Annotated in this window: 53 protein-coding genes, 1 tRNA gene, 1 pseudogene and 1 riboswitch; of the genes and pseudogenes, 32 read left to right on the top strand and 23 right to left on the bottom strand. The window is 72.5% G+C overall.

Features of this window, described 5'->3' with window-relative positions:
- Positions 1-625, top strand: a 625-nt coding sequence (locus GPA04_RS20720; protein WP_156226125.1) for an ATP-binding cassette domain-containing protein, incomplete at its 5' end; no start/stop codon positions are given.
- Positions 626-647: 22 nt separating this feature from the next.
- Complete coding sequence (locus GPA04_RS20715; RefSeq protein WP_156226124.1) at positions 648-1,481, top strand: phosphotransferase; 834 nt, start codon at positions 648-650, stop codon at positions 1,479-1,481.
- A 79-nt stretch (positions 1,482-1,560) separates the two neighbouring features.
- Here GPA04_RS20715 and GPA04_RS20710 read toward each other — a convergent pair whose 3' ends face one another.
- The 3 genes from GPA04_RS20710 to GPA04_RS20700 all read right to left on the bottom strand — a co-directional run bounded on the left by GPA04_RS20710 (position 1,561) and on the right by GPA04_RS20700 (position 4,410).
- A complete protein-coding gene (locus GPA04_RS20710; protein ID WP_156226123.1) occupies positions 1,561-3,024 on the bottom strand; it encodes a sensor histidine kinase in 1,464 nt (487 codons plus the stop codon).
- On the bottom strand, positions 3,021-3,740 hold the full coding sequence (locus GPA04_RS20705) for a response regulator transcription factor (RefSeq protein ID WP_156226122.1): 720 nt from the start codon (positions 3,738-3,740) through the stop codon (positions 3,021-3,023). The genes GPA04_RS20710 and GPA04_RS20705 overlap by 4 nt, the downstream gene beginning before the upstream one ends.
- Positions 3,741-3,816: 76 nt before the next feature.
- Complete coding sequence (locus tag GPA04_RS20700; protein ID WP_241680956.1) at positions 3,817-4,410, bottom strand: NYN domain-containing protein; 594 nt, start codon at positions 4,408-4,410, stop codon at positions 3,817-3,819.
- Between the two features lie 126 nt (positions 4,411-4,536).
- On the opposite strand from GPA04_RS20700, the gene GPA04_RS20695 reads away from it, so the two are divergent.
- Complete coding sequence (locus GPA04_RS20695) at positions 4,537-4,998, top strand: PGPGW domain-containing protein (RefSeq protein ID WP_156226121.1); 462 nt, start codon at positions 4,537-4,539, stop codon at positions 4,996-4,998.
- A gap of 15 nt (positions 4,999-5,013) precedes the next feature.
- On the opposite strand, the gene GPA04_RS20690 is transcribed toward GPA04_RS20695, so the two are convergent.
- Positions 5,014-5,388, bottom strand: a complete 375-nt coding sequence (locus GPA04_RS20690; protein ID WP_241680955.1) for a winged helix-turn-helix transcriptional regulator — start codon at positions 5,386-5,388, stop codon at positions 5,014-5,016.
- A gap of 54 nt (positions 5,389-5,442) precedes the next feature.
- On the opposite strand from GPA04_RS20690, the gene GPA04_RS20685 reads away from it, so the two are divergent.
- Positions 5,443-5,889, top strand: coding sequence for an anthrone oxygenase family protein (locus GPA04_RS20685; RefSeq protein WP_162458688.1), 447 nt, complete (start codon positions 5,443-5,445; stop codon positions 5,887-5,889).
- Between the two features lie 80 nt (positions 5,890-5,969).
- On the opposite strand, the gene GPA04_RS20680 is transcribed toward GPA04_RS20685, so the two are convergent.
- Positions 5,970-6,746 (bottom strand): PspA/IM30 family protein, encoded by a 777-nt coding sequence (locus GPA04_RS20680; protein WP_156226118.1) that lies wholly within the window; start codon positions 6,744-6,746, stop codon positions 5,970-5,972.
- Between the two features lie 73 nt (positions 6,747-6,819).
- The gene (locus GPA04_RS20675; protein ID WP_241680958.1) at positions 6,820-8,919 is read right to left on the bottom strand and encodes a TPM domain-containing protein; all 2,100 of its coding nucleotides are present in this window, start codon (positions 8,917-8,919) and stop codon (positions 6,820-6,822) included.
- A 115-nt stretch (positions 8,920-9,034) separates the two neighbouring features.
- Between GPA04_RS20675 and GPA04_RS20670 the strand changes: the two genes are divergently transcribed.
- Positions 9,035-9,760, top strand: coding sequence for a type 1 glutamine amidotransferase (locus GPA04_RS20670; RefSeq protein WP_162458686.1), 726 nt, complete (start codon positions 9,035-9,037; stop codon positions 9,758-9,760).
- 11 nt (positions 9,761-9,771) lie between these two features.
- Here the strand turns inward: GPA04_RS20670 and GPA04_RS20665 are convergent, their stop codons facing one another.
- Together GPA04_RS20665 and GPA04_RS20660 are read right to left on the bottom strand one after the other, a co-directional pair.
- The gene (locus GPA04_RS20665) at positions 9,772-11,418 is read right to left on the bottom strand and encodes a DNA repair helicase XPB (RefSeq protein WP_156226116.1); all 1,647 of its coding nucleotides are present in this window, start codon (positions 11,416-11,418) and stop codon (positions 9,772-9,774) included.
- A gap of 132 nt (positions 11,419-11,550) precedes the next feature.
- On the bottom strand, positions 11,551-12,198 hold the full coding sequence (locus GPA04_RS20660) for an MBL fold metallo-hydrolase (protein WP_156226115.1): 648 nt from the start codon (positions 12,196-12,198) through the stop codon (positions 11,551-11,553).
- A 96-nt stretch (positions 12,199-12,294) separates the two neighbouring features.
- On the opposite strand from GPA04_RS20660, the gene GPA04_RS20655 reads away from it, so the two are divergent.
- The 4 genes from GPA04_RS20655 (at position 12,295) to GPA04_RS20640 (ending at position 16,324) form a co-directional block, all read left to right on the top strand.
- Positions 12,295-13,566, top strand: a complete 1,272-nt coding sequence (locus GPA04_RS20655; protein WP_156226114.1) for a sensor histidine kinase — start codon at positions 12,295-12,297, stop codon at positions 13,564-13,566.
- A complete protein-coding gene (locus GPA04_RS20650) occupies positions 13,563-14,243 on the top strand; it encodes a response regulator (protein ID WP_156226113.1) in 681 nt (226 codons plus the stop codon). Before GPA04_RS20655 ends, GPA04_RS20650 begins: the two co-directional genes overlap by 4 nt.
- An 84-nt stretch (positions 14,244-14,327) precedes the next feature.
- Positions 14,328-15,212: an ABC transporter ATP-binding protein gene (locus GPA04_RS20645; protein WP_156226112.1), complete on the top strand. Its 885-nt coding sequence runs from the start codon at positions 14,328-14,330 to the stop codon at positions 15,210-15,212.
- On the top strand, positions 15,209-16,324 hold the full coding sequence (locus GPA04_RS20640; RefSeq protein ID WP_156226111.1) for an ABC transporter permease: 1,116 nt from the start codon (positions 15,209-15,211) through the stop codon (positions 16,322-16,324). Before GPA04_RS20645 ends, GPA04_RS20640 begins: the two co-directional genes overlap by 4 nt.
- Positions 16,325-16,330: 6 nt before the next feature.
- On the opposite strand, the gene GPA04_RS20635 is transcribed toward GPA04_RS20640, so the two are convergent.
- Positions 16,331-18,559, bottom strand: coding sequence for a helicase-associated domain-containing protein (locus tag GPA04_RS20635; protein ID WP_156226110.1), 2,229 nt, complete (start codon positions 18,557-18,559; stop codon positions 16,331-16,333).
- 118 nt (positions 18,560-18,677) lie between these two features.
- Between GPA04_RS20635 and GPA04_RS20630 the strand changes: the two genes are divergently transcribed.
- The 5 genes from GPA04_RS20630 to GPA04_RS20610 all read left to right on the top strand — a co-directional run bounded on the left by GPA04_RS20630 (position 18,678) and on the right by GPA04_RS20610 (position 22,570).
- Complete coding sequence (locus tag GPA04_RS20630; protein ID WP_156226109.1) at positions 18,678-19,061, top strand: cold-shock protein; 384 nt, start codon at positions 18,678-18,680, stop codon at positions 19,059-19,061.
- 5 nt (positions 19,062-19,066) lie between these two features.
- Positions 19,067-19,849: a DUF3027 domain-containing protein gene (locus GPA04_RS20625; protein WP_156226108.1), complete on the top strand. Its 783-nt coding sequence runs from the start codon at positions 19,067-19,069 to the stop codon at positions 19,847-19,849.
- Between the two features lie 150 nt (positions 19,850-19,999).
- Positions 20,000-20,752 carry a hypothetical protein gene (locus tag GPA04_RS20620; protein WP_156226107.1) on the top strand — a complete coding sequence of 251 codons (753 nt, stop codon included), beginning with the start codon at positions 20,000-20,002 and terminating at the stop codon, positions 20,750-20,752.
- A gap of 22 nt (positions 20,753-20,774) precedes the next feature.
- Positions 20,775-21,977, top strand: coding sequence for an MFS transporter (locus GPA04_RS20615; RefSeq protein WP_241680954.1), 1,203 nt, complete (start codon positions 20,775-20,777; stop codon positions 21,975-21,977).
- The gene (locus tag GPA04_RS20610) at positions 21,974-22,570 is read left to right on the top strand and encodes an acVLRF1 family peptidyl-tRNA hydrolase (RefSeq protein ID WP_156226106.1); all 597 of its coding nucleotides are present in this window, start codon (positions 21,974-21,976) and stop codon (positions 22,568-22,570) included. The genes GPA04_RS20615 and GPA04_RS20610 overlap by 4 nt, the downstream gene beginning before the upstream one ends.
- Before the next feature lie 22 nt (positions 22,571-22,592).
- Here the strand turns inward: GPA04_RS20610 and GPA04_RS20605 are convergent, their stop codons facing one another.
- Entirely contained in the window at positions 22,593-23,492 is a 900-nt protein-coding gene (locus tag GPA04_RS20605) for an LLM class flavin-dependent oxidoreductase (protein ID WP_156226105.1), read from the bottom strand.
- Positions 23,489-25,342, bottom strand: coding sequence for an FAD-binding oxidoreductase (locus GPA04_RS20600; RefSeq protein ID WP_156226104.1), 1,854 nt, complete (start codon positions 25,340-25,342; stop codon positions 23,489-23,491). Before GPA04_RS20600 ends, GPA04_RS20605 begins: the two co-directional genes overlap by 4 nt.
- Positions 25,343-25,423: 81 nt before the next feature.
- Here GPA04_RS20600 and GPA04_RS20595 point away from each other — a divergent pair, with 81 nt between their 5' ends.
- Positions 25,424-25,936 carry a MarR family winged helix-turn-helix transcriptional regulator gene (locus GPA04_RS20595; RefSeq protein WP_156226103.1) on the top strand — a complete coding sequence of 171 codons (513 nt, stop codon included), beginning with the start codon at positions 25,424-25,426 and terminating at the stop codon, positions 25,934-25,936.
- A gap of 289 nt (positions 25,937-26,225) precedes the next feature.
- Here GPA04_RS20595 and GPA04_RS20590 read toward each other — a convergent pair whose 3' ends face one another.
- The 3 genes from GPA04_RS20590 to GPA04_RS20580 all read right to left on the bottom strand — a co-directional run bounded on the left by GPA04_RS20590 (position 26,226) and on the right by GPA04_RS20580 (position 29,091).
- A complete protein-coding gene (locus GPA04_RS20590) occupies positions 26,226-27,788 on the bottom strand; it encodes an FG-GAP-like repeat-containing protein (protein ID WP_156226102.1) in 1,563 nt (520 codons plus the stop codon).
- A 122-nt stretch (positions 27,789-27,910) separates the two neighbouring features.
- The gene (locus GPA04_RS20585) at positions 27,911-28,846 is read right to left on the bottom strand and encodes an NAD(P)-dependent oxidoreductase (RefSeq protein WP_156226128.1); all 936 of its coding nucleotides are present in this window, start codon (positions 28,844-28,846) and stop codon (positions 27,911-27,913) included.
- A 5-nt stretch (positions 28,847-28,851) separates the two neighbouring features.
- Positions 28,852-29,091 (bottom strand): DUF2530 domain-containing protein, encoded by a 240-nt coding sequence (locus GPA04_RS20580; protein WP_162458685.1) that lies wholly within the window; start codon positions 29,089-29,091, stop codon positions 28,852-28,854.
- Between the two features lie 97 nt (positions 29,092-29,188).
- Here GPA04_RS20580 and GPA04_RS20575 point away from each other — a divergent pair, with 97 nt between their 5' ends.
- Together GPA04_RS20575 and GPA04_RS20570 are read left to right on the top strand one after the other, a co-directional pair.
- Positions 29,189-29,641 (top strand): MarR family winged helix-turn-helix transcriptional regulator, encoded by a 453-nt coding sequence (locus tag GPA04_RS20575; protein ID WP_156226100.1) that lies wholly within the window; start codon positions 29,189-29,191, stop codon positions 29,639-29,641.
- Positions 29,642-29,690: 49 nt separating this feature from the next.
- Positions 29,691-31,019, top strand: coding sequence for an MFS transporter (locus tag GPA04_RS20570; protein WP_156226099.1), 1,329 nt, complete (start codon positions 29,691-29,693; stop codon positions 31,017-31,019).
- A 13-nt stretch (positions 31,020-31,032) separates the two neighbouring features.
- Here the strand turns inward: GPA04_RS20570 and serC are convergent, their stop codons facing one another.
- A complete protein-coding gene (gene serC, locus GPA04_RS20565; protein ID WP_156226098.1) occupies positions 31,033-32,148 on the bottom strand; it encodes a phosphoserine transaminase in 1,116 nt (371 codons plus the stop codon).
- 135 nt (positions 32,149-32,283) lie between these two features.
- On the opposite strand from serC, the gene GPA04_RS20560 reads away from it, so the two are divergent.
- From GPA04_RS20560 to GPA04_RS20535, 6 genes are all read left to right on the top strand, one after another.
- The gene (locus tag GPA04_RS20560; protein ID WP_156226097.1) at positions 32,284-32,967 is read left to right on the top strand and encodes an iron-dependent transcriptional repressor DtxR; all 684 of its coding nucleotides are present in this window, start codon (positions 32,284-32,286) and stop codon (positions 32,965-32,967) included.
- Between the two features lie 153 nt (positions 32,968-33,120).
- Positions 33,121-33,289: riboswitch (cyclic di-AMP (ydaO/yuaA leader) on the top strand.
- 2 nt (positions 33,290-33,291) lie between these two features.
- Positions 33,292-34,068, top strand: a complete 777-nt coding sequence (locus GPA04_RS20555; RefSeq protein WP_241680953.1) for a C40 family peptidase — start codon at positions 33,292-33,294, stop codon at positions 34,066-34,068.
- Positions 34,069-34,209: 141 nt separating this feature from the next.
- On the top strand, positions 34,210-34,941 hold the full coding sequence (locus GPA04_RS20550) for a ThuA domain-containing protein (protein WP_241680952.1): 732 nt from the start codon (positions 34,210-34,212) through the stop codon (positions 34,939-34,941).
- Entirely contained in the window at positions 34,926-36,020 is a 1,095-nt protein-coding gene (locus tag GPA04_RS20545; protein ID WP_156226095.1) for a Gfo/Idh/MocA family protein, read from the top strand. Before GPA04_RS20550 ends, GPA04_RS20545 begins: the two co-directional genes overlap by 16 nt.
- A gap of 29 nt (positions 36,021-36,049) precedes the next feature.
- Complete coding sequence (locus GPA04_RS20540; RefSeq protein ID WP_156226094.1) at positions 36,050-37,228, top strand: Gfo/Idh/MocA family protein; 1,179 nt, start codon at positions 36,050-36,052, stop codon at positions 37,226-37,228.
- A 132-nt stretch (positions 37,229-37,360) separates the two neighbouring features.
- The gene (locus GPA04_RS20535; protein ID WP_156226093.1) at positions 37,361-38,284 is read left to right on the top strand and encodes a universal stress protein; all 924 of its coding nucleotides are present in this window, start codon (positions 37,361-37,363) and stop codon (positions 38,282-38,284) included.
- 23 nt (positions 38,285-38,307) lie between these two features.
- On the opposite strand, the gene ddaH is transcribed toward GPA04_RS20535, so the two are convergent.
- Complete coding sequence (gene ddaH, locus GPA04_RS20530) at positions 38,308-39,138, bottom strand: dimethylargininase (protein WP_156226092.1); 831 nt, start codon at positions 39,136-39,138, stop codon at positions 38,308-38,310.
- A gap of 61 nt (positions 39,139-39,199) precedes the next feature.
- Complete coding sequence (locus tag GPA04_RS20525; RefSeq protein ID WP_156226091.1) at positions 39,200-39,652, bottom strand: hypothetical protein; 453 nt, start codon at positions 39,650-39,652, stop codon at positions 39,200-39,202.
- A gap of 121 nt (positions 39,653-39,773) precedes the next feature.
- Here GPA04_RS20525 and GPA04_RS20520 point away from each other — a divergent pair.
- Positions 39,774-39,846, top strand: a tRNA-Arg gene (locus tag GPA04_RS20520).
- Between the two features lie 386 nt (positions 39,847-40,232).
- Here GPA04_RS20520 and GPA04_RS20515 read toward each other — a convergent pair.
- Positions 40,233-40,778, bottom strand: a complete 546-nt coding sequence (locus GPA04_RS20515) for a hypothetical protein (protein ID WP_206674302.1) — start codon at positions 40,776-40,778, stop codon at positions 40,233-40,235.
- Positions 40,775-40,966, bottom strand: coding sequence for a type II toxin-antitoxin system HicA family toxin (locus GPA04_RS20510; protein WP_156226090.1), 192 nt, complete (start codon positions 40,964-40,966; stop codon positions 40,775-40,777). Before GPA04_RS20510 ends, GPA04_RS20515 begins: the two co-directional genes overlap by 4 nt.
- 221 nt (positions 40,967-41,187) lie before the next feature.
- Here GPA04_RS20510 and GPA04_RS20505 point away from each other — a divergent pair, with 221 nt between their 5' ends.
- The gene (locus GPA04_RS20505; RefSeq protein ID WP_156226089.1) at positions 41,188-41,466 is read left to right on the top strand and encodes a hypothetical protein; all 279 of its coding nucleotides are present in this window, start codon (positions 41,188-41,190) and stop codon (positions 41,464-41,466) included.
- Between the two features lie 35 nt (positions 41,467-41,501).
- On the opposite strand, the gene yczR is transcribed toward GPA04_RS20505, so the two are convergent.
- Positions 41,502-42,932 (bottom strand): MocR-like transcription factor YczR, encoded by a 1,431-nt coding sequence (yczR, locus tag GPA04_RS20500; RefSeq protein WP_156226088.1) that lies wholly within the window; start codon positions 42,930-42,932, stop codon positions 41,502-41,504.
- 117 nt (positions 42,933-43,049) lie between these two features.
- Here yczR and yczE point away from each other — a divergent pair, with 117 nt between their 5' ends.
- From yczE to mscL, 4 genes are all read left to right on the top strand, one after another.
- A complete protein-coding gene (gene yczE, locus GPA04_RS20495; RefSeq protein WP_241680957.1) occupies positions 43,050-43,643 on the top strand; it encodes a membrane protein YczE in 594 nt (197 codons plus the stop codon).
- Positions 43,644-43,814: 171 nt separating this feature from the next.
- The gene (locus GPA04_RS20490; RefSeq protein WP_156226086.1) at positions 43,815-47,936 is read left to right on the top strand and encodes a PDDEXK-like endonuclease domain-containing protein; all 4,122 of its coding nucleotides are present in this window, start codon (positions 43,815-43,817) and stop codon (positions 47,934-47,936) included.
- Entirely contained in the window at positions 47,933-48,145 is a 213-nt protein-coding gene (locus GPA04_RS20485) for a hypothetical protein (protein WP_156226085.1), read from the top strand. Before GPA04_RS20490 ends, GPA04_RS20485 begins: the two co-directional genes overlap by 4 nt.
- 84 nt (positions 48,146-48,229) lie before the next feature.
- Positions 48,230-48,652, top strand: coding sequence for a large conductance mechanosensitive channel protein MscL (gene mscL, locus GPA04_RS20480; RefSeq protein WP_156226084.1), 423 nt, complete (start codon positions 48,230-48,232; stop codon positions 48,650-48,652).
- Positions 48,653-48,708: 56 nt separating this feature from the next.
- On the opposite strand, the gene GPA04_RS20475 is transcribed toward mscL, so the two are convergent.
- A complete protein-coding gene (locus GPA04_RS20475) occupies positions 48,709-49,347 on the bottom strand; it encodes an RcpC/CpaB family pilus assembly protein (protein WP_156226083.1) in 639 nt (212 codons plus the stop codon).
- 96 nt (positions 49,348-49,443) lie between these two features.
- Positions 49,444-49,794, bottom strand: a complete 351-nt coding sequence (locus tag GPA04_RS20470) for an FmdB family zinc ribbon protein (protein ID WP_156226082.1) — start codon at positions 49,792-49,794, stop codon at positions 49,444-49,446.
- Positions 49,795-49,869: 75 nt separating this feature from the next.
- On the opposite strand from GPA04_RS20470, the gene GPA04_RS20465 reads away from it, so the two are divergent.
- The gene (locus GPA04_RS20465) at positions 49,870-52,554 is read left to right on the top strand and encodes a penicillin acylase family protein (protein WP_156226126.1); all 2,685 of its coding nucleotides are present in this window, start codon (positions 49,870-49,872) and stop codon (positions 52,552-52,554) included.
- 6 nt (positions 52,555-52,560) lie between these two features.
- On the opposite strand, the gene GPA04_RS20460 is transcribed toward GPA04_RS20465, so the two are convergent.
- The gene (locus GPA04_RS20460; RefSeq protein ID WP_156226081.1) at positions 52,561-53,184 is read right to left on the bottom strand and encodes a 5-formyltetrahydrofolate cyclo-ligase; all 624 of its coding nucleotides are present in this window, start codon (positions 53,182-53,184) and stop codon (positions 52,561-52,563) included.
- Between the two features lie 78 nt (positions 53,185-53,262).
- Between GPA04_RS20460 and GPA04_RS20455 the strand changes: the two genes are divergently transcribed.
- On the top strand, positions 53,263-53,838 hold the full coding sequence (locus GPA04_RS20455; protein ID WP_156226080.1) for a GNAT family N-acetyltransferase: 576 nt from the start codon (positions 53,263-53,265) through the stop codon (positions 53,836-53,838).
- Between the two features lie 60 nt (positions 53,839-53,898).
- Positions 53,899-54,220: pseudogene (locus GPA04_RS20450) on the top strand (hypothetical protein); the annotation flags it as partial.

Here is a 54,220-nt window from a genome sequence, read left to right as displayed (position 1 = left end):
GTCGGGCGGCCAGGCCGCGCGGGTCGCGCTGGCCCGCGCGCTGGCCGCCGAGCCGGAGGTGCTGCTGCTCGACGAGCCGCTCGCCGCGCTCGACGCGGCCGCCGCACCCGAGCTCCGCCAGCTGCTGGCCGAGGTGCTGCGCGAGACCGGGCTCACCACGATCCTCGTCTCGCACGCGGTGCTCGACGCCGCACTGCTGGCCGACCACGTCGCCGTGCTGCGGGAGGGACGGGTGGTCGAGCAGGGGCGCCGCGCCGACGTCCTCGGGGCGCCGCGCACCGAGTTCACGGCGGCCTTCGTGGGCGTCAACCTCGTCCCTGCCGGTTTCGGCGGGCTGCGGGCGGGCGCCCCGGCGGGTCCGCCCCAGGGGAGTCCGGCCCAGGTGACCCGGCTCCGGTTCCGGCCGGGCGCCGTCGTCGTCTCCGAGCACCCGGACGGGCGCGAGAACACCTGGGAGGCGACCGTGCGCTGGCTGGAGCCGGTGACCGGCGGGGTGCGGGTGCGGCTCGCGACGCCCGACCAGCCCGACGTGCTCGCCGACGTCGACGCCGCAGGAGTCGACCAGCTGCGCCCGGGTGCGAGAGTGTGGGCACACGTACCGGTCGAGGCCGTCCAGACGATCTGACCCGCGACACACGGAGGCACCTGTGGAGGAGTCGGAGGAGAAGCGCGCGGTCGAGGCCGCCAGATCGATCGCTGTCACGGCCGGGCTACCGGTCGAGAACGCGATCGTGCTCCAGAGCTCGAACAAGCTCGCGGTCCGGCTGCTGCCGTGCGACGTGCTGGCGCGGGTGTCCCGCTGGGATCCGGAGGGCGTCCAGCTCGAGGTGGACCTCGCCGGCCGCCTCGAGGCGGCCGGCTGCCCGATCGGGGTGCTCGATCCCCGGGTGGAGCCACGCGCGTACCGGCTCGACGGCTTCACCGTCACGCTGTGGACGTTCTACGAGTCCGTGCCCGAGCTGCCGGCGGCCGACTACGGTCTGGCGTTGCAGCGGTTGCACGCCGGCATGCGCACGGTGGAGATGGCCACGCCCCACGCCCTCGATCGCGTCGCGTCGGCGCAGCGGCTGCTCGCGGATCGCGACCTCACACCGGAGCTTCCCGACGACCAGCGCGCGCTGCTCAGCGGGACCCTGGAGGCGCTGAGCCCGATGCTCGGCGACCGCGACGGTGGGCAGCTGCTGCACGGCGAACCGCACCCGGGAAACGTCCTGGCCACCCGCGACGGACCGCTGTTCATCGATCTCGAGACGTTCTGCCGCGGGCCGGTCGAGCTCGACCTCGCCCACGCCCCCGACGACGTCGCGGAGCACTATCCCGGTGCTGATCCCGAGCTGCTGCGGCAGTGCCGGATGCTGGTGCTCGCCATGATCATCGCATGGCGCTGGGACCGCGACGACCGGCTCCCCGGCGGCCGAGAGCTCGGTGCGCAGTGGCTGGCCCAGCTCCGCACGATGCTCGGCTCCGCCGGGATGCGCTGACCCGCCGACGTCGGGGTACCGAGCGCGCGGGGGCCTGCGACCGTGCCGCTCGCCGCGTGGGGGAGGCGTGAAGCGGCGATCAGCTCTGCGCAGGCGAGGGCTGGACCGGCGGGCCGGCGACCGGCAGCCGCACGACGATCGTCGCGCCACCACCGGGTGTCGGCTCGTGCCGCACGGACCCGCCGTGCGCGGCGACGATCGTCGCCACGATCGCCAGGCCCAGCCCGGAGCCGCCGGAGGCGCGCGCACGCGAGGTGTCGGGCCGGTAGAACCGCTCGAAGACGCGCGAGGAGTCCTCGGGCGCGATACCCGGACCGTGGTCGATCACCTCGAGCACCGCCCATCCGTCGGGCTCGGCGCGCACGGCGACCTCGACGGCGGTCCCGGGCGGTGTGTGCTGGACGGTGTTCCCGACCAGATTGGTCACCACCTGCCGGATGCGGTCGCCGTCGGCCCGCACCAGGACAGGGCCGTCGGCGAGCAGGCGGGTCTCGCGCGAGGGATCGAGTGCGCCGAGATCGGCGACGCCGTCGGCTGCGACCGCGGTCAGGTCGACGTCGCCCAGACGCAGGCCGCGCCCCTCGTCGAGGCGGGCGAGCGCGAGCAGGTCGCTCACGAGACCACCCATGCGGGTGGCCTCGCTCTCGATCCTTCCCATGGTGGCGCCGACCTCGTCCGGTGGCACCGCGCCCATCCGGTACAGCTCGCCGTACCCGCGGATCGAGGCGAGCGGCGTGCGGAGCTCGTGCGAGGCGTCCGAGACGAACCGGCTCATGCGTGCCTCGGAGGCCTGTCGCTCCGCGAACGCCCGCTCCAGCTCGGCGACCATCGCGTTGAACGAGAGCCCCAGCCGACCCACCTCGGTGGTGGCCGGCTGCAGCGGTGCGCGCTGCGACAGGTCGCCCGCGGCGACGGCGCCCGCGGCGTTCTCGATGTCGCGCAGCGGCCGCAAGGACTTCTGCACGGCGTAGTAGCCCGCGAGCGCGGCGAGCACAACGACGGCGAGCCCGGCCAGAGCCATCGTCCTCAGCAGGTCCTTGCTCGTCTTCTCGACGGAGGTCAACGGGACCGCGATGATCATGGTGCCGACCTCGGTGCCGTGCTGGGAGAGCGTGTAGCTCCCCAACCGCCACCGAGGGCCCGAGGGGTCGGTCGACGGGATCGTGATCTCCTGCCCCCGCCCGAGCGGGGTGTCCAGATCCGGGACCCGCGGCACGGCACCCTCGGCCGTCGTCGCCTCGATCTCCATCCAGCGGCCGTCGATCAGCCACACCCGGACGTGGTAGTCACTGGGGCGCTCCGCGCCCGTGCCGGTGAGCCCCTCCGGTCCGAAGGAGCCGTCCTGCGCGTAGGACTGCGCAGCCGACCACAGCTGCTCGTCGACCTGGCGGATCAGCGAGCGTTGCACGAGCGTGAGCACAGCGGCCGAGGAGGCGGTCAGCGCCACCAGCACCAGCCCGGCCGTGATGATCGACAACCGCCACCGCAGCGGCAACGCGCGCAGCCCCGAGGGGTGCTGCGGCACGGGCTGCGCCGCGGTCACTGCGGGGCGCGCAGCATGTACCCCACCCCGCGCTTGGTGTGGATCAGCGCCTCGGCGTCGAACGGGGCGTCGATCTTGCGTCGCAGGTAGGAGATGTAGGACTCGACGATGGCACCGTCGCCGCCCCAGTTGTACGCCCACACGTGGTCGAGGATCTGCGACTTGCTCAGCACCCGCCCCGCGTTGAGCATCAGGTAGCGGAGCAGCGTGAACTCGGTGGGGGACAGGTCGATCGGCTGACCCGCGCGGCGCACCTCGTGCGCGTCCTCGTCCATCTCGAGGTCGCCGACCCGCAGCATCGAATCCTCGGTCATGGACGCGGTGGTCTTCGCGCGGCGCAGCACGGCGCGGATCCTGGCGATCACCTCGTCGAGGCTGAACGGCTTGGTGACGTAGTCGTCGCCGCCGACGGTCAGTCCGGCGACCTTGTCGGTGGTGTCGTCCCGGGCGGTGAGGAACACCACCGGCATGTGCTTGCCCTGCTCCCGCAGCCGCCGGGTCACGGTGAAGCCGTCCAGGTCGGGGAGCATGACGTCGAGCACCACGAGATCGGGGGCGCCGTCGAGCGCCTTCCGCACGGCCTGCTGGCCGTCGGCGGCGGTGTCCACCTCGAAGCCCGCGAACCGCAGGCTCGCGGCGAGGAGCTCCCGGATGTTCGGTTCGTCGTCGACCACCAGGAGGCGGGCCTCGACGTGGTCGGGTGCGGCAGCGGTCATACGACCCAGTGTGCGCGCATCGTCTGGAAGTTTCCTGGGAGCCACCTGGGCAGCTCTCGGGAGACTCCCAGGTCGGTCACAGGTAGCGCGTCGGGTCGAAGCTCTCGAGCGAGATGATCCGGACCCGCGGCAGCGGTGTGTTGAAGGCGGCCACGTCGTCCTCCAGGTCGAAGACCTGCAGACCGGCGCTGGTGAGCTCGGTGATCTTGGCGTTGACGAACTCCCGGAAGCAGAGCACCCCCACGCGGCGGTCGCCGCCCAGCAGCGACTCGAGCTGGGGGAGGAAGTCGCCGTCGTGCGAGGCGAGCAGCACGTCGCCCGGTCGATCCCTGAGCGCCTCCAGCGTGCGCTGGATACCGATGTCGACGACCTTCTCCGACCCCGAGCCTGCGAGCGGGATCGGGTGGTAGCTCATCGCCAGCAGCGCCTGCACGAAGCTCATCGGCATCTGACCGGTGCTCGCATTGAGGAAGAACAGGCCGCGGACCGGCTGTCCCCAGGCACGCGAGGCGAACTCGGTGATCCGGTCCCAGCGCGGGCGCTCCTCGGGGGCGGGGCGGTGCCCGAGCACGCTCAGCCCGAGCGTCGCGTCGATGTTCTCCCCGTCGACCAGGAGGTAGGTCTGTCGCCCGTCGGCGCCCTGCATCGGGGCCGCAACACCGTCCGTCATGCGGCCACCTTATGGTCTCGCCGATCACCGCGCTCGGTGGGCTCGCGACGACGGATGGCGGCCGCGTCGGTCCCGGCCGGGTACGGTGGCGCTGGATTCCGGCGGCTGGACGGCAAGGAGCAGCGGATGGCGAAGGTCCGCGACATCGCGTTGCTCGTGCTGGGCTGGGTGCTGGTGGTCGCCGGCCTCGCTGCGCTGGTGCTGCCCGGCCCCGGCCTGGTGATGGTGTTCTCCGGCCTCGTGATCCTCTCCCAGCACTACCCGTGGGCCGAGAAGCGGCTGCGCCCGATCGAGATCCGGGCGATGAAGGGCGCGGCCGAGAGCGTCGAGACCGTGCCGCGGATCGTGCTCTCGAGCCTGTTCGCGCTGGCGATCATCGGGTGCGGCGTGCTGTGGCTGCTCAAGCCGGCGATGCCGCCGTGGTGGCCGCTGCCCGAGATGCTGTGGCTGCCCGGTGGCCGCGGCACGGGCAGCACGCTCGTGCTCTCCGGACTGATCGCGATCGGGCTGCTCGCCTGGAGCGTGCGCCGCTTCCACGGCAAGCCCGAGGAGGTCGCCAAGATCGAGGAGCGCGCCGCCCGTCGCTGACCGGGCTGCGCGCGCTCAGTGCTCGTGCCGGGTCTGGAGCACGTCGCTGGTGCTCGTGCCCGCCTGGCGTCGCTGGTGGTTGCGGCCCCACTCGCACAGCGCGGCGACCACAGCCGCAAGGGTGCTGCCGTACTCGGAGATCTCGTACGTCACGTGGGGCGGCACCGTGCGGGCATCGGTCCTGATGAGCACGCCATCTCGCACGAGCTCCTGCAGGTGGCGGATCAGCATCCGTTCGGTGACCTGGGGGATGCTGCGCCGCAGCTCGCTCGTCCGCATCGGCCCCTCGGTCAGCCGCCACAGGATCGTGGCCTTCCACCGCCCCCCGATCACGGAGAGCGCCGCGTCCACCGGACACTCCCGCAGCTCGCGCTCATGCGGCGTGGGCACTGACAAAAAAGACAGTACTTCCATAGTTGTCAGTTTAGACCGAGCATGGGGGACATGGAACAGCTCCTCATCGTCACGGTTGTCGTCGCCGGTCTGCTGGCGGGCCTCGAGCTCGCGGTGAGCGCTGTCGTCGCCCCGATTCTCGCCACGCTCGACGAGACGAGCATGCTGCGGGGGCGGACCCAGGGCGCCGGTGCGCTCGGCCGCGCCATGCCGGTGGTCTACGGCTTGGCGCTCACCCTGGTCGTCGCCTCGCTGGTGCTCGGGTGGGACGACGGCGGTCGTGGCCCGCTCGTGGCAGCTCTCGCTTCCTACGGCGCGATCACCGTGCTGTCGCTCGGCTACCTGGTGCCGATGAACACGCGCGCCGCGCGGTGGGATCCCGAGCAGCCGCCGAGCGACTGGCGGCAGGTGATGCGTCGTTGGGATCGCGGGCACGCTGTCAGGGTCGTGCTGCTCGTGGTCGCCTTCGCGCTCCTGGTGGTGGCCGTCGCGCGCTGAGTCGGCCGCTCGCAACGCGCGACGTGCCCGGCTCCATTCCTGGAGCCGGGCACGTCGATCTCACCTCGTGCGGGTGCCGGTCACTGCTGCTGGTCGACCGGCGCGTCCTCGATCGCAGGCTGAGCGGGTGCGTCCTGGATCGCGCCGCCGCGCTTGAGCGCCTCGAAGCGGGCCTCGACCTCGAGCATGTCGCCCTGCTCCTCGAGCTCGGCGAACTGGGCGTCCAGCGAGGATGCCTGCAGCTCGGCCTGACCCGCGACCTGAGCCTCCTGACGGCGGACCTGCTCCTCGAACCGGGACAGGTCGCTGGTGGGGTCGAGCACGTTGATCGAGCCGATGGCCTGCTGCACCTGGGACTGCGCCTGGGCCGACTTCGCGCGTGCCACGAGCTGGTCGCGCTTGTTCTTCAGGTCGCCGAGGCGGTCCTTCATGATGATCAGGCCCTGCTTGAGCTTGTCCGCGACCTCGTTCTGCGACCGCAGGATCGGCTCGGTCTGCTTGACCTCGGTCTCGAAGCCGATCTGCTTCTGCAGCGCGACCTTGGCGAGGTTGTCGTAGCGCTCAGCGGCGGCGGAGTCACCCTGGCTGCGGGCCTGGTCGGCACGCTGCGACGCGGCGAGCGCCTTGCTGCCCCACTCGCGGACAGCGGCGACGTCCTCGTTGTAGTCCTGCTCCGCGAGCCGCAGGTTGCCGATGGTCTGCGCCACCGCCTGCTCGGCCTCCGCGATGTTGTTCGTGTAGTCGCGGATGAGCTGGTCGATCATCTTCTCCGGGTCTTCGGCCCGGTCGAGCAGCGAGTTGATGTTCGCGCGGGTCAGCTGGGCGATGCGCCCGAGGATGGTCTGCTTCTCACTCATGAGGTGTGTTGCCCTTCGTCTGTTGTGGTCGATCGTCTCAGATCCAGATGCGAGGTCGGCAGTGCGCTGAGGTCTATCGGCGCCTCCCGCCGCCGGAGCGTCGGCTGCCGCCGCCGCTGCGTCGACTGCTGCTACGGCCGATCGATCCCCTGCTGCGGCTGCCGCTGCCACCCCAGCCGCCGGAGGATCCGCCCCACGAGGAGCCGCCGCCCCACGACGAGCCGCCACCCCAGCTCGAGCCGCTGCGGCCACCGCCGAGCACCTCGTTGAGGATGCCGCCGAGGATCAGCGAGCCCGCGTCGATGCCACCGGAGCGGCCGTAGTAGCCGCCGCCTGCGCTGCGCTCCTGCACACGGTGCCAGCCGCCGACGTCGCTCTGCGCCAGCTGCAGCGCGCTCGTCGCGGTGTCCTGGGCCGCACGCGCGGCGGCCAACGCCTCCTGCACGTCGCTCTGCTGCAGGCTGCGGGCCCTGGCGAGTGCCTCGGAGGCGGCGGCCAGCCGGGTCCGTGCCGCCGACTGCACCACACCACGGTTGGTCTCGATGAAGTCGTTCGCCTGCCGCACGGTGCTCTCGGCGGCCGCGATCTGGGAGGTGAGCTGGCTGGTGGCGCGCGTGTGCACCAGCTCCTGCTCGCGGCGTGGCGCGAGCGCGGCGTCGAGCGCCTGCTCGGCCGCCGCCAGCGTCGACAGCGCGGCGATGGGGTCGCCGCCGCTCTTGGCCCCGGCGCCGGCCTCGAGCGCGGCCTGGGCCTGCCTGACCACCGGCGTCACGGTGGGGTCGTCGGGCGCCCGCCGGCCGGCGTCGGAGACGTCGGAGGTCAGCGAGGCGATCGCGCCGTCGAGCCGGCCGCTCGCGTCGGCGAGCGTCTGGCCGGCGGCGGCGACCATCTCCAGCAGCGTGGCCACCTGCTGCAGCGCATCCTCCGCGGTGCGGGCGAACGCCACCGCGGTGCCGCGGTCGTCGGCCTGCACGCGGGAACGGCCCTCGGTGATCGACTGGCGGGCTGAGGCGAGCAGCGCGTCCGCCTGGTCCGGCGCCTTCGCCACGGTCGCGAGCGCCGTGGCCGGATAGGTCGCGCCGAGCTGGTTGAGGGTGTCGCGTGCCGCCGGCACCCGGGCCGCGAGCTCACCGGCGCGCTGCTCGAGCTCGGCGAGCAGCGCGGGTGCGCGCTCCTGCAACGACCGCAGCTCGGAGAGCGCCTCGGTCTGCGAGTCGAGAGCCTCGTCGGCGGTCTGGCACAGCCGCAGGATCTCGATGAGCCCCTGTCGCTGCGCGTGCTCGGGCTCCGGCGTGGAGTCGCCGAGCTGTTGCTGGATCGTGAACGCCTGGCCGAGCTGGTGCTGGGCCCGCTCGAGCGTGGCCTTGAACTGGCGGGTCGCCTCGATGCCGAACTGGGCCTCGGCGAACGCCAGCTCGTTCGCCGAGGAACGGACGTCGTTGTCGAGCGCGACCAGCGCCGAGCCCGCGCGGGTGCCGAGCTCGGCGGTGCTCAGCGCCGCCCACTGCTGCTCGGGCGTCGGCGGTCCGGTCGGCTGCGGCTGCTGGGTCGCTGCCGCGTCGGTGCGGGCGCGCCGCGCACGCGCCAGCACCGCGAGGACCAGAGCGCCGAGCAGCAGGATGCCGATCAGCCATCCGAGCGCGCCGCCACCGCCGGACGTCTCACCGCCCTCGTCGGGCCCGGTGGTGGGAGGCGCGACGCCGGTGCCGATCTCGATCACGGCGCGGGCGGCCTCGACCGAGGCGCCGACCCAGTCGGCCTCACGCGCCTCGCTGCGGGCGGCAGCCTCGATGTCGCTGATGTCGGCGTCCGAGAGAGCGGCCTCCTCGGCCACCGAGAGCCCGATCTCGCGGTCCTCGACCGAGATCGCCAGCAGCAGCACGTCGGTGTTCGCGCCCGAGGCGACCGCGGTGTCGTTGGCCCACTCCACCGGACGCATGCCGTCGAAGGAGTCGACGTACACGGTCCACAGGTCGTAGTCGGTGCCGGCCACGACGTCGTCCGCCGCGGTGAGGATCTCCTCGATGTCGCCGGCCACCACCTGGTCGGTGGACCGGTCGACGACCCGCTCGGCCATCTCGAGGGGAGGCTCGGCCACGGCGGGCGCGGCGAGCACCAGGCCGGCTGCCGCTGCCACCCCCAGGGCCGCGACGGCGCGTCGTGCTGTGTGCATCTTCACGTGGCGATCTTCGCCGTTGCCCTGGAACCGCGCAACGCGGGGGCGGAGGCGGCCCTGCGCAGGAAGGAGGTGCGGAGCAGGTCCCGGCGCTGAGGTAACGTCACGGCCCGTGCAGAACACAGCCACCCCCGCACCCCGGATCGTCGTGATCCAGCACGAGGACGCCGTCCCGCTCGACCGGCTCGGTCCGGCGCTGGCCGGTGCCGACGTCCTCACGTTGCGCCCGGACGCCGGTGACGCGTTGCCGTCGGTGTCCGAGATCGACGGCCTGATCGTCCTCGGCGGGACCATGAACGTCCACGACGACGAGCGCGCCCCCTGGCTGCCGGAGCTCAAGAGCTACCTGCGCGACGCCGTCGAGAGCGGCACCGCGACCCTCGGCGTCTGCCTCGGCGCCCAGCTGCTCGCGGTCGCGCTGGGCGGCGAGGTCGAGGTCGATGCGCCGGCCGGTATCGAGCAGGGGATCGTCGAGCTGCGGATCCGGCCCGACGGCGAGCACGACCCCTTGATCGGGCAGGTCGTCGCCGCTCTCGGTCGGGACGTGCTCGCGCCCTCCAGCCACCGCGACGCCATCTGCGCGCTGCCGGAAGACGCGATCTGGCTCGCGAGCTCGCGCCAGTACCCGTTCCAGGCGTTCCGCGTGGGTTCGGCGTGGGGGATCCAGTTCCACCCGGAGGCCGGCGAGGACCTGTTCGCGAGCTGGACCGCGCGCGCCGGTGGCGACGTCGCGGCCGCACGCGCGGACCACCGGACCGCCGCCGACCGGCTCACCTCCCTGGTCGAGGTGATCGGCACCACCTTCACCCAGCTCGCCGGCGACCGCGTCGCGCGCTGAGCTCGGGCCGCTCAGGCCTGCGCGAGCAGGTCCTCCGCGTCGACGATCTTGTACGCGTAGCCCTGCTCGGCGAGGAAGCGCTGCCGGTGCGCGGCGAACTCGGCGTCGACCGTGTCGCGCGTGACCACGGCGTAGAAGTGGGCGGTCTTGCCGTCCGCCTTGGGCCGCATGATCCGGCCCAGCCGCTGCGCCTCCTCCTGCCGTGACCCGAACGTGCCCGACACCTGGATCGCCACCGACGCCTCCGGCAGGTCGATCGAGAAGTTCGCGACCTTGCTGACCACGAGCGTGTTGATCTCGCCCTGCCGGAATCCCTCGAACAGGCGCTGGCGCTCGTTGACGGTCGTCGCGCCGGTGATCAGCGGCGCACCCACGGTCTCGGCGAGGTGCTCCAGCTGGTCCAGGTACTGACCGATCACCAGCACCTGCTCGCCCGCGTGAGCGGCGAGGAGGTGACGGACCACGTCGGTCTTGGCCTTCGCCGTCGAGGCGATGCGGTAGCGGTCCTCCGGCTCGGAGGAGGCGTACGCCATCCGGACCGCGTACGGCAGGTCGAGCCGCACCTCGACGCACTCGGCCGGTGCGATCCAGCCCTGGCTCTCGATGTCCTTCCAGGGGGCGTCGTAGCGCTTGGGCCCGATCAGGCTGAACACCTCGTCCTCGCGGCCGTCCTCGCGCACCAGGGTGGCGGTCAGCCCCAGCCGTCGGCGGGCCTGCAGGTCCGCGGTCATGCGGAAGATCGGCGCCGGCAGCAGGTGCACCTCGTCGTAGAGGATCAGGCCCCAGTCGCGGGCGTCGAGCAGCTCGAGGTGCGTGTAGACGCCCTTCCGCTTCGTGGTGAGCACCTGGTAGGTCGCGATCGTGACCGGGCGGATCTCCTTGCGCGCCCCCGAGTACTCGCCGATCTCCTCGGCGGTCAGCGTGGTGCGGCGGACGAGCTCGTCTCGCCACTGCCGCGCGCTGACCGTGTTGGTCACCAGGATCAGCGTGGTGGCCTTGGCCTCGGCCATCGCACCCGCCCCGACGATCGTCTTGCCCGCTCCGCAGGGGAGCACGACGACGCCGCTCCCGCCGTGCCAGAACGTCTCGACCGCCTCGGCCTGGTAGGGCCGCATCGACCAGTCGGCGTCGTCGAGCGCGATCTCGTGCGCCTCGCCGTCGACGTAACCGGCGAGGTCCTCCGCCGGCCAGCCCAGCTTGACGAGCACCTGCTTGAGGTGACCACGTTCGCTCGGATGCACGATCACGGTCGCGTCGTCCACCCGCGCACCCACCAGCCCGGCGGTGCGCTTCGAGCGCAGCACCTCGACCAGGACCGCGATGTCGGTGGCGTGTAGCACCAGCCCGTGGGTGGGGTGGGTGAGCAGCTGCAGCCGGCCGTAGCGCGCCATCGTCTCGGCGATGTCCACCAGCAGCCCGTGCGGCACCGGGTACCGCGAGTACTCGAGCAGGGTGTTGACGACCTGCTCGGCGTCGTGACCGGCGGCGCGGGCGTTCCAGAGCCCGAGCGGGGTCAGCCGGTAGGTGTGCATGTGCTCGGGTGCGCGCTCGAGCTCGGCGAACGGGGCGATCGCGCGACGGCAGGCGCCGGCCTGCTCGTGGTCGACCTCGAGCAGCAGCGTCTTGTCGGACTGGACGATCAGGGGGCCATCGGGCATCCGACCATTCTCCCTCCCCGCGGCGGCGACACCGCCCCGGGTGCCAGGGTTACGCCGTCGGCGGATCTCGGGGGCGCGCTCGCGGCGATCCCGCCCGGGGACGGTGACCGCGTCGACGCGTGCGCGACAGCCTCAGGGCGTGAAGGCGTCACCCGCGCGGAGCTGCACGTAGCTGCCGCCCACGCTTTCCACCGCGGCGGCGACCCGGCCCTCGGACAGCCGCAGGCCGGCCTCGGAGAGCAGCGCGTCGTGGATCGCGATCGCGTGCTGCGGGGCGACCGCCATCACGAAGTCCATCGCCTCGCCGACCTTCAGCCACGGCCCGCTCACGGGGGTGGCGAGCACCTCGACCGGGACAGCGGGACCCTCGAGCGAGTCCCCGGGGTGGTAGAGGCGGCCGTCGACCAGCACGCCCACGTTGTCGACCCGCGGCATCGTGCGGTGGATCTCGGCGTGGACGCCCCCGAAGAACTCGAGCCGGAAGCCGCCCACCTCACGCTCGTCGCCGGGAGCGACGACCTCGATCACGTCACCGGCATCGCTGCCGGCGACCGCGGCCGCGAGCCCCGCGGGCCCGTACAGCGGGGCGTGCGGGAAGCGTGCCCGCAGGTCGGCCACATGCTCCGGCGTCCAGTGGTCGGGGTGCTCGTGGGTGATGACGACGGCGCGGACGTCCTCGAGATCGACCAGCCGACCGGAGAACGACCCCGGATCGATCACGAGGGTGCCGCCGTCACCCTCGATGGACAGACATGCGTGCTCGTGCTTGGTGATCTTCACGATCGCTGACGCTACCGCCGCTCCGTCGCTCGGGGGAGCCGATGCCCGCCGCCGGGGGGATGCGCACGGCCGCGGCCGCCCGCCTACCCTGAGGAGATGGGCTCCTTGCGGCGACCAGCCGATGCGACGATGCTGCGCGCCGACGCGCTCACCGCGCTCGCGCTGGCCTTCGTCGGGGCGTTCGTCGCGGTGCTGGTGTGGACGGCCGAGATCCAGCCCATCGAGCAACCGCTCTGGATGGCGATGATGTTCTCGGTGCTCATCGCGATCCCGTTGGCCTGGCGGCGCCGGCTGCCGGTGGTCGCGATGGTCGGCAGCTCCGCCGCGTACATGGTCGGCGGCGAGCTGGGTGCGATGGAGCTGACGGTCTCGCAGGTGGTCGTGTTCCTCGCGTTCTACTCGGTCGGTGCCTGGTGCGCCGACCGCCGGCTGGCGTTCCGCTCGCGGATGGTGCTGGTCGTCGTGATGGCGATCTGGCTCGTCAGCTCCGGCATCCGAGGCTTCTACTCGCCCGAGACCGGTGAGTACGGGGTGCAGGCGTTCTTCTCGCTGTTCATGGTCCAGGTGCTGGTCAACGCGGCCTACTTCTCCGGCGGGTGGGTGTTCGGCGACCGGTCCTGGCAGCAGGCGGTCGAGCGGGAGACGCTCGAGCGGGCCCAGGCGGAGGTCCGCGCCCAGCAGGCCCAGCTGACCGAGCAGGCCATCTCGCTCGAGCGGCTCCGGATCGCGCGCGAGCTCCACGACGTGGTGGCCCACCACGTCTCCGCGATGGGCATCCAGGCCGGCGCGGCACGCCGGATGCTCACGCGCGACCCCGAGCGCGCCACCACCGCGCTGCGCGCCGTCGAGGACAGCGCGCGCACCGCGATCGCCGAGCTCGGCACCATGGTGGGCGCGCTGCGCAGCCGCGACGAGTCCGACGCCCCGATGCCCACGCTCGCCGACCTGCGCGACCTCGTGGCCGCGGCGCGCGCCCACGGCCCGGTCGACGTCGAGATCGTGGGTGAGCCCCGCCAGCTCAGCCCCGCCATCGAGCTCACGGCCTACCGGGTGGTGCAGGAGGCCCTCACCAACACGCGCAAGCACGCCGGCGCCGGTGCGCGCGCCGACGTCCGCGTCCGTTACCTCGATGACGCCCTCGAGGTCGAGATCGCCGACGACGGCGCCCAGGCGCGCACGTCACGTGCGCCCGGTCTGGGGGTGGGGCAGACCGGCATGAAGGAGCGCGTCGCCGCCATGGGCGGCACGATCGAGATGGGTCCCAAGTCCCGCGGCGGCTACCTGGTGCGCGCGGCGATCCCGACCTCGAACCCGGCCCCGGTCCGGCAGGACCTGGTCTCGAGCACGACCGGAGAGGTGGACACGTGACACGCATCCTGCTGGTGGACGACCAGTCGCTCGTCCGGGTGGGCTTTCGCACCATCCTCGAGAGCGAACCGGGTTTCGAGGTGGTCGGCGAGGCTGCCGACGGCAGGGTCGCGATCGAGCAGGCGGCCGCGCTGCAGCCGGATGTGATCTGCATGGACGTGCAGATGCCCGTCATGGACGGCCTCGCCGCCACCCGCGAGATCGCCGGGAGCGGGCACCGGGCCGCCGTCATGATCCTGACCACCTTCGACCGTGACGACTTCCTCTTCGAGGCGATCGACGCCGGGGCCAGCGGCTTCCTCCTCAAGACCGCCGAGCCCGAGCAGCTGATCGACGCCGTCCACGCGCTCGCCCGCGGCGACGCGCTGCTCTCGCCCGAGGTGACCCGCCGGGTCATCGAGAGGTACGCCGGCAAGGGCGGGCCGACGGTGGGTGCCGCGCAGGAGGAGAGCCGGGCTGCGCCGTCGGGCGTCGACGGGCTGACCGAGCGCGAGCGCGAGGTGCTGATGCACCTCGCCCGGGGTCGGTCCAACGCCGAGATGGCGGCCGAGCTGTTCCTCGGCGAGGCGACGATCAAGACGCATGTCTCGAACGTGCTCATGAAGCTCGGCGTGCGCGACCGCATCCACGCGGTGATCTGGGCCTACGAGCACGGCGTGGTCACACCGGCCGGCTGAGCACGCCTCCGCCGCACGGCGGAGGGGACAGGATCCGCCGCCCGCCGGATCCGCGCCGGGGTGGTGCGGCCCTAGCGTTGAGGCATGATCTCGCTCCGCGGCATCGACCGCTCCTTCGGGAACCATCAGGTTCTCCACGACGTGTCCTTCGACGTCGCGCCCGGCCGGATGACCGGCTTCGTCGGCGCCAACGGCTCCGGCAAGACGACGACGATGCGCATCATCCTCGGCGTCCTGGCGCCGAGCGCCGGCTCCGTCGAGGTCGACGGCGTCCCGATGGGCGCCGGGTACCGCTCACGCATCGGGTACATGCCCGAGGAGCGGGGGCTCTATCCCAAGATGAGCCTCATCGACCAGCTGGTCTACCTGGGCGAGCTGCACGGGCTGACGGCGGCCGACGCGCGCCGGCGTGGCACCGACCTGCTGGAACGTCTCGGTCTGGGTGAGCGGCTGACCGACACGCTGGAGGCGCTCAGCCTCGGCAACCAGCAGCGTGCCCAGATCGCGGCCGCGCTCGTGCACGACCCGATCGCCCTCATCCTCGACGAGCCGTTCTCGGGGCTCGACCCGATGGCCGTCGAGACCACGCTGGAGGTGCTGCGCGACGTCGCGGACGCGGGAGCGCCGGTGCTGTTCTCCAGCCACCAGCTGGACCTGGTCGAGCGGCTCTGCGACGACCTGGTGATCATCTCCGAGGGGCGCGTGCGCGCCTCCGGGAGCCGCGAGGACATCCGCGCACGGCACAGCAGCCCCGAGTGGACGCTGGTCACCACCGCCGACACCGGCTGGGTTCGCGGCGTCCCCGGGGTGGAGGTCGTCGAGTTCGACGGCGGCCACGTCCGGTTCCGGGCAGCGTCCGCCGAGCAGGCCGACACGGTCCTGCGCCAGGCGGTCGAGCGCGGCTCGGTCCTGTCCTTCAGCCCCCTCAACCGCCCCCTGACCGAGATCTTCGCGGAGGTCGTTCGATGACTACCCCGACCACGCCCCAGACCCACGAGAGCGGCATCTCCTTCAGCCGCGCCGCGACGATCGTGGCCAAGCGCGAGATCATGGTGCGGCTGCGCTCCAAGGCGTTCGTGATCTCCTCGATCATCTTCCTGGCCGCGGTGCTCGCCTCGGCGATCATCGGGACCCAGGCAGGCAGCCTGTTCCAGAGCACGACGTCGGTCGCGGTGACGGCCGACGCCGCCGAGACCATCGGGTCGCTGGAGGGCTACGAGGTCACCGAGGTCAGCACGCAGGACGAGGTCCGCGACCTGATCCTCGACGGCACGGTCGAGGCCGGCGTGGTCGGGTCGCCGACCGACGGCTTCACCGTGATCGGGGAGCGCTCCGCGCCCGAGGGCCTGATCCAGGCGTTGAGCATCACGCCGGACGTCGAGCTGCTGGACCCGAACGCACCCAACCCGTTCCTGACCTACTTCATCGGGCTCGGCTTCGGGCTGGTGTTCTTCATGTCCGCCATGACGTACGGCAACACGATCGCGCAGAGCGTGGCCGAGGAGAAGCAGACCCGGATCGTGGAGATCCTGCTCGCGACCATCCCGGCCCGCGCGCTGCTCGCCGGCAAGGTGATCGGCAACTCGCTGCTGGCGTTCGCCCAGATCGCGCTGGTGGCGCTCATGGTCATCGGTGCCGGCGCGGCGACCGGCAGCGCGATCCTGCTCGACGGGCTCGGCATCCCGCTGCTGTGGTTCGTGGCGCTGTTCACCGTCGGCTTCGTGATGATCGCCGCCCTGTACGCCGCGACGGCGTCCCTGGTGTCCCGCGTCGAGGATCTGGCCAGCGCCACGAGCCCGATCATGATGCTCGTGATGATCCCGTACATCATGGTGATCATCTTCAACAACAACCCGACCGTGCTCGCGATCATGAGCTACGTGCCGTTCTCGGCGCCGGTCGCGGTACCGATGCGGGTGTTCCTGGGGACGACGACGGTGTGGGAGTCGGTGCTCGCGCTCGCCGTGCTCGTGGTCGCCACCGTGATCGCGATCCGGGTGGCCGCGCTGATCTACGACCGCTCGCTGCTGCGGACCGGCAAGCGGGTCAAGGTCTCCGAGGTGCTGCGCGCCGCCGGCTGAGGCCGCTCAGGCGGGGCGGACCGAGACGATCCGGTGCGTCGCGACGGTGATCTCGGCCTCGCGGGCGGCATCGAGGGCTCGGACCCGCCCCGCCTCGACCGACAGCGGCCTGACCAGTCGCTCCTGCGAGGTCCCGCCGCCGCCCGCCACCACGATGCGGACCTGACTGCCCCGCGCGGCGGCAGCCCGCAGCAGCGCCAGCTCCTCGCCGGGGGTCGACATCGTCTCGGTGCCGGCCAGCAGCGCAGCCGCGCGGCGTTCCCCGGCACGCATCGCGGCCACCGCCTCGGCCGCGGCGACCGGGCCCTCGTGGGGCGGTCCCTCCAGCTCGGCAGGTCGGGAGGCGCGTGCGCGACCGCTGGGGAGCTGGAGCGGCTTGCCGTCCGAGGACTCCAGGACGGGGGCCGCACCGGTGCTGCGGAGCGCGTCGTGGACGGTGAGCGGCGTCGCGTCGGCCGCGAGGGCGGTCGGTCCGACCGTGCGCAGCCCCAGCGCCGCCAACCGGGGGTCGCTCAGCAGCGCCAGCGCCGCCGCCTCGTCGTCGACCTGGATCACGGTCGCGGCGGGCTGCACCCGGACCCGGCGGTGCCGGCGCGCGACGTCGCGGACCATGTACTCCAGCGGCTGCGGCAGCGGCGCACGCGAGGCCTGCTGCAACCGCGCCAGCAGCTCGCTGTCGGACCACCCCGCCTCGAGGGCGCGCCCGACCGAGGAGGTCGTGAACCGGACGGTCAGCGCCGCACCTCGGCTGTCGACGTCGGCGCAGGCCTCCAGCAGCCGCGCCAGCTCCTCGCTGGGACGTCCGGGCACGACGCCCGTCAGGTCGCCCTGCACGATCATCTCGCTCACCGCAGCGGGGTAGAGCGCCCGCAGCGAGGCGGCGACAGCAGCCCTGTCGCCACCGGTCAGCAGCGCTCGCGCCGGTTCGCCCAGCGCGCCGGCACCGAGCAGACCGACGGTCTCGGCCTCGGCCAGCACCGCCGTCAGCGTGGCTGCGGGTGGCACCGAGCGCGGTGATGTCCACGCCAGGTACCGGCGCACCTGCTCGGAGGAGGGGCCGGCGTGGTGGGGCCACGCGGCCACCGCCGTCAGCGCTCGGCGGCGCAACGGTGCCGCCCAGCTGCGGTGCAGGTCGGGGGACAGGGCGGAGCGCAGCGCGCCGCGGTCGTTCCGGGTGCCGGCCAGCCACGGCACCCGAGCCGACCGGAGCCACGCGTCGGCCAGCTCGGCCCACCGCTCCTCCGGCGGGCGGGCACGCCAGTCCTCGGCTGCGGGCGTCGGTGCCCAGCGCGGGCCGTCGTCGATGTGGGCATGACCGACGAGCCCGAGCATCCCCGCGAGCTCGGCCACGAGGGCGGCACGCTCGACGGCGACACCCAGCGTGGTCGCGAGCTGCTTGACGTCGCGCGCGGCGAGGCCACCGGCCCGCAGCGTGGCGGGCGGATCCTCGGTCCAGGAGTCCAGCAGGAGGCCCAGGTGGCGCAAGATCTCGTCGCTGGCGGCGACGACCTCGGCCGCCACCACCTCGGGACGCCTGTCGGCGGCCTCCGCGACCGGCGGCTGCTGCGGGACGTCCCGCGCCAACCGGTTGCCGCGCGCCGCGAGCGCGACCTCCCGCGGCAGCACCACCTCGGTGGCGCTGAGGCGGTGCAGCACGTGGTGGTCGAGCAGCCACCGCGCAGCCGGAGGCACCTCGGTGCCCAGCGTGCCCACCGGCGGGCCCCACGTGAGGGCGTCCAGGAGCGTGCGAGCGCCCTCCGGTGCGGCGCCGAGGAGGGTGCGGAGCGCGGGCGCCGTCGTCGGCCAGCCCTCGTAACCGCGGATCTCGAGCGCCCGCAGCCGCGGACCGAGGCCGAGCGGTGTCGGGCCGACAGCCTCGGCCACGCCCGGCGCCGGCTTGATCGCGCCGTCCTCGCCCACCACCAGCGCGCGGTCGCGCAAGCGCGCCACCGCTGCCGCCGCGTCGATGCCGAGGCCGCCACTGAGCGCGGCGAGGGTGGTCGGCCGGCCGTCGTCGCACAGCACCACCAGCGCCTCGAGGGTGGTCAGGTCCCGTGCATCGAGCGCGGCGAGAGCGCGGCCTGCCGATGCTCGGGTGCCGGCGCGGGCCGCGAGCGCGGTCACCGACGACGGGACCGGACGGCCCAGGTCGCTGCGGTGCTCCAGGAGCGCTGCCAGCCAGCGGTCGTCGGCCGCCCGCAGCGCCTCGGCGAGCTCGGGATCGCTGGTGGCCATTCGTCTGATCCTAGGGACTGCCGCCGTGGCGGTATGGCCGCCACGGCAAGGGTAGGCTGGGCACAGGTCTATTTTCCGGTGCGCTCTCGCGCGCCCTCTCACGACAGGCAGGGACACGGTGCCTACCGGCAAGGTCAAGTTCTTCGACGCCGACCGCGGCTTCGGATTCATCGCATCCGAGGATGGCGGTGAGGTCTTCCTGCACGCCTCGGCGATGCCGGCCGGTGCGGCCGCCCCGAAGCCGGGCACCCGCGTGGAGTTCAGCGTCGCCGACGGGCGCCGCGGCCCGCAGGCGCTCTCGGTCACGGTGCTCGACCCCGCGCCCACGGTGGCCCGTGGCCACCGCAAGCCTGCGGAGGACATGGTCCCGATCGTCGAGGACCTCATCAAGCTGCTCGACCGTTCCAGCAACCGGCTCCGGGGCGGTCGCTACCCGGACCGCGACGAGGCGAGCAAGATCGCCGCCGTGATGCGCGCCGTCGCGGACGAGTTCGACTCCTGAAGGTGATGACGACGGCCGAGACCAGCACCCGCCGAGCCGCGAAGGACGCTGTCCTCGCGGGAGCCGTCGATGCCGCCCGCGCGGTCCTCGAGAGCGAGACCGAGCCTGGCCAGGTCGGCCAGCACCTCGGGTTCACGCTCGACGGCGAACGCCTGGGCACCCATTCCTTCGAGTGCCTGATGCCGGGCTACTCGGGATGGCACTGGATCGCCACGGTCGCTCGCGCACCGCGCTCCCGGACCGCCACCGTCTGCGAGACCGGTCTGCTCCCGGGCGAGGGAGCGCTGCTGGCGTCCGCGTGGCTGCCGTGGGCCGAGCGGCTCGCGCCCGGAGACCTCGGACCCACCGACCGGCTGCCCTACGACCCCGACGACCCGCGCCTGGTGCCGGGCGTCGTCCCCTCGGGAGACCCCGAGGTCGACCGCGTCGCGATCCACGAGCTCGGACTCGACCGCGAACGCATCATGACCGGTGAGGCGATCGACGCCGCCGCCACGCGCTGGTACGAGGGCGTGCACGGCCCGACGAGCACCGGAGCCCGCGCAGCCGACGCCGACTGCGCCACCTGCGGCTTCATCATCCCGCTCGCAGGCCCCCTCGGAACCCTGTTCGGTGTCTGCGCCAACGAGTGGTCCCCGGACGACGGCAAGGTGGTCAGCTTCGACCACGGCTGCGGAGCCCACTCCGAGACCGATGTGGCGCGGACCGGCCACGACTGGGAGCAGGCCGAGCCTCTGATCGACGAGCTCGACCTCGAGGTAGTCAGCACAGAGTCCCCCGCCGAATAGCGTTCAGCGCCCGGTTTTCCACCCCCTTCTCACCCTCGATGGCCGTCTAGGTCATCTAGTTCCTGTTGTTGCTTGCGGGTTAACTTGAAAGTGCCATCCCGGCGCTTTTCCCCCATACAACTCCACACAGGTCCTGAGAAGGAGCCCCCCATGTACGCCTCGATCGTTACTGCCCTGACGACGAAGTACTCCACTTCTGTCACCCGTCTTGCTGCCGTGTCCGGCCCCATCCTCCCCGGAGGTGGCAAGGATGGCGATGAGTTCATCCGTGCGGCCCTCGGTGGCGGCAAGGATGGCGATGAGTTCATCCGTGCGGCCCTCGCCGGCGGCAAGGATGGCGATGAGTTCATCCGCGCCTCCTTCGGTGGCGGCAAGGATGGCGACGAGTTCATCCGTGCGGCCCTCGCCGGCGGCAAGGATGGCGATGAGTTCATCCGCGCCTCCTTCGGTGGTGGCAAGGATGGCGATGAGTTCATTCGCGCCGCGTTCGGTGGTAAGGACGGTGACGAATTCATTCGTGCGTCCTTCGGTGGTGGCAAGGATGGCGATGAGTTCATTCGTGCGGCCCTCGGTGGCAAGGACGGTGACGAGTTCATCCGTGCGTCCTTCGGTGGTGGCAAGGATGGCGATGAGTTCATCCGCGCGGCGTTCGGTGGTGGCAAGGACGGCGATGAGTTCATCCGCGCGGCCCTCGGTGGCAAGGACGGTGACGAGTTCATCCGCGCCGCGTTCGGTGGTGGCAAGGATGGCGATGAGTTCATCCGTGCGGCCCTCGGTGGCAAGGACGGTGACGAGTTCATCCGCGCAGCCTTCGGTGGCGGCAAGGATGGCGATGAGTTCATCCGCGCCGGCGTGCTGGTCTCGGCAGGCGGCGGCAAGGACGGCGACGAGTTCATCGGCTGAACTGCTGGCATGATCCCTGGGTGTGACTGACGGCCGCCCGGGATCACCGCCGTCATGGACGGCGCTGATCCCGGGCGTGTACCTCCCCGCCCTCGTCTTCGAGATCGGGATCGGCGCGATGATGCCGGTCCTCGTGGTCAGCGCCGGCCAGCTCGGGGCAGACCTCGCGACCGCGGCGGTCATCACCGCGCTGCTGCCCATCGGGCGGATCATCGCCGACCTGCCCGCGGGCGCCATCGCGGCACGCCTCGGCGACCGGCTGGCGATGATCCTTGCCTCGGCCATCGCCGTCGTCGGCATGGCCATGCTCGCGCTGGCACCCAGCCTCGCCCTGCTGGGGCTGGGCGCGCTCCTGCTGGGCGCCACCGACGCGGTCTACGCGCTGGCGCGCCAGTCCTACCTCACCGAGTCTGTGCCTGTGCTGATGCGCGCCCGTGCGCTCTCGACGCTCGGGGGCGTGCATCGGATCGGACTGTTCATCGGGCCGTTCGCCGGCGCAGCGATCGCTCACCTGACCGGCAGCACACCCGCGATCTACTGGCTGGGTGTGGCGACCAGCATCCTCGCGGCGCTCGTGGTCCTGGTGGCGACCGACCCCGATCCGCGCCGCAAGGAGCGCCCGCTCCCGGCCGGTCTGCTCGCCGTCGTGCGTGAGCACCGCCGCACGCTCAGCACCCTCGGGATCGCCGTGCTCCTGGTCGGTGCCACACGCGGCGCACGGATGACCGTGGTGCCGCTCTGGGCCGAGCACCTCGAGCTCGGCGCCGCCACCACGAGCCTCGTGTTCGGCATCGCCGGTGGCATCGACATGCTGCTGTTCTACCCGGCGGGCAAGATCATGGATCTCAAGGGGCGCCGCGCCATCGCGGTCCCCTCGATGCTGGTGATGGGCGTGGCGATGGTGCTGATCCCGCTGACCAGCACCGCAGGCGGGCTGACGGCGGCGGCGCTGCTGCTCGGCTTCGGCAACGGCATCGGGTCCGGCGTGATCATGACGCTCGGCGCCGACACCGCCCCGCCGCACGCACGCGCCCAGTACCTCGGGGCGTGGCGGCTGCTCGCCGACCTGGGCAACGCCGGCGGGCCGCTGATCGTCTCCGCCGGCGCCGCGCTCGGGTCGATCGCGCTCGGCATCACCGCGATGGGCCCGATCGCGGGGGCGACGGCTGCGGCCCTGGCCCGTTGGGTGCCCGGCCATCCGCCGCCGGCCAAGGCAAGGACATGACACGCACCGTCGAGGTCGATCACGACCGGCTGCCCCGGTGGCTCGCCGGTTTCGCCGACCGCCACGGCGAGACCACCGTCGACGGCGGAGCTCTCCTGGCCGCCGACGGCACCACCGCCTCGCTCACCGCGTGGGGGCCGCTGGGTGCGAGCTCGCTCGAGGCGCTGGTCGAGGAGACGGCGCCGCCGCAGCGCATCGGGTTCGTGGTGGTGCGCCGCGGCGGCTACGCCGTCGCGGTCAGCGACGGCGCGGAGCTGGTCGAGCGCAAGGTCGGCCGCCGCCATGTGCAGTCGCGGACCGCGGCCGGCGGCTGGTCCCAGCAACGGTTCGCCCGCCGTCGCGGCAAGCAGGCCGACGAGCTGGTCACCGCCGTCACCGAGCACGCCGTGAGGCTCCTCGCCGGTGCCCGCCTCGACGGGCTCGTGCGAGGCGGGGACCGGACGCTGGTCGCCGACGTGCTGGACGACCCCCGGCTGCGCGGACTCGCCGGACTTCCCGCGCGCGAGCTCTTCGACCTGCCGGACCCCACCCCTGCGGTGCTCGAACGCGCGGTGCGCCGGGCTCGATCGGTCCGGATCACGCTCCCGGAGTGAACGGCCCGGCGGGCGCGGGACCTCAGGCGCGTGCCGCCGCCACGATCTCTCGCGCTGCCGGAGCCACCTCGGCTGCGAAGCGCTGCGTCTTGGTCGCGTCGTCACCACCGAGGATGAACCCGGAGATGCCGTGGTTCAGCGTGACCTCGGCGAGCTGCTCGGCCCACATCGAGGGCGGGCCGGCGAGGAACCCGGTCCCGGTCGCCGAGAACTCCGCGCGCATGATGTTCAGCAGGCGGCGCACGGCACTGGCCGGTCTGCCAGCCTCCTGCGCACCGGCGTCGATGCGGGCGTTCAGCGCGGGCAGCGTGTCGACGCCCTCGGGCAGGTAGTCCAGCGACGGCAGCCAGCCGTCGCCCTTCGCGCCGGTGAGCGCCAGCATCTTCGGCTTGTAGGCGCCGATCCAGATCCCCACCGGATGGGCCGGGGCCGGGCCGCGCTTGGCGCCCTCGACGCTGTAGTAGTCGCCGCGCACGCGCGCCCCACCTCGTGTCTCGGTGTCCCAGAGCGCGCGGATGACGTCGATCCCCTCGGACAGGGCGGTGACCGCCTGCCCCGCCGTCAACCGGCGACCACCCATCGACTCGATGGCGTCCCAGAACGCGCCCGACCCCAGGCCGAGCTCGAACCTGCCACCGCTCAGCTGGTCGAGGGACGCGGCGGCACGCGCGAGCACCGCCGGCGGGCGCAGCGGGAGGTTGATGACGTTCGGGACGATCCGTACCCGGGAGGTCCGGGCGGCGATCCAGGTCATCAGGGTCCAGGTGTCGAGGAACGACGGCTGGTACGGATGGTCCTGGAACGTCACGAGGTCGAGGCCCTCGGCGTCTGCGAGCTCGGACAGCCGCAGCGCCTGCTGGGCGCCCGCCGCGCTGGGTGTGATGAAGCTTCCGAACAGCAGGTCGTGTCCGTAGTCGGTCATGCTCGTGCTCCTTCGAGGAGGGGGAAGTTGTCTCGGAACAGGCCGTCGGGGTCGTACCGGCGCTTCAGCTCGCGCAGCCGCGTGAGCACCGCAGGCGGGAAGGCCCGCTCGACGCGGTCCGGGTCGGGCGAGGTGTCGAAGCTGAGGTAGAGCCCGTCCATGTGCGCCTCCATGGGCTCCCACGCCTCGTCGATCTCGGCGTGGAACGCCCCGAGCGCGGTGACCTGGAGCTCGGGGGAGCGGTAGCTGAACGCGGTCTCCTCCGGCGGCACGTCGGCGATCGCGCCGCCCATCGCCCGCAGCTGGAACCAACGGAGGCGCCCACCCCGCAGGGCAGCGGCGGCCTCGCGCGCGAAGGCCGGGGTCATGGCCGGCAGGAACCCGGAGCGGCCCACCGGCTCGCCGGAGCCGTGGTGCCCGTCCAGCCCGACGTCGGCCGCGGTTCCCATGACGGCGCGATAGCTGGTCAGCACCACCTGCTGCTGCGCGAGCTGCCCGATCGCCACGAAGGGGTTCAGACGGGCGATGATCGTGTCCGGGTCGGAGGAGTCGACCATCCCGTAGAGCTGGATGACCGACTGCCCCTGCTGCGGCGCCCCGGTCACCAGGAACACCGTGGTGTCCCGCGGCGCCTGGCGCTGCGCCTCGCCGTAGGTGAGCAGGGCGGCCTCGAGGTCGGTGGTGACGAAGGTCAGCTGCGCCCAGCCGACCTCGGCGACCTCGTCGACCTCGAACTCGAACTCGGTGACGACGCCGAAGTTCGCCCCGGCGCCCCTGACCGCCCAGAACAGGTCGGGGTGCTCGTGTGACGAGGCGCGGATCTGGGTCCCGTCGGCCAGCACGATGCTGACAGCCCGGAGGTGGTCGATCGTCAGCCCGTGCGCGCGTCCGAGCAGGCCGATGCCGCCCGCGGTGGCGAGTCCGCCGACGCCGACACCCCCGTAGTCTCCGGAGCCGAGCGCCCATCCGTGCGGCTCGAGCGCGGCGGCCACCTGCTTCCAGGTGGCGCCAGGGCCCACGCGCACGAGGCGCGCATCCTCGTCGAGGACCTCGATCGTGCTGAGGGCGCCGACGTCGATGACCAGCCCGCCGTCGTTGGTCGACCGGCCGCTGAAGCCGTGACCGGCGCTCCGGATCCCGAGGGGCAGGTGGCGGTGCCGGCGCGCGAACGCCAGCGCGTCGGCGACCTCGGCGGCGCTGCGGGGGCGCAGCACGAGGCCCGGCGACCCGCCGCGTATGTAGGTCGACCGCACGGCGCGGTATCCCGGGTCTCCCGGCTCGATCGCGGACTCGACCAGCGAGGGCGGGATCTCCTCGTAGGCGATCCCGGGGCGCCGGCGGGCACGGACGGCGGCGCGCCGGGTCGAGCGCGGACGCTCGGGCAGCAGCGCGGCCACCCGTTCCACCTCGGCCGCCGACCCCACCGGCACCACCACGACGAGGGAGCCACGCTCCGCGAGCGAGCGCACCTGGTCGGCGTCGGCGCCAGCGGGTGCGACGACCCAGCCGTCGTGCACGAGGCGGTCGCCGGCCAGCAGGGCGAGGCTCTCGCGGGCCTTGTCCACCACGGCGGCGATCGGGATCCGCGGGTCGCTCGGGTCTGGGCCCTGGACCGTCGAGGACGGCACCCCGATCGCGATGCGCGTGGTCGCGGCCGCGACCCAGGTGGCCACGGTCCACGGGTCGACGCCGACGAGCTCGTCCGCGGGCTCGTCGCCACCAGCCTCGTCCCGGGCGCCCGCGACCACCACCAGGTCGAGCCCGGCCCGCTCCGCCGCCTGCGCGAGCTCGCTCAGCTCAGCACCCGACGACGTCGCCGCCAGGTCCACCACGATGCCCAACTCGGCCATCGCTACCTCATTTCGTCTGGGTTCACGATCATATGTCGTGCAGATGATTGGCGTAACCACGCATCGGGCTAGGATGTTCCCATGGACGACGACCTGGGAGCGATGCTCGCCACCCTGCTTCGCTCCTATCACGATGCGGTGGCGCCCCGCCTCACCGACCTGCCACACGGGCCGCGCGGCTACCAGACCCTGCGCGAGGTCGTCGAGGGCGCGCAGCCCAGCCAGCTGGCGCTCGCGAGCAGGCTGGGCATCGACCGCACGGTGATGACCTATCTCATCGACGACCTCGCCGAAGCCGGCCTCGTCGAGCGCCGTGCCAACCCGGCCGACCGGAGGCAGCGCCAGGTGGTCGCCACCGCGGCGGGAACACGGGTGATCGCCGATCTGTGCCAGCACGTGCGCGCCGTCGAGGACTCGCTCCTGCACGCGCTGACCGAGGCGGAGCGCGCGCACCTGCGGGCGCTGCTCGCCAAGGTCACCACCGACGCCGACCGGGATGTCGACCCCTGCGAGGTCTCCGACGAGCTCGTCTCGTCCGAGCTCGCCCCCGGCGGAAAAGAGATGGCCCGAGGCCGGCGGGCATCGATAGGCTGACGTCCGTGGAACAACCGCCCAGGTGGCGGTGTTGACCACATCGTCCGAGCCTTCCTCCCTGGTGCATCGCATGCAGAGGGGATGAGGGTGGCGAGTCCGGGCTGAAGCCGGAACAGGCCGATCAAGTCACAAGGGTCGGCGGCACCTGCGGGGTGCCCCTACGAGACGATGCCCGCCGCGACCGGCCCACCGAGGCCGGTCACCGTCCGGCCGCCGGGTTGGCGGGGAGGTCCCGATGCCGGGACACCCGCCAACCACGGCTGGACGCCGTCGCCCACGGCTGCCCCGGTCAGAGGACCTGGACGAAGCCTGCCCAGCCGTGACCGACCTGGATCGCTGCTCCGACGCGGCCCTTGCCGTCACCTCGGTACAGGAACGCGGCCCCCGTGACCCGGTTGATGCCGAGGATGTCGGAGTAGCCGTCCCCGTTGAAGTCGCCCACGGGCACGAGCGTGACGTTGCGCCACCCTTGCCCGATCTGCTGCCCGGGGTTCATCGAGCCCTCGGGGTTGGCGTAGTAGACGAACAACCGGCCGGCGGAGTCGATCGCGATGATGTCCGACGCGCTGTCGTCGTTGATGTCGCCACCGGCCATGATGTGGCTGAACGCTCCCCAGCCGTGCCCGATCTGGGTCCGGGCGCCCACCCGGCCGTTGCCGAGCCCCGGGTAGCGGAACATCCGGCCCGAGGAGTCCACGGCGATCAGGTCGGTGCGAAGGTCGCCGCTGAGGTCGGCGATCGCGAACACGTGCGCGAAGCTGCTCCAGCCGTGCCCGATCTGGGTGCGGCCGCTGAAACCGCCCCGGCCGGTGCCCGGGTACAGGAACATGCGCCCGGAGGGATCGATGCCGATGATGTCGGCACGGCGGTCACCGTTGAAGTCGCTGGTCGCGATGATGTCGAACCCCGTCCAGCCGGAACCGACCTGGCGCATCGGGAGGAACCCGCCGCGCCGGTTGCCCGGGTACTGCAGGAGCGCGCCGCCGGACGTCACGGCTAGCACGTCCGAGACGCCGTCGCCGGTGTAGTCGTGGTTGCCCAGCAGGTGCTGCTGCGTCCAGGCGTCGTCCGTGGGGGTCACGTTGGCGCGGGGTGCCCAGCCGGTCACGCCACCGGCGGTGACCCGGATGAAGCTGCCCGAGGACGCCCCCGGTGTCGAGGTCAGCACGGTGCGCGCCGCCACCGTGGCCAGCACGGTCGAGGAGCTCGAGGCCGTGCGATAGATCCGGGTGGTGCCGTGGGCGTAGTACCGGCACTGGCTCGGCGTCTTCACCTGGGTGATCAGGTCGGCGTTGGCGCGCAGGTCGATGCCCTGCTGACGGAACCAGGTCTCGGGGTTGAGCAGGGTGTCCCCGTAGTTGCCGCGCCACACCTCCAGGTGCAGGTGCGGCGAGGTCGAGACCCCGGTGTTGCCCATCGTGGCGATCCGCTGACCCTGGCTGACCCGCTGGCCCACCCGCACGTACTGGGTGGCGCTCACCACGTGGGAGTACCCCACCGTGATCGTGACGCCGTCGATGACGTGCCGCACGGTGATCCACTGACCGGCGGAGGCGTCGGGCTGGGCGCGGGTGACCACGCCGTCCGCGATGGCGTAGAGCCGGTTGCCGACCGCGCCGCCGAGGTCCTGCCCGTTGTGCCACGTGGTGGCCATGATGATCGGCAGGCAGCGCGGGCCTTGGGGCGACGACATGCGGTAGGTGCCGGTGTCGACCGGAGAGGTGACGTCCCCGGACGTGGCCGGGGCAGCCGTCGCCGGCATCGCGGTCAGCATCGAGGCGACGAGCGCCAGCACGAGCGCGAGCAGCACGGGGCGGGAGGCGCGGCGGGTGCCCGCGGAGAGGTGGCGCACGAGGCTCTCGATTCCGTGAGGGACGGGACGTCTCGTGGACGTTATCGGCTGGGCGCCCCCGCCGTCAGCGCATCCGACGGCGGGGTGGCGCCGATCGCCTCACGGCAGCTCGTGGGGGAGTGCTAGGTCGTGACCCCGAGCAGCTGCTCGCCCGCGCGGTAGCGGCGGAGGTTCTCGGCGATGAGCTTCCCTGGCTGCTGGGGGCGTCCGCCCGCGGCGTGCGGCGTGACCAGGAGGTTGGGCCCCTGCCACAGCGACGAGTCCTCAGGAAGCGGCTCGGTACGGAAGACGTCGAGCGCGGCGCCGGCGATCGAGCCGGAGCGCAGTGCGGCTTCCAGCGCCTCCTCGTCCACCGTCACGCCGCGGCCGACGTTGACGAACCATGCGTGGGCCGGCAGTGCCTCGAACACCTCGGCGCCGATCGCCGCGTCGGTCTCGGCGCTGCCGGGCAGGATGTCGACGAGGACATCGGTGGTCCCGAGCTCGGCGGCCAGATCGTCCGGCGTGATGACGCGGTAGCCGTGGCGCTCGCCCGCGCTGCGGGCGACGCCGGTGACCTCCGCTCCGAGCGCGGTCAGGTAGCCGGCCAGCGTGACGCCGATGCCGCCGAAGCCCCAGATCAGTACCCGGGCACCGGCAAGCGTGGTGAAACCTTGGCGGTTGCGGATCTGGTTGCCGCCGTGCTCCTCCAGCCAGCGCCGCTCGGACTGGGCAGCGAACGCCTCGTCGAGGCGGCGCGCGGCCGCCAGGATCAGGGCGAGGGTGTGCTCGGCGACGGGCTGGTCGTGAAGGCCGGTCCCGGCGGCGATCGTGACGTCGGTCCCCGCGAACGCGGCCTGCACGCTGTCGGTCCCCGCCATCAGACCCTGCACCCATCGCAGCTCCGGCAGCTCGGAGGGCATGGCCCTGAGCCGCTCACCCGGGTTCAGCCACACGACGACGGCCTCGGCGTCGCGGTGCTCCGGAGGGATGGGAGAGGTGACGTCGTAGTCCACCCGGGTGACGCCGTCGGGCGTCTCGAAGTCGATCGGGATGACGGTGGGGACGAGGATCTTCATGGCGCTCACAGGTCGGGTTGCTCCTTCTGGACGGCGTGCGCCCACACGTAGCCGAGGGTGCCGAGGCCGAGTCCCGCCACGCACATGAGCGCGAGGCGACCATCGAGAGGGCGGCCCGCGAGATGGAGCACGCCGACCGCGACCAGCGCCACCAGCCAGCACGCGGCGCCGGTGAAGAACAGCCTCTTGGTGTTGACGCGCGCAGGGCGAAGCTCCTGCGGGTGGTGAGGATCGAGGGCGCGCACCCGACCGATCGTAGAGGGGAGACGGCCGCTGTGGCACCGCCCACACCTGTGCCAGGAGTATTTCGTTAGCCTAACTAATGATCTAGACTGGACGGCGATGACCGAGCCAGCCCGACCCGCGACCATCTCCGCCGGACGTCCGGAGCCCCTCGCGTCCCGACTGCGAACGACGCTGCTGCGGACCTCCCGGCGGCTGCGCGACCAGCGGGTGGGGGACCTCTCCGACGCCCAGCTGGCGGTGCTCGGGCAGCTGGTCGGGCACGGGGCGCTCACGCCGAGCGAGCTCGCCGACCGCGAGCACGTGCGGCCGCCCTCGATGACCAAGACCATCCAGCACCTGCTGGAGGCCGGCCTGATCGAGCGGAGAGCACATCCCGACGACGGCCGGCAGGTCCTCATCGAGGCCTCGACCCAGGGCCGGGAGCACATCCTGGCCACGCGCCGCCGCCGCGACGAGTGGCTCAAGAAGCGGCTCGCAGCACTGACCCGCGAGGAGCGCGCGACGCTCTCCGCCGCGGAGGAGCTCCTCCGACGGATCTACTCGCAGTGACGTCCCGACCGCACCGTACCGAACCGCACAGATACGAAACAGAGCACACGTGAGCAAGACCTTCGCATCCCTGAGCATCCGCAACTACCGCATCTGGTTCCTCGGAGCGCTGGTGGCGAACGTCGGTACCTGGATGCAGCGCGTCGCCCAGGACTGGCTGGTGCTGACCGAGCTCACCGACCACGACGGCCTCGCCGTCGGCGTCGTCACAGCACTCCAGTTCGCACCGGCGGTCGTGCTGACCCCGGTCGCCGGCATCCTGGCCGACCGGTTCGACCCGCGGAAGATCCTCATCGTGACGCAGGGCCTGCTGGGCGTGCTGGCCGCGCTGCTGGGCTTCCTGGTGCTGAGCGGGCACGCGCAGCTGTGGCACGTGTACGTGCTGGCACTGGGCCTGGGCATCGTGTCGGCGCTGGACGCCCCGGCGCGGCAGGTGTTCGTCTCGGCGCTGGTCCCGGCGGAGCGACTGGGCAACGCGGTCAGCCTCAACAGCGCCTCCTTCAACGCTGCCCGGCTCGTCGGACCCGGCGTCGCCGGTCTGGCCATCGCGGCCGTGGGCACCGGGTGGGTGTTCCTGATCAACGCCGTCTCGTTCGCGTTCACGATCGCTGCGATGCTCGCCATGCGCACGTCCGAGCTCGAGCGGCTGCCGCGAGCCTCCCGCAGCCCCGGCGCGCTCCGTGCCGGGGTGCGGTACGTGCGGGGTCGCAGCGACATCGTCGTGATCCTCGTGGTGCTGTTCGTCGTCGCGGCGTTCGGCCTGAACTTCCAGCTGACGTCGGCCGTCATGGCCACCGAGGTGTTCGGGCGCGACGCCGACGGCTACGGGATCCTCGGCTCGGTGCTCGCCATCGGCTCGCTCGCCGGCGCTCTGCTGGCGGCCCGCAGGGTGCGTCCCCGTGTCCGCCTGGTGGTGGGAGCCGCGTTCGGGTTCGGGGTCGCCTCCACGCTGATGGCGCTGGCGCCGACCTACCTGCTGTTCGCGCTCGCCACCATCCCGGTCGGGTTCTTCTCGCTGACGATGATCACGTCGGCGAACACGGCGATCCAGCTGAGCACCGACCCCACGATGCGGGGCCGTGTCATGAGCCTGTACGTGCTCGTGCTGTTCGGTGCCACGCCGGTGGGCTCGCCGATCGTCGGATGGATCGCCGAGACCTGGGGCGGGCGGTGGTCGATCCTCGTCGGCTCGATCAGCGCGATGGTCGTGGCGCTGATCGCGGCCGCATGGAGCAGGCGCCGGTGGGGGATCGAGGTCACCTACGAGCGGCGGCCGCGTCCGCACCTGGTGCTCACCCACCCCGAGGAGCGAGCGGCGCGGGAGCAGGCGCAGATCGACGTCGCCACCGAGGAGTCGGGGACGCGCACCGCAGCCTGAGCAACCCGGTCGGTCAGCCCAGCGCCTCGACCACGAAGTCGACGCAGCGGGTGAGCGCCTCGACGTCCTCGGGAGGGGTCGAGGGGAACATGCCGACCCGGAGCTGGTTCCGACCGAGCTTGCGGTACGGGTCGACGTCGACGATCCCGTTCGCGCGCAGGGCCGCGAGCACGGCGGTGGCGTCGATGCGGTCGTCGAGGTCGACCGTGCCGACGACGGGCGACCGTGCTGCCCGCTCGGCCACGAACGGTGCGGCCCACTCGCGCTGCTCGGCCCAGTCGTAGAGCACCGACGCCGACTGCGCGGTGCGCCGGGCCGCCCATGCCAGTCCGCCGCGGTCGAGCAGCCACTCCACCTGGTCGACCATGAGCACCAGCGTCGCCAGCGCCGGGGTGTTGACGGTCTCGTTCTTGCGTGAGCTCGCGAGCGCAGCCGGCAGCGACAACGAGGCCGGCACCCAGCGCGAGGACAGCTCCTCGACCCTGGCCACGGCGGCGGGCGAGAGGACCGCGAACCACAACCCGCCGTCGGACCCCAACGCCTTCTGGGGTGCGAAGTAGTACACGTCCGCCTCCGCGAGGTCGACCTCCACGCCGCCCGCCGCTGAGGTGCCGTCCACCAGCACGAGCGCGTCCTCGTCGACGCCCTCGGGTCGCACGACCGGGGTCAGCACCCCGGTCGAGGTCTCGTTGTGGGCCCATCCGTAGGTGTCGACCCCGGGGGTGGCGACCGGTACCGCACGCGTGCCCGGCTCGGCGGTGACCACCTGGGGCTCGTCGAGGAACGGCGCCTGCGCCACCGCGGTCGCGAACTTCGCACCGAACTCCCCGCATGCCGCGAGCTGGGCGGTCCGCCGGATCAAGGAGAAGGTGGCCACGTCCCAGAACGCCGTCGAGCCGCCGTTGCCGAGCACCACCTCATAACCCTCGGGTGCTCCCAGGAGCGCGGCCAGACCCTCCCGGGCGCGACCGACCAGGTGGCGCACCGGCTGCTGCCGGTGGGAGGTGCCCAGCAGCGTGGTGCCGAGCGCCGCGAGCATGTCGACCTGCGCCGGTCGTATCCGGCTCGGGCCGCACCCGAATCGGCCGTCGGCGGGGAGCAGGTCACGGGGGATGGCGAGCGCGCTCATGGCGCCGATGATCCCAGGTGAGGCACCGTCGGCGCCGCCATCGGCCACACCGTGGGAGGGGAGACGCTCATCCGAGCGCCGATAGGGTGGAGCGGTGCGCGCGGACGAGGGTGAGAAGGCGGGGGTGGTCTCGGCGTGACCGATCTGATCGACACCACGGAGATGTACCTCAAGACGGTCTTCGAGCTGCAGGAGGAAGGCATCCTCCCGATGCGAGCCCGCATCGCCGAGCGGCTGGGCCACTCCGGTCCCACCGTGTCGCAGACGGTGGCACGGCTCGAGCGCGACGGGCTCATGGTCGTCAGCGACGACCGCCACCTCGAGCTCACCGAGCTCGGCCAGGTGCGCGCCATGCACGTGATGCGCAAGCACCGGCTGGCCGAGCGGCTGCTCGTCGACGTGATCGGCCTGGACTGGCCGCACGTCCACGAGGAGGCGTGCCGCTGGGAGCACGTGATGAGCGAGCAGGTCGAGCGCCGGCTCGTCGGGCTGCTGGGTCAGCCGCAGTACGACCCCTACGGGAACCCGATCCCCGGCCTCGCCGAGCTCGGGGTCGAGCCGGTCGCCGGCGTGTCGGTGACCAGCCTGGTCGCGGTCGCCGCCGCCGAGCGCTCGCAGGTGCGGCTCGTGCGGGTGGGCGAGCCGCTGCAGGTCGACGTAGAGCTGCTCGGGCAGATGGAGGCGCTCGGCATCCGCCCCGGCGCCGAGCTGCAGGTGCGCCGCGAAGAACCGGTGATCGTGGTGGGTGTCGTGGGCGGAGCGGCCGAGCTCGAGCTGCGCGACGACCTGGCCAAGCACCTGTTCGTCGACGCCTCCTGAGGGCACCTCACCCTCTCCGGTGACATATGTCACCCCAACTCATCCGGTGGACCGTGACCTGAACGTGACAATCCGTCGATCGGTCAGGTAGCGTGACCATCGCTCGCCGGATCCCTCCACCTGCGAGTCCTTGATCCGGCGCCTAACCCTGTCACCGGAACGAGGCCGTTCTACTCACACATGACAGGGGCGGAGGACCCACTTCCGGCGCTCAGGCGCCTTGGGGTGAAGTCCTCCCGGGCCGGTCTCGACCGGCCCGGTGGACCGGGTGTACTCCCACCCGAACCCGACAGCTCACTTCGCAGGCGCCAGGAGAGGTCACTCGTGTCCCGTTCCACCTCCGCGAGGCATCGCGCGGCCGCAAGGCCGACGACCCCGCTCACCACGGTCGGCTCGGCCATCACCGGCCCTGCAGCCCGCCGTGCGGTCGTTGTTGCTGCCTCCTCCGGCATCGTGCTGACGCTCACCGCGTCCGCCAGCGTTGCCGGCGGGATGAGCGCACCGACCGTGCGTACCCCCGTCCCCATGGCCAACCTGACCGCGATCACCGATGACGACGCGATCGCGACGTCGCCGACCATCACGGTCGCCGCCGACGCCACCTGGGCGTTCACGTCCACGGCTGCCGACGTCAGCTCCGAGCCGCCGCCGCCGCCCCCGCCGCCGCCGCCGGTCGTGCAGCGTCCGACCTACAACCAGACGACCTCGCGGACCACCGAGCGCACCGAGGTTCCCGAGGCCGCCACCGCGAGCGCCCCGGCCAACCCCAGCGGTTCGGCGATCGTCGACATCGCCCGCCGCTACGTCGGTACCCCCTACGTGCACGGTGGTGCGAGCCCCTCGGGCTTCGACTGCTCGGGCTTCACGATGTACGTGTTCGCCCAGCTCGGCATCAACCTGCCGCGCACCTCCTCGGCGCAGCGCTACGCGGGAACCGTCGTGTCCGCCTCGGAGGCCCGCCCCGGCGACCTCGTGTGGGCCCCCGGCCACGTCGGGATCTACACCGGCAACGGCAACCACATCGCCGCCCGCAGCCCGGGAACCCCGCTCTACGAGAGCGTGATCTACATGTCGAACCCGGTCTTCATCCGCGTCGGCTGACGTCTGTTCGGCTTCGAGCACGGCCCGCACCGCGATGGTGCGGGCCGTTCTCGTCTGGTGACCGCACGCTCGCCCGCGCGGCTCGCTCACGCTACGATCACTGTCGATTTGTTGTGACATCCGCGAAATAGAGGCTCTGCAGTGACGCTGACCGCCACGATCCCGGGGTTCGACCCCACCCGCCCCCGCCGCGCCGTCGTCGTCCGCGGTGGCTGGGACGGCCACCAGCCCGTCGAGGCGACCGACCGGTTCATCCCGCACCTGCGGGAGAACGGTTTCGAGGTCGAGGTCTTCGACACCCCGGCGCCGTACGCCGACGCCGAGCGGATGGCGGCGACCGACCTCATCGTGCAGTGCAACACGATGAGCACGATCGAGCGCGAGGAGCTGGCCGGTCTGATGGCCGCCGTCGAGGCCGGCACCGGCTTCGCGGGCTGGCACGGCGGGATCGCCGACTCCTACCGCAACAGCAGCGACTACCTGCACCTGGTGGGCGGACAGTTCGCGACCCACCCGGGCAAGGCGCCCGAGGAGCGCGTCGGCGGCATGGAGGACAACTACGTGCCGTACACGGTCGAGGTCAGCGATCTCGGGCGCGCGCACCCGATCATGGCGGGGATCGAGGACTTCTCGCTCACCACCGAGCAGTACTGGGTGCTCGCCGACTCCTACATCGACGTCCTCGCGACCACCACCCAGAAGGTCCGCCCGTGGGACCCGTGGCACCGTGAGGTGACCTCGCCCGCCGTCTGGACGCGGCTGTGGGGCAAGGGCAAGATCTTCGTGAGCACCCCCGGTCACCGGGTCGACGTGCTCGAGGACGCCAACGTCGAGACGATCATCAAGCGAGGGCTGCTGTGGGCGAGCCGCTGAGGGTCGGGCTGCTCGGCGCCGGCAACATCTCGCGGCAGTACCTGGCGGCGCTGCCGCGGCTGTCCAACCTGCGCCTGGCCGCGGTGGCGGACGCGGTCCCGGAGAACGCTGCCGCCGTCAGCGAGATGCACGACGTGCCGGTGCTCGGTGTCGACGAGCTGCTGGTCAGCGACGACGTCGACGTGGTTCTCAACCTCACGACGCCGCAGGCCCACGCCTCGCTGACGATCGCGGCGCTGGAGGCGGGCAAGCACGTCTACCTCGAGAAGCCGTTCGCCACCTCGCTCCTGGAGGCCGACGCGATGGTCGCGGCTGCGAAGGCTGCCGACCGGCGGCTCGGCTCGGCCCCGGACACCGTGCTCGGCACCGGCACCCAGACCGCGCGGGCACTGATCGACCGCGGCGACATCGGGCAGCCGGTCGCGGCGACCGCCTTCATGCTCAGCGCCGGGCACGAGTCCTGGCACCCGAACCCGGCGTTCTACTACGCCGTCGGGGGCGGCCCGCTGCTCGACATGGGTCCCTACTACGTGACCTCGCTGGTCACCATGCTCGGCCCGGTCGAGTCGGTGACCGCGATGGCGGTGCGCCCCCGGGACGTGCGGGTGGCACCCGAGGGTGCGCCGCGCGCCGGCGAGGGCTTCGACGTCGAGGTCGAGACGACCGTGTCGACCCTGCTGCGCCACGTGGGAGGCGCCGTCAGCACGCTGGTGGTGAGCTTCGACGTCGTCGCGAGCACGCTGCCCCGCATCGAGGTCTACGGGACCGAGGGCAGCATCGCCGTCCCGGACCCGAACACCTTCGGCGGCGAGGTCAGCCTCGGGCGCCAGCGCACCTTCGAGCCGGTCGAGACGCTCGCGGGCTACCGCGACGCCGGTCGCGGCTACGGGCTCTCCGACCTGGCGCGGGCGCTCGCGGCCGGTGAGCCGCACCGCCAGTCCCTCGAGCTGGGCTATCACACATACGAGGTGCTCGAACGAGTGCTGGAGTCGGCTGCGACGGGTGCCGTGGTGCCGGTACGCAGCCGCTGCGAGCGGCCGCAGCCGGTGCCGCTGGGAGACGACCCCGCGACTGCGTGAGCGCGGGACGGGACGAGGAGGTCACGACGATGGCAGAGGACAGCAGCACCGTGCGGGTCGCGATGATCGGCTACGCCTTCATGGGTGCGGCCCACTCGCAGGCCTGGCGCAACGTCCACAGGTTCTTCGACCTGGGCGTGACGCCGGAGATGGCTGTGGTGGTGGGCCGTGACGGCGTCAAGGCCGCCGCGGCTGCCGAGCGGCTGGGCTGGCAGTCCTCCGCCACCGACTGGCGCGAGGTGATCGCGCGCGAGGACATCGACGTCGTCGACATCTGCACCCCGGGGGACACCCACGCCGAGATCGCGATCGCGGCGCTCGAGGCGGGCAAGCACGTGCTCTGCGAGAAGCCGCTCGCGAACTCGGTCGAGGAGGCGGACGCGATGGTGGCCGCCGCCGTGAGCGCACGCGCGCAGGGCGCTCGGTCGATGGTCGGGTTCAGCTACCGCCGGGTCCCCGCCGTCGCCCTGATGCACCGCATGATCGCCGACGGCGCGGTCGGGGAGATCAGGCACGTGCGCGGCCAGTACCTGCAGGACTGGATCACCGACCCGGAGTTCCCGCTGGTGTGGCGGCTCCGTAAGGAGGTCGCGGGCTCGGGTGCGCTGGGTGACATCGGTGCCCACGTGCTCGACATGGCGCAGTTCGTCACCGGGCAGCAGATCACCGGCGTGGCGGCGCAGACCGAGACGTTCGTCGGTCGGCGCCCGTTGCCCGAGGGGGACGGCGCGCTCGGTGCGGCCACGGCGGGGAGCGGGGCGCAGACCGGAGAGGTCACGGTCGACGACGCCGCGGTGCTGATCGCCCGCACCGATGGCGGCGCGCTGGCGACGTTCGAGGCCACCCGGTTCGCCACCGGGCGCAAGAACCACATCGTGCTCGAGGTGAACGGGTCGACAGGCTCGCTGGTGTTCGAGTTCGAGGACATGAACGGGCTGCGCTACTACGACGGGTCGGCCGGGGACCGTGCCGGGTTCGCCCGCATCGACGTCACCGAGCCCACGCACCCCTACATCGACGGCTGGTGGCCGCCCGGGCACGGGCTCGGCTACGAGCACACGTTCGTCAACCAGGCGCGCGACTTCCTGGAGGCGATCGCGACCGGTGCGGACCCGACACCCTCCTTCGAGGACGGTGCGGCCATCCAGCGGCTCCTCGCGGGTGTGGAGCGCAGCGCCGCCGCCGACGCCGCGTGGACGGCGATCTGAGCCCCGCCTGACGAGGTTCTGCGCTGCTGCCCCTCGCCCGACCTGAACACGGTGGGTGATGTGGCGCCCGAGCGTGCCCAGACAGGGCACAATCAGGTCAAGAGTTGCCCACACGATGGCGGTGAAACGGTCATGACCCACGACCAGGTAGTGATGGCAGGTGTCGACGGCTCGGCGCCGAGCCTGCACGCTCTCGACTGGGCGGCGGCGCACGCCGCGAAGATCGGCTGGCGCCTGCACATCGTGTGCGCCTACGCGCTCCCCACGTTCGCCGCGGCCTCGCTCGACGGCGGCTACGCGACCCTCGACGACGCCGCGATCCGCGCCGGCGCCCAGGCGGCTCTCGACGAGGCCGCCGCGCGGGTCTCCGACGCCGGGGTCGAGGTGACCACCTCGCTCGAGACCGGCGACCCGGCCGGTGTGCTGGTCGAGGCCTCGAAGGACGTCTGCCTGGCCGTCGTCGGGACGCGCGGCAAGGGCGGTTTCGCCGAGCGGATCCTCGGCACGGTCTCCTCGGCGCTCCCGGCGCACGCGCACTGCCCGACCGTGGTGGTGCCGTACCGCGAGGGTGCCGCGCTGCCGATTCCGATCCAGCGGATCGTCGTCGGGGTGGACGGCTCGCCGTCGGCGAAGGGCGCGCTGACCCGCGCGATCGAGGAAGCGATCGTCTGGGACGCCGATCTCACCGCGGTCAGCGGGATCCCGATCGGGAGCGGCACCGGGCTGCTCGGGTGGCTCCCCACGAGCGTCGACAGCGAGACCCTGCTCGCGGACTGCAAGGCCGGCCTCGACGTCACGGTCGACCGCGCGCTCGCGGGCCGCGACGTGCCGATCCGCCGTCACGCCCTCGACGGCACCGGGGCGGCCCTGCTCGCCGAGTTCTCGACGGCGGTCGACCTCGTCGTGGTCGGCACCCGCGGCCGTGGTGGCTTTGCGGGGCTGCTGCTCGGCTCGACGTCGCAGGCGTTGCTGCACCACAGCGCGAGCCCGGTGATGGTCGTGCCGTCACGGATCGCGGAGGAGGGCCTGCCGCCGATCGCCCCGTGGGCGACGTAGGTCTTAGCCCCGCCGGGTGAGGCTCAGGGCCTCAGCTCGAGCGTGCAGCACTTGGCACCACCGCCGCCCTTGAGGAGCTCGCTGGTGTCGACCGGGATCGGCGTGTAGCCGCGGGTGCGCAGCGCGTCGGCAAGGTCGAGGGCGGCGGGCGTCACGATCACGTTCGTGCCGTCGGAGACGGCGTTGAGGCCGAGCACCTTGGCGTCGGCGTCGCTCGCGAGGATCGCGTCCGGGAACAGCCGCTCCAGCGCGGACCGGCTGCCGGGGGAGAACGCCGGCGGGTAGTAGGCGATCAGGTCGTCGTCGATCACGGCCAGCGCCGTGTCGAGGTGGTAGTAGCTCGGGTCGACCAGGGTGAGCGAGACGACCGCGCGGCCCACGGCCTCCTGCAGCTCCTGGTGGGCAGCGACGGTGCTGCGGAACCCGGTGCCCGCGAGGATGGCCTTCGACGTGACGAGCATGTCGCCCTCGCCCTCGTTGACCGCGCTCGCCTCGACCGGGGCGAAGCCGAGCTCGGCGAGCCGGGCGAGGTAGGCGGGGCCCTCGGCCTGGCGCTGCGGGTAGGTGAAGCTGGCGCTGTAGGCCACGCCGTCGACGACGGTCGCTCCGTTCGCCGCGTAGACCATGTCGGGGCAGTCGGGCAGCGGCTCGATGAGGTCGACGCGGTGACCGAGGTCGAGGTAGGTCGCGCGCAGGGTCTCCCACTGCGACATCGCGAGGTCGGTGTCGGTGGGCTCCTCGGGGTGCATCCAGGGGTTGATCTGGTAGCGGACCGTGTAGTGCGTGGGTGGGCACATCAGGTAGTGACGCACGGGCAGCGTTCTCTTCTCGTTCAGTGGCCGGAGCGCGGCCATTCTCACATCATGAGACGTGACGGCGAACCAGGACGGGGTGCGGCGCGCCGGAACCGCTGCGCTACGGACCGGTTCGTGCCGAGGCGCGGAGGAGCCGGTCGAAGCGTGCGAGCGCGAAGCGGGTCATCACCGCGATCAGCGCGGTCAGCGGACGGGTCGTGATCCCCAGGCCGCGGAGCCGGATGTCGCGTTCGACCCAGTCGACGCGGCAGGCGGTCTCGCTGAGCCGGCTGACGACGATCTCGGCCTCGCCGAGCAGCACCGGGCCGCGCTTGATCCACATCGCCCGCCCGACGGCGCCGCCCACCGGCGGCTCGTACCTCACCAGCTCCATGGTGTCCTGGAGCAGCCCGGCGCTGGTCGCGACGACGACGTCGCCGACCCGTGGCCGCCTGCTCGGCGCGTCCACGGTGGTCAGGGGGATCAGCCGCTCGTGGTTGCGCAGCGCGGTGAGCCGGTCGAAGCAGATCTCGACCGGGAGATCGATCGTGCGGCTCGCGACGGACTGGACCATGCCTCAGCGTCTCACCTCCGGCGCGGCGGCGTGGAAGCGATCCGCGAGCGACCTCCGCTCGGCGGCGAGCGGCGGTGCGCGCTCGTGTCTGAGACCTGAGAGGATAGGCAGCGCTGTGTCCGCCCCCGTAGCTCAGGGGATAGAGCAACCGCCTCCTAAGCGGTAGGTCGCGCGTTCGAATCGCGCCGGGGGCACCGAGGCGCTTGCGCCGTCGTGCCGCGGCACGATTCGGGAGGAGCGCAGCGACGGAGTGCGCCGGGGGCACCGAGGCGCTTGCGCCGTCGTGCCGCGGCGCGATTCGGGAGGAGCGCAGCGACGGAGTGCGCCGGGGGCACAGCTGATGAGGTGCTGCGTGCTGGTCGACACGTCGGCCCCGCCACCGGGATCACCGCGGTAGCGGGTCTCGTCGGCGCCGTTGCCGCATGGTTCGCCGCTGTAGAACGTCACCGAACTGCCCGTGACGCCTCGGAGGCGCTCGGACCGCTGGACCGCCGAGTGGTGGCGCGCATCTCCGACGGTACGCGTTCAGCACACAGGCTGTGGGAGAGCCGGAGCAGAACGGACCGGCTCCGCTGATTGCCTACTTCGCCGGCACCTCGGTGCTCGAGCTGCTCGCCCGAGTCGTTGCGCGAGGCGACTTCGCGGACCTTTCCACGACGGCGGTGCGGGGATGGCGAGCCGCGGCCACCTGGCTGACGATCCGTCCGGCCCTCGCCGTACGGGCGGCCTTGCCCCTTCCCGAGGGAGCGGCCGGAGCGCTCTCGAGCTGAGAGACCCGCTGGTGCGACAGACCGAGAATGAGGGCTACATCTCGGGTCGAGAGCGACTGATCGCGACGCAAGGTCGCGACGACGGACCGGAGCAACGATGAGGCGCGAGCCTGCGCTGTTGCTGCCTCTTCCGCGGCGGCCGTGGCTGCCGCGACCTCGCGCTGCACGTCGCCGAGCTGGGGCGCGACCTCAACCTCGATCGACCCGGGTGCGACCTCCAGCATGAGCGCAACAGCGTCAGCTGCCATGTCGGCGACCTGGTCGAGGCGCTTGACCTGCGTGAAGACCCCCTCGACCTCGGGGACCTCGACGGCCCACCAGTCGCCCGAGCGGGTGGCCTTGGCGGTGACCTTCACTTCTGCACTCCCATCTGCTTGAGGATCGCCGTCGCGGTGATCTCGTTGATCTCGCTGTGGCGCGGGACCACCGTCTGGGTGTCGCCGATGCGGACCTTGGTGTGGCTCCCGCCCTCGGTGACGATCATCTCCTGGCCGAGCGCCTTGGCCTGCTTGGTGAGCCGCTTCATCAGGTCCGTCCGCTTCAAGATTGTTAAGTCTATGGGCCTAGACAATGCAAGGCAAGGCGGCTAGACAGCCCGAGCGGGAGACCCGAGCGCAGCGTCGGAGCCACTGGTGAGCGGAGCGTGCAGCCAGTGATCGTGCGGAGATGCTCGACGACCCAGCGTGTGCGGCGCCGCCGGCGGTGGGATGCTGCTCGCGGCGCCCCTGCTCTCGCTCTCCATACCCGACCACGAGAGGACCCGGCATGAGCCAGGACTGGTTCGCGACGTTCACGGTGCGGCAGGCGGCAGCGGTCGCCGGGCTCGGTGTCGCCCTCTTGTCAGCCGCGGTGGTGCTCGGCGTGCTCGGCGGCCTCGTCGCGATGCAACCGGGGGCGATCGAGCGGGGCGACTGGTTCTGGCTCGCGCTGGGAGGGTCGGTGATGCTCGCCGCGAGCATGGCGAGCTTCGTCATCGCGTTCATCAAGCTGTGCCTCAACGTCGAGTACCTCGCGCGCGAGGCGGTCGACCGGCGCAGCGGCTAGCGGCACAGCAGCGGTTCCCGCCCCCGGCGGGAGACTCACGCGACCGTGACGCGGCGCTGCTCGTGGCCGAGCGGCTGGTCGCGCGTGGCCAGCCACGCGTCGGCGAGGCGCAGGACCGCCTCGCGCATCTCCGCAGGCGGGCGGATCCACGGGATCCGGACGAACGACTCGAGCCGGCCGTTCACGGCGAAGATCGACCCGGGCGCCACGACGACACCGCGCGCCTCGGCGCTGGCGCACAGCGCGCTCGCCACCGGTCGCGGCAGCTCGCACCAGGCCGACAGCCCGCCGGCTGCGCGCCGCACCCGCCAGTCGGGCAGGTGCTGGGCGAGGGCGGACAGCAGGGCGTCGCGCTGCTCGCGCAGCCGGGCGCGCTGAGCGGTCCGGACGTCGCCGCCGTCGGTCAGCAAGCGTGCCAGCGCCAGCTGGTCGAGGACCGGTGTGCCGAGATCGAGACCGATCCTGGCCCGGACGAGGTCGTCGATCAGCGAGCGCGGTGCACGGATCCAGCCCAGCCGCAGCCCGCCCCAGTAGATCTTGCTGGCGCTGCCGAGGGTGATCGTCTGCGGGTGGAAGGCGGCGAACGGCGGCGGCATCTCGCCGTCGTCCAGCAGCAGCTGCTGCGCTGCCTCGTCGACGACCGGGATGGTGCCGGCGTCCGCGAGGGCTGCGGCGTAGCGCTCGCGCTGCTCGCTGGTCATCAGGTGCCCGGTCGGGTTCTGGAAGTCCGGCACCAGGTAGGCGGCGCGTGCCCGCGCACGGCGGACGACGGCGGTGGTGGCCTCGAGGTCCCACCCGTCGCTGTCGAGGGGGTTGGGGACGAGGCGGGCGCCGCTGCCGCTGAGCGCCCGAGGGATGTTGGGGTAGGCGGGGTCCTCGACGAGCACGCGGTCCCCGGGCCCGGCGAGGGCGTGCATGACGACGGCCGCACCGGACAACGCGCCCGGGGTCACGAGGATCTGGTCCGGTCGCGTCGCCAGACCGCGGGACTCGAAGTGGGCCGCGATCGCCTGCTGCAGCTCGGGGACGCCACCGGGGAAGTAGCCGTGGCCGCCCAGATAGGGCACGGCGTCCTGCGCGGCGGCGGTCAGCGCGGCCGCGATGCCGGGGGGCGCCGATGTCGCCGCCGAGCCCAGATCGATGTGGCCGGCGTCGAGCCGTGGCATCAGGACCCGGTCGCGGACCCGGTTGCGGCCGTCGGCCAGGCGCGCGTAGGTGCCGGAGCCGTGGCGCGCCCGGGCGTAACCGCGCTCGCACAGCAGGGCGTAGGCCCGGGTGGCCGTGGTGCGCGAGACGTCGAGCGCGGTGGCCAGGACGCGCTCGCTCGGCAGCTTGGCGCCGTGGGGGAGTCTGCCGTCGATCACGAGCAGCCCGAGCGCGTTCGCGAGCCCGAGGTAGGCGGGCTCGCGATCGAAGTCGCCCAGCAGCGCGGCGAGCCGGTGCGGGCTGACGGCGGTGCTGGCCATGCGGCCACTTTCTCACAAGTGGCTATTGGTGGGAAGGCCACTTCCTGTCAGGGTCGTTCCGTGGCGACCGAGACCCTCGTGAACATCAGCCCGAGCCAGCAGCTCCGAGCGGGGCGGATGCCGCGGCGGCTGCTGCAGCTGGTCGTGGGCCTGTGGCTCTACGGCACCTCGATGGCGATGATGATCCGGTCGGGTCTCGGGCTGGATCCCTGGGACGTGTTCCACAGCGGCCTGACCGAGAGGACCGGGCTGAGCTTCGGGGCCGTGGTGACCATCGTCGGCGCCCTGGTGCTGCTGCTGTGGATCCCGCTGCGGCAGATGCCGGGACTGGGCACGGTGGCCAACGTGCTGGTCATCGGCATCGCGACCGACGTCGGGCTGTGGTTGATGCCGGTGCCCGACTCGCTGCTCGTGCGGGTGCCGCTGCTCGTGGGCGGGATCGTGCTGAACGGGCTCGCGGGGGCGCTGTACATCGGTGCCCAGCTGGGCAGCGGGCCGCGTGATGGCCTGATGACCGGGATCGCTCGCCGCACCCGGTTCTCGCTGCGGTTGGTTCGCACCGCGATCGAGGTGACGGTGCTCGTGGTCGGGCTCGCCCTCGGCGGTGTCGTCGGCATCGGAACGGTGCTGTACGCGCTGGCGATCGGTCCGTTGGTGCAGGCGATGCTGCCGCGGGTCACGGTGCGGCTGCGGCGCCCGGCCGTGACCTGAGAGCGTGTGTTGCGGGAAGCGGGCAACGAGCGCAGACTGAGCACGCCGGTGCGCGCCGCTCGCCCCCTGCGCGGCGCGCACCGTGCCTGTCTCCTCCGCGACGGCGGCGGGATCGGCCCGCCTCCGCGCGTCAGGGCACCCAACGACGTGCCGCCCGGTTAGCGTGGTCGGGTGAGCTCGCCCCGCAACTCGTCCCAGCACCCCGGTGCTGGCGCCGACCCCGAAGGTGCGGCCGTTGAGCACGACGCTGCGGCCGTCGTCGACCCGACGCCGCCGACCGCTCCGGTGGACGTCGTCGCCACCGCCACCGCGGCCTGGCGCAACCGGCTCGGCGACCTCGCCGGCGGCAGCGCGCTGTGGGACGTCGAGAGCCTCGGCGACGCCCTCGTGGACCTCACAGCCGCGCACCCGAACGGCATCGCGCAGCTCTTCGCCGGCCGCAGCACGCGGCTGAGCAACCTCGCACGGGAGGGCTCCGCGCTCACCCTGGCCCGCCGTCGGGCCCGGATCGTGGGCGCACGCACCGACGAGCTGGCGCAGCGCTACGGCTTCGCACCGACGTACGTGGCGATCGGCGTGGCGTCCTGGCCCCTTCCGACGGCCGACGACGGCGGGTCCGTACCCGAGGGCGACGCGCACGCGGGCGCCGTCAACATCCCGGTGCTGCTGCGCCCGGTGACGATCACCGTGCACCCCGCCGACGCCGAGGTCGACCTCGAGCTCGACCCGGCGGTCGAGATCAACCCCGTGCTCATCCGTGCTCTGCGCTCGCGCGGCGTCGACATCGATCCCGCGGACCTCGTCGCGGTGACCCAGGCCGCGCACGGTTTCACGCCGGCGCCCGCTCTCGAGGCGCTCGCCGAGGCCGCCAGGTCCGCGATCGACGGGTTCAAGCTCGAGCCCAGGATCGTGCTCGGCGCCTTCGTGCACCCCGGTCAGGCGCTCGCCGAGGACCTCGACGCCGACCGGCTCCGCCGCCACGAGGTGGTCGCGGCGCTCGCGGGCAGCGAGGCCGACGTGCGCAGCCTGCGCCGCCCGCTGCCGGCTCGGCGGCTCGCCGACCCCGACCCCGAGACCGAACGGGGCGTCGGGGACCTCGACGCCGGGCAGCACCGGGTGCTCGACGCCGTCGCCGGAGGCGGCCACCTCCTCGTCGATGCTCCTCCCGGGGTCGACGTCCCGGGCACCGTGGCCGCGCTGGCGGCCCAGGCGGCCGCCGAGGGCAAGCGGGTCCTGTACGTGCCGGGCACCAAGCGGGCGGCGGCGTCGTTGCACGCCAGCCTGCGTGCGCTCGGGCTCGGCGACCTGGTGCTCGATCTCGGCAACGACACGCGCTGGCGCGATGCCGCAGCCGAGCGGCTGGTCGACGGCCTCGGCATCGATCCGCCCGAGCTCGATCCCCACATCCCGGTCATGCGACGCGAGCTCGGGGAGGCGCGTGCCGCCCTGTCCGACTACATCCACGCGCTGCACACCGCCCGCGCGCCCTGGGACGCCTCGGCCTATCTCGCGATGCAGGAGCTGGCAGAGCTGACCTCGCAGCGTCCCGGACCGCGCACCCAGGTACGGCTGGACCCGCAGGCCGTGCAGATGACGCTCGCCGAGCGGCAGCACGCCCGTGAGGAGCTCGCCAGGGCCGCCGCGCTCGGAGCCTTCCGGCTGCGCGCCTCCGACACCCCCTGGTACGGCGCCGTGCTGACGAGCGCCGAGCACGCGACCGAGACCCTCGCGCGGGTGCGCGAGCTCGGGCGGGTGCTGCCCACGGTGCTCGCCCAGGTCGAGGCCACCGCCGCCCAGACCGGTCTGGACGAGGCGACCACGCTGCGGCAGTGGTCGGAGCAGCTCGAGCTCCTCGAGGGGATCCGGTCCTCGCTCGATGTGTTCGTGCCGCAGGTGTTCGAGCGCAGCGCCACCGACATGGCCGCCGCCGCCGCGAGCCACGGCTGGCGCGAACGGCACGGCATCACCCTCGGCAGGAGCGACCGCCGCCGGCTGCGCAAGCAGGCCAAGGACCTGCTGCGACCAGGCGTCGCGGTCGCGGACCTGCACGCCGAGCTGCTGTCGGTCCAGGCACGCCGCGAGCTCTGGCGCCGGCACTGCGCGGGCGGCGGCTGGCCCCGGCTGCCCGAGGGCATGACCGACATCCTCAGCACCGAGCACGACGTGGCGGCACTGGTCGATCCCCTGCAGAGCGTGCTCTCGCCCGCGCTCGGCGACGTCGACCTGCGCGACGTCCCGCTCACCGACCTGCAGTCGCGGCTGGATCGCCTCGTCGACGACGACGCGACGCTGCGGCAGATGCCCGAACGCGCCGGCGTGCTGGGGGTCCTCAAGCGCCTGGGCCTGGGTCCGCTGGTCGAGGACCTCACCGCACGCCGGGTCCCCACCGACCTGGTCGGGCCGGAGTTCGACCTCGCCTGGTGGTCCAGCCTGCTGGAGCAGCTGTTGCGCGGGGACCCGGCGCTCGCCGACCTCGACGCGTCGTCGCTGGACGTCGCCTCGATGCGGCTCCGGGAGCTCGACGCCGCGCAGACCTCCTCGCTGAGCGCGCCGGTGCTGGTCAGCGTCGCCGAGCACGTGCGGGCGAGCATCGCGGCGGACAAGCCCGCGGCTCAGGACTTCTACCGTGCCGTGCGCGGCCACGGCTCGACCGACCTCAAGGAGCTGCAGCGCCGCTTCGGCCCCGTGGTGTGGGCCCCGCGCCCGATCTGGATCGTGCCGCCGATGCTCGTGCCGCAGGTCCTGGGTCCCGAGCGCACGGTCGACCTGGTGGTCCTCGACGCCGTGCAGCACCTGCCCACCGAGCAGGCGATCGCCGCGATCTCCCGCGGCCGCCAGGTCGTGATCGTCGGCGACACCCGGCGCGGCGGTGCCGGCTTGGTGGCGGCGGCCCACGTGCTCCCGAGCGTCGAGCTGCCCGGCGACCGGCTGGACCTCGACGCCGAGATCGCCGGCTTCCTCGCCGAGCACGGCTACGGCGACGTCATCCGCCCGGTTCCGGCACCACCGCGGCCGCCGGGCATCGGGCTGGAGCTCGTCGACGGCACGGGGATGCCGGGCCCCGGGGCCGAGTCCGTGGAGAGCGTGCAGAGCGAGGTGGACCGCGTGGTCGACCTCGTGATCGAGCACGCGCTGACCCGGCCGGAGTCCTCCCTCGCGGTGATCGCCCTCAACGCCAGGCACGCCGACCGTGTGCGCGAGGCGGTGCTGTCGACCGCGGCCGGCGCCAGCATGGCGCGGTTCTTCGACCCGTCCGGGCCCGAGCCCTTCACCGTGGTGGACATCGAGTCGGTCGCCGGTCTCCGCCGCGACGCCGTGATCCTCACGGTCGGCTACGGCAAGACGCCCCACGGGCGCGTGCTGTACCGGTTCGGCTCGATCAGCGGGCAGCACGGCGCCGAGCTCCTCGTCGACGCGCTCGACGCCTGCCGTCACCGCCTCACCGTGGTCTCGTGCCTGGCACCCGAGGACCTCGACCCGGAACGGCTGCGCGCCGCCGGCGCGGTCGCGCTCCGCGACCTGCTCGCGTTCGCGCGCGCCGGCGTAGCCGCGAGAACGGCGACGGACGACGACGACGTCCCCCCGGACCGGCTGCTGCGCGACCTGTCCGAGCGGGTCGAGCGGTTCGGCCTGACGGTCGTGCCCCGGTACGGGCCGGTCGGCGGCGTGCGCATCCCGCTGGCGATCGGTCACCCGGCGCTGCCGGGCGAGTTGCTGCTCGCCGTCCTCACCGACGACCCCGACTACGTCAACGAGAGCAGTCTGCGCCGGCGGGACCGGCACTGGGTGCAGCGGCTCGAGAACCGCGGCTGGCGCGTCCGGATGGTGTTCTCCACCGCGGTCTTCATGGACCCCCAGGGCGAGGCCGCGGCGATCCGCGACCTCGTGGAGCAGATCGTGGCCGAGCGCACCGGCGCCGCGGTGCCGGTCCGGACCGCTCCCGCTCCGCCCGCCGTCCTGGACGAGGAGGAGGACGTGGAGGCCGAGCGCGGCCCCGCCGACGACGACGACCTCGACGGTGCGCAGCCGACCGCGGTGCCGCCCACGTCCGAGCAGCCGGTGGTCACCGACCCCCCGAGCGGCGAGGGCAGCACCGAGGCCGAGGCCAGCACCCAGGGCGGTGCCGAGACCCCGGACGAGGCCGGCACCGAGGGCGAGACCAACCGCTCCGAGATGTCGGCTGCGAGCACGCGTCGGGTGCAGGCCGACGAACGCCGGGCCGAGCGCCGCCGCGGCCGCCACCGCTTGATCGAGCCCGGTCTCTTCGATCGCGGCGAGGTCCTGCCCGGGTGAGCACCCGCGAGCCCGGGGAGGGCGGGCGAGGCGAGACCTCGCCCGCTGCCCCCGGCCGACCTCGCCGCCACCGCCGCGCCGTCAGGGCCGGCACCGAGCAGCCCGCGAGCGACGAGAAGGCGTGGGACGAGGACGACCGCGCCTGGGGCGATGCGCCCGAGGACCGCGAGGAGCGGCTGCGCCGCGACGTGCCACCGCACTGGGGCTGACCCCGGGTGGATGCCGGTACCGCTAGCCTCGGGCACGCATCGGACGCCGACAACGGTGTCCATCCATTCAGGAGGAGGCGCCCCGTGATCCAGGGGTTCAAGGACTTCATCATGCGCGGCAACGTCGTCGAGCTCGCGATCGCGGTGGTCATCGGTTCCGCGTTCGCCGCAGTCGTCGATGCGTTCGTGTCCGCGATCATCACTCCGATCCTCAACGTCATCGGCTCCCCGGACGCGGGCGCACTCGGGTTCGACCTGCGCCCCGGTGACAGCCTCGTCGACGGCGTCGACCCGACCTTCGTCAACATCGGTGCGATCGTCAACGCGCTCGTGGTCTTCCTCATCACCGCGCTCGTCGTGTACTTCGTGTTCGTGGTGCCGATGAACAAGTTCAACGAGCTGCAGCAGCGGCGCAAGGGCATCAAGGAGGACGGCCCGGCGGCCCCGACCGACGTCGAGCTGCTCGCCGAGATCCGCGACCTGCTCAAGGCGCAGAAGCAGGCCTGAGCGAGCGCACCGGCACGCTGCCCGGGGGCCCGCACGGTCCCCGGGCCTCGCGCTGGCTACGACAGCACCGCGCGGAACGGACCGAAGCCGCTGGCGCCCGCCAGCGCGGCCGCATCCTCGGGCCTGATCGCGGCCACGACCACGCTCGCCGAGCTCGCCGCCGACGTGCCCAGCCACCCCGCTTCCTGATCGGCGGGACCGGCTCTCGCCAGCACCAGCGCGCCCGTGGTGACCAGCTGCGCCTCGGTCAGACGGCCACCGGTGTCAGCGGCGGCCAGGTACAGGTCGATGCGGTCGCCGACCCGCACGAGCTCGGCCAGCATCGGATCGGCCAGCGGCACCGGCACCACGACCCATCCCGCCGGTGCGGCATCGGGCAGCCCCGGACCCAGCAGCATGGTGTCGACCACCGGGACGCCAGCCGGCAGCCCCACCGTCAGGGTGGCGCCGACCGCGGTGTCGAGATCCATCGTGCCCGCGGGTGCTCGTTCCGCAGCGTCGAGCTGCACGTCCGCCGCGGTGAGCACGGTCCCGGCGGGCATGTCCCGCGCGGTCACCAGAACCGGCACCGTGGGCGGCGGCAGTGGTCGTAACGCGCCGATGCTCACCCAGGCCGCGGCCGCCACGCAGCACGCGACGACCAGCCAGCGGTAGCGCCACAGCAAGGGTCGTAGCGAGCGCGATCGGTGAGACATGACGACGACGGTAGGGACGCCGTCGAGAACCCGCCGGGCAGCGCCTGGGGTGCTGTGGACACGTGCGCATCGGCGCGCACCTGTGGACAGGTCGGGTCAGGAGGCCTTGCTGCTGGACGTGCTCGCGGTCGAGGCCGCCTTGGTCGTGCTGCTGGAGTCCTTGCTGCCGGACTCCTTCGGCGCGCTCGAGGTGCTCGACTCGCTCGACCCGCTCGACGACGACGACGACGACGAATCAGAGGAGCCCGAGGACTCGCTGGTGGCACTGGTGCCGCGTGCGTCGTTGCGGTAGAACCCCGCACCCTTGAACACGACGCCGACGTTCCCGAACTGCTTGCGCAGCGTGCCGCCGCACTCGGGGCACTCGGTCAGGGCGGCGTCGGAGAAGGCCTGATAGATGTCGAAGCGGTGGTGGCACGACGTGCAGGCATAGGCATAGGTGGGCACGAAGCGGGATTCTACGTCCGGTGCGGGAGCACTCGCGGCCACCGAGGGTCAGTTAGCCTCGCTGTCGTGTCGAAGATGTCGGTGTGGCGGCGGGTCGCCATCGGTGTGGCCGCAGTTCTCGCGGTCGTGATCGTGGTCGGTTCCGTCACCCTGTTCACGGTGAGCAGGCGCGCGCTGCCGGACCACGCGGGCGAGTTCCGCATCGACGGGCTCACCGCCGAGGTCCAGGTCAAGCGTGACGACCTGGGCGTCCCGCAGATCTACGCCGCCACCACGCACGACCTGTTCCTGACCCAGGGTTACGTGCACGCGCAGGACCGGTTCTTCGAGATGGACTTCCGGCGTCATCTGACCGCCGGGCGGCTCTCGGAGCTGGTGGGCGAGGCCGGCCTCGAGGCCGACCGCATGATCCGCACGCTCGGGTGGCGTCACGTGGCCGAGCAGGAGTGGCCGCTGCTGTCGCAGGAGACCCGCACCTACCTGCAGGCCTACGCGGACGGCGTGAACGCCTACATCGCCTCGCGCGAGCCGGGCCAGCTCGCGCTGGAGTACACGGTGCTCGGCATGCAGGTGGAGGTCACCGACGTCGAGCCGTGGACCCCGGTCGACTCGCTCGCGTGGCTCAAGGCGATGGCCTGGGACCTGCTCGGCAACTACAGCGACGAGCTGGGTCGCGCCGCGCTGTACGGGCAGGCCATCGGCTACGGCGCCGACGTCGCCCTCGAGATGGTCGAGGCGGCCTACCCGGCCTATCCGACCGACCGGAACCTGCCGATCGTCACCACCCCGGAGCTCCTCGAGGCCAACGCCGCGGCCGAGGAGGCCGAGGCCGCGGCCCTGAGCACCACCTCGACCAGCGACGAGACCTCCGGCGGGCCACAGCCGGACGCGGCCGTGCTCAGCGGTCTCGCCGACGTCCAGGCAGCGCTCGACGCCGTCCCGAACCTTCTCGGGGACGGTGAGGGCATCGGGTCCAACAGCTGGGTGGTCTCGGGCGAGCACACCGAGTCCGGGCTGCCGCTGCTGGCCAACGACCCGCACCTGGGCATCTCGGCGCCCGGCATCTGGTACCAGAACGGCCTGCACTGCACCACGGTCGGGTCGGAGTGCCCGTTCGAGGTGGCGGGGTTCAGCTTCGCGGGCCTGCCCGGTGTCGTCATCGGTCACAACGCCGAGCTCGGCTGGGGCTTCACCAACATGGGGAGCGACGCCGTCGACCTGTTCCTGGAACGGGTGTACCCGGACGGCACCTACCTCTACGACGGCGAGCGCCAGCCGCTGACGGAACGACGCGAGGTGATCTCGGTCAACGGCGGTGAGTCGGAGACGATCGTGGTCCGCACCACCGGCCACGGGCCGATCATCTCCGACGTGCTGGCCTCCTCCCGCGTGGCGGCGGACCGACCCTCGACCGAGGACCAGCCGCCCGCCGGCGTCAGTGGTTTCTCGGTGGCGATGCAGTGGACCGCGCTCACGCCGGGCCGGACCGCCGACGCGATCTTCCTGCTGGGCACCGCCTCGGACGCCGCCGACGTCGCCACGGCGGCGGCCGCCTTCGAGGTGCCGACGCAGAACATCGTGTTCGCCACGACCGACGGCACCATCGGCTACCAGGCCCCGGGCAAGATCCCGATCCGCGAGGCCGTTCCCGACGGCGTCGTGCCCAGCGACGGCTCGTGGCCGCGCCCCGGCTGGGACTCGCGCTACGACTGGCAGGGCTTCGTCGACCCGACCGAGATGCCGCAGGTCCTGAACCCGGACGAGGGCTTCATCGTCGCCGCGAACCAGGCCGTGCAGGCGCCGGGAACCGACCCGTTCCTCACCACCGACTACGACTTCGGCTACCGGTCGCAGGCGATCCGGGACGTGCTCGAGGCACGGATCGCCGACGGCGGCGGGCTCACGGTCGCGGACATGAACGAGATCCAGCTGATCGACACCAACCCGTACGCCGAGCTGCTGGTGCCGGTGCTGCTGGAGGTCGACATCCAGGAGGAGGCGCAGACGCCGGAGGTCGTCGCCTTCACCGAGCAGGCGGTCGACCTGCTCGAGGACTGGGACCACGCCAACGACACCGACTCGGCCGCGGCCGCCTACTTCTCAGCGGTGTGGGCGAACGTGATGCGGCTGACCTTCTGGGACCAGGTGCCCACGTCGCAGCGACCCGACGGCGGCTCGCAGTGGCTCGAGGCGGTGCGCGGGCTGCTCGAGGACGTCGAGAGCCCCTGGTGGGACGACCGCGCGACCCTGACCGTCGTCGAGCAGCGCGACCAGATCCTCGCCCAGGCCTTGATCGCCGCCCGCTCCCAGCTGACGGTGCTGCTCGGCAAGGCCCCGCAGGACTGGCGCTGGGGTCAGCTGCACCAGGCGGCCCCGCAGCACCAGGCCCTCGGGAGCGAGGGTGTGCCGACCATCATCCGCAACCTCGTCAACCCCGACCCGATCGGTGTGGCCGGCGGCAGCTCGATCGTCAACGCGAACGGGTGGAACGCGGCCAGCTGGGAGGAGGTCGACGGCGAGCTCACCTACCCGGTCTTCGACGTGACGGCGGTGCCGGCGATGCGGATGGTGCTCGACGTCGCGGACTGGGACGCCTCCACCTGGGTGCAGCTGACGGGCAACTCCGGGCACCCGTTGTCGCAGAACTACGCCGACCAGTTCGGCCCGTGGGCCGAGGGCGAGACCTTCCCGTGGGCGTTCACCCCCGACGCGGTCGAGGACGCCGAGGAGCAGACGCTCGTCCTGCTGCCACCGGGTTGACCGGACTCACTCCTCGCCGACGAACCACCAGCCGGCAGGGGTGAGGATGCCGTCGACCGCGCGATCGTGCGCGGCGCGGGGGAGCGGGTGATCGCTCACCTCGTCGTGGAACACGACCGCCACCACCGGGGCGTCGGGACGGCGGTGCTCGAGCACGCGGTCGTACCAGCCGCCGCCCTGGCCGAGCCGGACACCGGTGCGGTCCACGGCGAGCGCCGGCGCGAACACGACGTCGGCGCGGTGCAGCGCCGTGATGCCCAGGCCAGGACCGTCCGGCTCCGGAGGGCGACCCGGCGCGCGGACCTCGAGGGTGCCGCCGGGTCGGTGCAGCGCCCAGTCCCGGCTCAGCCCGACGCCGAGGATCGGGAGCAGCACGTCGATGCCCTGGGCGTGCAGGTGGTCGATCAGCGGCTGCGTGGCGGGCTCGTTCGGTCGGGCGGCGTAGACCGCGACACACCCGGCGTCGGCGACGATCTCGCTGGCGTGCTCGGCGATCGCGTGGCCGGCCTCGGTGCGCTCGCGGGTGCCGCGGTTGTTGCGGTGGGCGCGGATGGCCTCACGGAGCAGGTGTTTGGCGTCCTCGGTCTCCAGAGTCGGGTCCGCTGAGACGAGGGACGACACCGACCACATGAGGTCCACCTTCCCCTACCGAGGGGATCGAACGCCACTCGGCACCCCGGTGATCTCACGAACCCCTAGAGTTTTCCGGTGGACCTGACCGACGGCGTGGTGCGGCTGCGGCCGTTGCGCCGCCGCGACGCCGCGGCCTGGGACCGGCTGCGGCGGGAGAACGAGCGGTGGCTGTCGCGCTGGGAGGCGACCTCTCCCGACCCCGCGTCGCGGCGACCCACCTTCGGTCAGTACGTGCGTGACCAGGCGCGGGCGGCGCGCCAGGGCACCGGGTACAGCTTCGGTGTCGAGGTCGAGGGCGAGCTGGTCGGTCACCTGACGATCTCCGGCATCGCGTGGGGCTCGCTGCGGGGCGCCGCGATCGGGTACTGGATCGGGGAGCGCTGGGCGGGTCGGGGACTCATCCCGCGCTCGGTCGCGCTCGCCAGCGACTTCTGCTTCTTCTCGCTCAGGCTGCACCGGATCGAGATCAACATCCGACCGGAGAACACGCCGAGCCTGCGCGTGGTCTCCAAGCTCGGTTTCCGTGACGAAGGCCTGCGGGAGCGGTACCTGCACATCGACGGCGTGTGGGCCGACCACCGCACGTTCGCGCTGACCAGCGAGGAGGTCGGACGCGGTCTGACCGCGCGCCTGGCCGAGAATCGCCGCTAGCGGCCCGACACGCCGAGGCGCTACCGGCGCGGCGGCCCGCGCCGGACCTACCGTCAGGTCGTGGGCGATATCGCAGGCTGGGTGCTGATCGGCATCGGCGTTCTCGTCTTCGCATACATCCTTCCTGCCGTGATCCGATCACGGCAGGTGGTGGTCGACTCCCGTGCGGACGACCGCTACTCGGACGATCTCAGGATCGTCGCGACGGCGGGACTTCGCCAGGTGGCGCCACCGAGCAACGGCAGAGTGTTCGTCCACCCCTCGCGGGCGAACGAGGAGGCCCTCATGAGGTCCCCCGCTGATCGCCAGCTCGCGGCCGCGGACGCGCGCCGCCTCGCTGCCGCGCGCGCTGCGCGAGCCGCGGCGTCGAGCCGCCGGGCCG

Source organism: Pseudactinotalea suaedae (genome assembly GCF_009733815.1).
In the GTDB taxonomy this organism is placed as follows: domain Bacteria; phylum Actinomycetota; class Actinomycetes; order Actinomycetales; family Beutenbergiaceae; genus Pseudactinotalea; species Pseudactinotalea suaedae.
This window is presented reverse-complemented; position numbering and strand designations above follow the sequence as displayed.

What these genes read in the sequence shown, in the direction of transcription:
- GPA04_RS20595 (WP_156226103.1), top strand. Translation starts at nt 25,424, where the DNA reads ATGGACGACGACCTGGGAGCGATGCTCGCCACCCTGCTTCGCTCCTAT.
- GPA04_RS20675 (WP_241680958.1), bottom strand. Translation starts at nt 8,919, where the DNA reads ATGCACACAGCACGACGCGCCGTCGCGGCCCTGGGGGTGGCAGCGGCA.
- ddaH (WP_156226092.1), bottom strand. Translation starts at nt 39,138, where the DNA reads ATGGCCGCGCTCCGGCCACTGAACGAGAAGAGAACGCTGCCCGTGCGT.
- GPA04_RS20460 (WP_156226081.1), bottom strand. Translation starts at nt 53,184, where the DNA reads ATGTGGTCGGTGTCGTCCCTCGTCTCAGCGGACCCGACTCTGGAGACC.
- GPA04_RS20540 (WP_156226094.1), top strand. Translation starts at nt 36,050, where the DNA reads ATGGCAGAGGACAGCAGCACCGTGCGGGTCGCGATGATCGGCTACGCC.
- GPA04_RS20605 (WP_156226105.1), bottom strand. Translation starts at nt 23,492, where the DNA reads ATGACCGACTACGGACACGACCTGCTGTTCGGAAGCTTCATCACACCC.
- GPA04_RS20465 (WP_156226126.1), top strand. Translation starts at nt 49,870, where the DNA reads ATGTCGGTGTGGCGGCGGGTCGCCATCGGTGTGGCCGCAGTTCTCGCG.
- yczR (WP_156226088.1), bottom strand. Translation starts at nt 42,932, where the DNA reads ATGGCCAGCACCGCCGTCAGCCCGCACCGGCTCGCCGCGCTGCTGGGC.
- GPA04_RS20575 (WP_156226100.1), top strand. Translation starts at nt 29,189, where the DNA reads ATGACCGAGCCAGCCCGACCCGCGACCATCTCCGCCGGACGTCCGGAG.
- GPA04_RS20705 (WP_156226122.1), bottom strand. Translation starts at nt 3,740, where the DNA reads ATGACCGCTGCCGCACCCGACCACGTCGAGGCCCGCCTCCTGGTGGTC.
- GPA04_RS20505 (WP_156226089.1), top strand. Translation starts at nt 41,188, where the DNA reads ATGAGCCAGGACTGGTTCGCGACGTTCACGGTGCGGCAGGCGGCAGCG.
- yczE (WP_241680957.1), top strand. Translation starts at nt 43,050, where the DNA reads ATGCCGCGGCGGCTGCTGCAGCTGGTCGTGGGCCTGTGGCTCTACGGC.
- GPA04_RS20525 (WP_156226091.1), bottom strand. Translation starts at nt 39,652, where the DNA reads ATGGTCCAGTCCGTCGCGAGCCGCACGATCGATCTCCCGGTCGAGATC.
- GPA04_RS20685 (WP_162458688.1), top strand. Translation starts at nt 5,443, where the DNA reads ATGGAACAGCTCCTCATCGTCACGGTTGTCGTCGCCGGTCTGCTGGCG.
- GPA04_RS20640 (WP_156226111.1), top strand. Translation starts at nt 15,209, where the DNA reads ATGACTACCCCGACCACGCCCCAGACCCACGAGAGCGGCATCTCCTTC.
- GPA04_RS20620 (WP_156226107.1), top strand. Translation starts at nt 20,000, where the DNA reads ATGTACGCCTCGATCGTTACTGCCCTGACGACGAAGTACTCCACTTCT.
- GPA04_RS20645 (WP_156226112.1), top strand. Translation starts at nt 14,328, where the DNA reads ATGATCTCGCTCCGCGGCATCGACCGCTCCTTCGGGAACCATCAGGTT.
- GPA04_RS20665 (WP_156226116.1), bottom strand. Translation starts at nt 11,418, where the DNA reads ATGCCCGATGGCCCCCTGATCGTCCAGTCCGACAAGACGCTGCTGCTC.
- GPA04_RS20635 (WP_156226110.1), bottom strand. Translation starts at nt 18,559, where the DNA reads ATGGCCACCAGCGATCCCGAGCTCGCCGAGGCGCTGCGGGCGGCCGAC.
- serC (WP_156226098.1), bottom strand. Translation starts at nt 32,148, where the DNA reads ATGAGCGCGCTCGCCATCCCCCGTGACCTGCTCCCCGCCGACGGCCGA.
- GPA04_RS20585 (WP_156226128.1), bottom strand. Translation starts at nt 28,846, where the DNA reads ATGAAGATCCTCGTCCCCACCGTCATCCCGATCGACTTCGAGACGCCC.
- GPA04_RS20655 (WP_156226114.1), top strand. Translation starts at nt 12,295, where the DNA reads ATGGGCTCCTTGCGGCGACCAGCCGATGCGACGATGCTGCGCGCCGAC.
- GPA04_RS20695 (WP_156226121.1), top strand. Translation starts at nt 4,537, where the DNA reads ATGGCGAAGGTCCGCGACATCGCGTTGCTCGTGCTGGGCTGGGTGCTG.
- GPA04_RS20535 (WP_156226093.1), top strand. Translation starts at nt 37,361, where the DNA reads ATGACCCACGACCAGGTAGTGATGGCAGGTGTCGACGGCTCGGCGCCG.
- GPA04_RS20475 (WP_156226083.1), bottom strand. Translation starts at nt 49,347, where the DNA reads ATGTCTCACCGATCGCGCTCGCTACGACCCTTGCTGTGGCGCTACCGC.
- GPA04_RS20610 (WP_156226106.1), top strand. Translation starts at nt 21,974, where the DNA reads ATGACACGCACCGTCGAGGTCGATCACGACCGGCTGCCCCGGTGGCTC.
- GPA04_RS20680 (WP_156226118.1), bottom strand. Translation starts at nt 6,746, where the DNA reads ATGAGTGAGAAGCAGACCATCCTCGGGCGCATCGCCCAGCTGACCCGC.
- GPA04_RS20700 (WP_241680956.1), bottom strand. Translation starts at nt 4,410, where the DNA reads ATGACGGACGGTGTTGCGGCCCCGATGCAGGGCGCCGACGGGCGACAG.
- GPA04_RS20625 (WP_156226108.1), top strand. Translation starts at nt 19,067, where the DNA reads ATGACGACGGCCGAGACCAGCACCCGCCGAGCCGCGAAGGACGCTGTC.
- GPA04_RS20600 (WP_156226104.1), bottom strand. Translation starts at nt 25,342, where the DNA reads ATGGCCGAGTTGGGCATCGTGGTGGACCTGGCGGCGACGTCGTCGGGT.